Annotated in this window: 39 protein-coding genes and 1 riboswitch (2 of these 40 running past the window's edge); of the genes, 23 read left to right on the forward strand and 16 right to left on the reverse strand. The window is 70.6% G+C overall.

The window, feature by feature from the left end; genetic code table 11:
• Together BL254_RS28055 and BL254_RS28060 are read right to left on the reverse strand one after the other, a co-directional pair.
• Positions 1–681, reverse strand: the 5' portion of a protein-coding gene (locus tag BL254_RS28055) for a hypothetical protein (protein ID WP_338052665.1). 129 nt of this gene lie to the left of the window's left edge; the window shows 681 of its 810 coding nt (coding positions 1–681); it begins with the start codon at positions 679–681; the stop codon falls past the left edge of the window.
• Positions 682–703: 22 nt separating this feature from the next.
• Entirely contained in the window at positions 704–1,267 is a 564-nt protein-coding gene (locus BL254_RS28060; protein ID WP_254857696.1) for a glycosyltransferase, read from the reverse strand.
• Between the two features lie 517 nt (positions 1,268–1,784).
• Between BL254_RS28060 and BL254_RS01460 the strand changes: the two genes are divergently transcribed.
• Positions 1,785–1,988 carry a hypothetical protein gene (locus tag BL254_RS01460; protein WP_076842285.1) on the forward strand — a complete coding sequence of 68 codons (204 nt, stop codon included), beginning with the start codon at positions 1,785–1,787 and terminating at the stop codon, positions 1,986–1,988.
• 682 nt (positions 1,989–2,670) lie between these two features.
• Here BL254_RS01460 and BL254_RS01465 read toward each other — a convergent pair.
• Together BL254_RS01465 and BL254_RS26715 are read right to left on the reverse strand one after the other, a co-directional pair.
• Positions 2,671–3,168, reverse strand: coding sequence for a hypothetical protein (locus BL254_RS01465; RefSeq protein ID WP_235433209.1), 498 nt, complete (start codon positions 3,166–3,168; stop codon positions 2,671–2,673).
• A gap of 229 nt (positions 3,169–3,397) precedes the next feature.
• Complete coding sequence (locus BL254_RS26715; RefSeq protein ID WP_157180343.1) at positions 3,398–3,544, reverse strand: hypothetical protein; 147 nt, start codon at positions 3,542–3,544, stop codon at positions 3,398–3,400.
• A gap of 331 nt (positions 3,545–3,875) precedes the next feature.
• Between BL254_RS26715 and BL254_RS01470 the strand changes: the two genes are divergently transcribed.
• The 4 genes from BL254_RS01470 (at position 3,876) to BL254_RS01485 (ending at position 9,630) form a co-directional block, all read left to right on the forward strand.
• Positions 3,876–5,663: a glycoside hydrolase family 15 protein gene (locus BL254_RS01470; protein WP_076842286.1), complete on the forward strand. Its 1,788-nt coding sequence runs from the start codon at positions 3,876–3,878 to the stop codon at positions 5,661–5,663.
• 316 nt (positions 5,664–5,979) lie between these two features.
• Complete coding sequence (locus BL254_RS01475; protein ID WP_076842287.1) at positions 5,980–7,509, forward strand: FHA domain-containing protein; 1,530 nt, start codon at positions 5,980–5,982, stop codon at positions 7,507–7,509.
• A gap of 5 nt (positions 7,510–7,514) precedes the next feature.
• A complete protein-coding gene (locus BL254_RS01480; protein ID WP_076842288.1) occupies positions 7,515–8,339 on the forward strand; it encodes a DUF305 domain-containing protein in 825 nt (274 codons plus the stop codon).
• A 595-nt stretch (positions 8,340–8,934) separates the two neighbouring features.
• Positions 8,935–9,630 (forward strand): YceI family protein, encoded by a 696-nt coding sequence (locus BL254_RS01485; RefSeq protein WP_076842289.1) that lies wholly within the window; start codon positions 8,935–8,937, stop codon positions 9,628–9,630.
• A gap of 32 nt (positions 9,631–9,662) precedes the next feature.
• Here BL254_RS01485 and BL254_RS01490 read toward each other — a convergent pair whose 3' ends face one another.
• The 3 genes from BL254_RS01490 to BL254_RS01500 form a co-directional block, all read right to left on the reverse strand.
• On the reverse strand, positions 9,663–9,848 hold the full coding sequence (locus BL254_RS01490) for a hypothetical protein (protein WP_076842290.1): 186 nt from the start codon (positions 9,846–9,848) through the stop codon (positions 9,663–9,665).
• A 61-nt stretch (positions 9,849–9,909) separates the two neighbouring features.
• A complete protein-coding gene (locus BL254_RS01495) occupies positions 9,910–10,575 on the reverse strand; it encodes a two-component system response regulator (protein WP_076842291.1) in 666 nt (221 codons plus the stop codon).
• 433 nt (positions 10,576–11,008) lie between these two features.
• Positions 11,009–15,061 (reverse strand): HAMP domain-containing protein, encoded by a 4,053-nt coding sequence (locus BL254_RS01500; protein WP_076842292.1) that lies wholly within the window; start codon positions 15,059–15,061, stop codon positions 11,009–11,011.
• A gap of 255 nt (positions 15,062–15,316) precedes the next feature.
• Between BL254_RS01500 and BL254_RS28065 the strand changes: the two genes are divergently transcribed.
• The 10 genes from BL254_RS28065 to BL254_RS01550 all read left to right on the forward strand — a co-directional run bounded on the left by BL254_RS28065 (position 15,317) and on the right by BL254_RS01550 (position 32,717).
• On the forward strand, positions 15,317–17,956 hold the full coding sequence (locus BL254_RS28065) for a SpoIIE family protein phosphatase (RefSeq protein ID WP_371389773.1): 2,640 nt from the start codon (positions 15,317–15,319) through the stop codon (positions 17,954–17,956).
• Positions 17,957–18,166: 210 nt separating this feature from the next.
• A complete protein-coding gene (locus tag BL254_RS01510) occupies positions 18,167–18,589 on the forward strand; it encodes an ATP-binding protein (RefSeq protein WP_047224859.1) in 423 nt (140 codons plus the stop codon).
• An 11-nt stretch (positions 18,590–18,600) separates the two neighbouring features.
• The gene (locus tag BL254_RS01515) at positions 18,601–20,304 is read left to right on the forward strand and encodes an alanine racemase (RefSeq protein WP_076842294.1); all 1,704 of its coding nucleotides are present in this window, start codon (positions 18,601–18,603) and stop codon (positions 20,302–20,304) included.
• A 177-nt stretch (positions 20,305–20,481) separates the two neighbouring features.
• Positions 20,482–21,861 (forward strand): cystathionine beta-synthase, encoded by a 1,380-nt coding sequence (locus BL254_RS01520; RefSeq protein ID WP_047224850.1) that lies wholly within the window; start codon positions 20,482–20,484, stop codon positions 21,859–21,861.
• Between the two features lie 16 nt (positions 21,862–21,877).
• Positions 21,878–23,191 carry a cystathionine gamma-synthase gene (locus tag BL254_RS01525; RefSeq protein ID WP_076842295.1) on the forward strand — a complete coding sequence of 438 codons (1,314 nt, stop codon included), beginning with the start codon at positions 21,878–21,880 and terminating at the stop codon, positions 23,189–23,191.
• Positions 23,192–23,659: 468 nt separating this feature from the next.
• Positions 23,660–25,147: a diaminobutyrate--2-oxoglutarate transaminase family protein gene (locus BL254_RS01530; protein WP_076842296.1), complete on the forward strand. Its 1,488-nt coding sequence runs from the start codon at positions 23,660–23,662 to the stop codon at positions 25,145–25,147.
• The gene (locus tag BL254_RS01535) at positions 25,144–27,273 is read left to right on the forward strand and encodes an IucA/IucC family siderophore biosynthesis protein (protein WP_254857698.1); all 2,130 of its coding nucleotides are present in this window, start codon (positions 25,144–25,146) and stop codon (positions 27,271–27,273) included. The genes BL254_RS01530 and BL254_RS01535 overlap by 4 nt, the downstream gene beginning before the upstream one ends.
• Complete coding sequence (locus BL254_RS01540; protein ID WP_076842297.1) at positions 27,270–28,835, forward strand: lysine N(6)-hydroxylase/L-ornithine N(5)-oxygenase family protein; 1,566 nt, start codon at positions 27,270–27,272, stop codon at positions 28,833–28,835. Before BL254_RS01535 ends, BL254_RS01540 begins: the two co-directional genes overlap by 4 nt.
• Complete coding sequence (locus BL254_RS01545) at positions 28,832–31,174, forward strand: IucA/IucC family siderophore biosynthesis protein (RefSeq protein ID WP_139342125.1); 2,343 nt, start codon at positions 28,832–28,834, stop codon at positions 31,172–31,174. The genes BL254_RS01540 and BL254_RS01545 overlap by 4 nt, the downstream gene beginning before the upstream one ends.
• Before the next feature lie 97 nt (positions 31,175–31,271).
• The gene (locus BL254_RS01550) at positions 31,272–32,717 is read left to right on the forward strand and encodes a glutamine synthetase family protein (protein WP_076842298.1); all 1,446 of its coding nucleotides are present in this window, start codon (positions 31,272–31,274) and stop codon (positions 32,715–32,717) included.
• 921 nt (positions 32,718–33,638) lie between these two features.
• Here the strand turns inward: BL254_RS01550 and BL254_RS01555 are convergent.
• Positions 33,639–35,945 (reverse strand): MMPL family transporter, encoded by a 2,307-nt coding sequence (locus BL254_RS01555; RefSeq protein WP_076842299.1) that lies wholly within the window; start codon positions 35,943–35,945, stop codon positions 33,639–33,641.
• A gap of 109 nt (positions 35,946–36,054) precedes the next feature.
• On the opposite strand from BL254_RS01555, the gene BL254_RS01560 reads away from it, so the two are divergent.
• Positions 36,055–36,813 (forward strand): TetR/AcrR family transcriptional regulator, encoded by a 759-nt coding sequence (locus BL254_RS01560; RefSeq protein ID WP_076842300.1) that lies wholly within the window; start codon positions 36,055–36,057, stop codon positions 36,811–36,813.
• A gap of 56 nt (positions 36,814–36,869) precedes the next feature.
• On the opposite strand, the gene BL254_RS01565 is transcribed toward BL254_RS01560, so the two are convergent.
• Positions 36,870–37,940: a hypothetical protein gene (locus BL254_RS01565; RefSeq protein ID WP_076842301.1), complete on the reverse strand. Its 1,071-nt coding sequence runs from the start codon at positions 37,938–37,940 to the stop codon at positions 36,870–36,872.
• Positions 37,941–38,669: 729 nt separating this feature from the next.
• Between BL254_RS01565 and BL254_RS01570 the strand changes: the two genes are divergently transcribed.
• The 3 genes from BL254_RS01570 to BL254_RS01580 all read left to right on the forward strand — a co-directional run bounded on the left by BL254_RS01570 (position 38,670) and on the right by BL254_RS01580 (position 40,834).
• Positions 38,670–39,332, forward strand: coding sequence for a hypothetical protein (locus tag BL254_RS01570; RefSeq protein ID WP_047224855.1), 663 nt, complete (start codon positions 38,670–38,672; stop codon positions 39,330–39,332).
• Positions 39,333–39,643: 311 nt separating this feature from the next.
• The gene (locus BL254_RS01575; RefSeq protein ID WP_047224864.1) at positions 39,644–39,907 is read left to right on the forward strand and encodes a hypothetical protein; all 264 of its coding nucleotides are present in this window, start codon (positions 39,644–39,646) and stop codon (positions 39,905–39,907) included.
• Between the two features lie 324 nt (positions 39,908–40,231).
• Entirely contained in the window at positions 40,232–40,834 is a 603-nt protein-coding gene (locus BL254_RS01580) for a DUF5134 domain-containing protein (RefSeq protein ID WP_162233266.1), read from the forward strand.
• Positions 40,835–40,899: 65 nt separating this feature from the next.
• On the opposite strand, the gene gcvPB is transcribed toward BL254_RS01580, so the two are convergent.
• A complete protein-coding gene (gene gcvPB, locus BL254_RS01585) occupies positions 40,900–44,229 on the reverse strand; it encodes an aminomethyl-transferring glycine dehydrogenase subunit GcvPB (RefSeq protein ID WP_076842302.1) in 3,330 nt (1,109 codons plus the stop codon).
• Between the two features lie 160 nt (positions 44,230–44,389).
• Positions 44,390–44,509, reverse strand: a riboswitch (glycine riboswitch).
• A 205-nt stretch (positions 44,510–44,714) separates the two neighbouring features.
• A complete protein-coding gene (locus tag BL254_RS01590) occupies positions 44,715–47,120 on the reverse strand; it encodes a hypothetical protein (RefSeq protein WP_052914708.1) in 2,406 nt (801 codons plus the stop codon).
• A 497-nt stretch (positions 47,121–47,617) separates the two neighbouring features.
• Here BL254_RS01590 and BL254_RS26720 point away from each other — a divergent pair, with 497 nt between their 5' ends.
• Positions 47,618–47,914 (forward strand): hypothetical protein, encoded by a 297-nt coding sequence (locus BL254_RS26720; RefSeq protein ID WP_162233222.1) that lies wholly within the window; start codon positions 47,618–47,620, stop codon positions 47,912–47,914.
• On the forward strand, positions 47,911–50,193 hold the full coding sequence (locus BL254_RS01595; RefSeq protein ID WP_235433604.1) for a phage holin family protein: 2,283 nt from the start codon (positions 47,911–47,913) through the stop codon (positions 50,191–50,193). The genes BL254_RS26720 and BL254_RS01595 overlap by 4 nt, the downstream gene beginning before the upstream one ends.
• On the opposite strand, the gene BL254_RS01600 is transcribed toward BL254_RS01595, so the two are convergent.
• A complete protein-coding gene (locus BL254_RS01600) occupies positions 50,186–51,229 on the reverse strand; it encodes an MBL fold metallo-hydrolase (RefSeq protein WP_047223712.1) in 1,044 nt (347 codons plus the stop codon). The two genes, BL254_RS01595 and BL254_RS01600, sit on opposite strands and share 8 nt — an antisense overlap.
• A gap of 361 nt (positions 51,230–51,590) precedes the next feature.
• Here BL254_RS01600 and BL254_RS01605 point away from each other — a divergent pair, with 361 nt between their 5' ends.
• A complete protein-coding gene (locus BL254_RS01605; RefSeq protein WP_076842303.1) occupies positions 51,591–52,655 on the forward strand; it encodes a YbhN family protein in 1,065 nt (354 codons plus the stop codon).
• Positions 52,656–52,778: 123 nt separating this feature from the next.
• Positions 52,779–53,219 (forward strand): peptidoglycan-binding protein, encoded by a 441-nt coding sequence (locus BL254_RS01610; RefSeq protein ID WP_047223710.1) that lies wholly within the window; start codon positions 52,779–52,781, stop codon positions 53,217–53,219.
• 104 nt (positions 53,220–53,323) lie between these two features.
• Here BL254_RS01610 and BL254_RS01615 read toward each other — a convergent pair whose 3' ends face one another.
• From BL254_RS01615 to BL254_RS01630, 4 genes are all read right to left on the reverse strand, one after another.
• Positions 53,324–54,658 (reverse strand): LLM class flavin-dependent oxidoreductase, encoded by a 1,335-nt coding sequence (locus tag BL254_RS01615; protein WP_076842304.1) that lies wholly within the window; start codon positions 54,656–54,658, stop codon positions 53,324–53,326.
• Between the two features lie 193 nt (positions 54,659–54,851).
• Positions 54,852–55,718 (reverse strand): ABC transporter permease, encoded by an 867-nt coding sequence (locus BL254_RS01620; protein WP_052914707.1) that lies wholly within the window; start codon positions 55,716–55,718, stop codon positions 54,852–54,854.
• Positions 55,705–56,694: an ABC transporter ATP-binding protein gene (locus BL254_RS01625; protein WP_076842305.1), complete on the reverse strand. Its 990-nt coding sequence runs from the start codon at positions 56,692–56,694 to the stop codon at positions 55,705–55,707. Before BL254_RS01625 ends, BL254_RS01620 begins: the two co-directional genes overlap by 14 nt.
• A gap of 122 nt (positions 56,695–56,816) precedes the next feature.
• Positions 56,817–57,671: the 3' portion of an ABC transporter substrate-binding protein gene (locus BL254_RS01630; protein ID WP_047223708.1), read on the reverse strand. Its footprint extends 144 nt past the window's final position; the window shows 855 of its 999 coding nt (coding positions 145–999); its start codon lies off the right edge, out of view — the gene reads right to left on this strand; the stop codon is at positions 56,817–56,819.

Below are 57,671 nucleotides of genomic sequence, written 5' to 3' on the forward strand. Positions count from 1 at the left end.
CGCCTCGACAGCGCAGCCGACGACGAACAGGACGCCACCGGCCGCCAGGCCACGCTCCAGCGTGAAGTACCGGTACCCGCGGGCGAGCGGTGGACGCGAGTAGCCGGCCCGGCCGGACACGCGGTTGTGGATGTCGGTGAAGACCCCGAGCAGCACCACCTGCCAGCCGAGGACGGCGACCATCGCGGACAGCACCCAGAAATGCACGTCGAAACGGCGAGGACCGGCATCGGGAAGCAACAGCGGGAGCACCAGTTGCCCGGCCACACCAGCAACGAGCAACAGCAGGCCCGGGATGACGAACAGGCCGCGGGGCGCGAGCGGCAACATGAAACGGACGTGCCGCCAGCCGTCCCGCAGCGAACGGAGCTTGGACACACCGACCCGGCGGTGATAGGTGATCGGCACTTCCGCGACCCGCAGGCCGGAGCGGGCGGCCAGGATGACCAGCTCCGAGGCGAACTCCATACCCGCGCACCGGGGCCGCATACGCTCGTACGCGGCACGGGTGAACGCGCGCATCCCGGAGTGCGCGTCGGACGAGGCGGCGCCGAAGAGCCTGTTGAGCATCCCGGTGAGCAGTGGATTGCTCAGATAGCGATGCGACCAGGGCATGGCGCCTGGCATGATCTTCCCGCTGAAACGGGAACCGAGAACATGGTCGGCCCGCCCGGCCCGCAGCGGCTCGACAAGCGCCGCAAGCTCACGAAAATCGTACGAGCTGTCGGCGTCCCCCCATCACCAGATAACGACCCCGGGTCGCCGCAAATCCGGCCAGGCAGGTGTTTCCGTAACCCTGCCGTGATTCGGTCAGAACCCGTGCGCCGGCCGCCCGGGCGACCGGAATCGACGTGTCCGTGGAACCGTTGTCGACGACGATCACCTCTCCGGTGAGCCCGGTGTCGGCAATACCGGCGAATGCCCTGGCCACACAGATCCCGACCGACGCCTCCTCGTCGAGACAAGGCATGATCACAGAAATCTCGACGCTGCCGGGCGCACCGGCGCAGAACTCGACGGCAGCCTGATCGACCACGCCGGAGCCAACAGCGCCAGCTCTGGGGCCGACGGCAACAGCAACGGAATCGACAACAGCATGGTCAGTACCTCTGGGAGCGACCGCGACAGCGCCCGGGCCGCCGGCAACGGCGCTGGAACCGCTGGAGGCGGCGGAGGAACCGGAGGCGGCGGAGGAACCGGAGGCGGCGGAGGGATCGGAGGGATCGAGAACGGCGGCGACAGCGCCGGGAACAGCGGAAATGGTCATGACGGGGACGGGGAGCGCGACCGCGCCGCCCGCTTCCCGCGTACCCCCCGCGGCGGAAGCGTCGGTGGTCGATCCACCCAGCTGGCGGGGAAGCCCGGTCCGTCCGGCTTCCTCGCCCGCCTGCCGGGAGACGGCTTCGGCCGGAGTCCCGGACCCGGCAGAATCGTGATCGCAATCATGCGCGCACGGCCGTCGACCCCGCGGCGCGGGACGACCCGGGGCCACCAACCGGGTCGTGAGGACCGCCGAGTTCTCGGTCACGAGACCTCCTGATGCAATCAAAAATAGGCGCTATCTGCAACAGTACTGACACTTAAAGTGAAGCAAGGGCAAGAGTGGACCGCGAGTCGTCTACTTTGAGCAAGGAATATCTTGCATTTAGCAATATCATTGTACGAAGCACACCGATGTGCCCATCGGTTACCGGGGGGTGCCTGCCGGTACGACTACGCGATCAGGGATGGTGGGAGGGACCAAACCGGCTCCTCACAGCCGACACAGGAGGGAAGGAACCACCATGGCGGATGTCTCGGTGCGCTTTGCGATGAYCGATGACAGCGAGATCGTGCTGAACCTGTCACTCACGCAGGCGATCCGACTGACCGAAKCCATCGCGTCCAAAGTCAGTCAGGCCATGACGGAACAGCCACCACGAGGCAGCCTCAACGGCAGCTCCTACGGCGGGCCGTCCGTGCGCCCCGGCCCTTATTCCACGTCCTGAGGACGTCCTGACGGCCGACGCACGACCCAGTCCCGGGCCCGCTCCCCGCCCGGCACAGGGACAGCCAGCCACCAGCGCCCCGGGGACGCGGGCCGGCCGCCTGTCGGCGCGGTGCCGCCCAGCGACACCCACCAGCGCCCCGGGGAGGCGGGCCACCCGCAGTACGGGAAAGCCGCGACGGGACCGCCTCCGGCGGGACGCGGATCCCCGACCAGGCCCGCAGCAGGCCCGCAGGACGTGAATGCGATGCTGCCGCGACAGCGGCGGCTCCACATTCGTCCCGACCTTCCCCGGCTCCTCCGGTCAACCCACCACGAACGACCGGCCACAGCCGCAGAAATCCCCACGTCGCCACAAAGCAACCTCACACACAGACGAATCCCGTCAAGATCGCCGACAGGCGATCGCAGACCCACCACAGACGACCAGCCACAGCCGCCGGGCCCCCAAATTGTTGCAAAGCAACCTCACGCACAGACGAATCTCGTCAAGATCGCCGACAGGCGATCGCAGACCCACCACAGACGACCAGCCACAGCCGCCGGGCCCCCAAATTGTTGCAAAGCAACCTCACGCACAGACGAATCTCGTCAAGATCGCCGACAGGCGATCGCAGACCCACCACAGACGACCAGCCATAGACGCAGGGGTCCCCAAATTGTTGCAAAGCAACAATTTGGGGTCAGCCGGTCAGCTGGGCGATTAGGGCCCGTAGCAGGTCGAGGTCGCGGCGGCGGATCTCCGCCGGTGAACGGCCGTCCACGCCGGCGGGGACGAAGGATGCCCGGACGCTGCGTAGTTTCTCCCGCAGGTACTGGACCGCGGGTGGCGGCAGCAGGCCCTCACGCAGGAGCAGGACGACATGCCCGCCGTGCTCGACGACGTCGACGGGGGCGGCCATGGCCATGGTCACGACCCGGATGCCGAGTGGCTCCACCCGGTCGTACACCAGGAGCAACCGATCCTCCGCAATGATTTCTGCCGTGCCGTCGTCCCAGAGCACGGTTGCCCGGGGCGCCTCGAAGGGTAACCAGCCGGCCGCCTCGACCCGGACCCGCTCCTCACCCGGCGTGGGTTCACGGTGTGGCGCCGCGTGCACGGCCAGGACGGTCCCGCAGCGTGACCAGACCCCACCGCCAAGATCATCAACCGGGGACACCCGGTCGCCTTTGGCGAACATGACAAGACCGCCCTGACCATTCTGTGCCGTTGGTCCCTGCGCCGGCATGCTGTGATCGTAGAGTGACATGAACGACCGCCGGCATGGACGCCCGGACCCTCACTCCAGATCCGCCCCAGATTGCGCCCATCTGAACACTTTTCGTTACGAATTTATGATAACCCCAGGTCAGGGCCGACCCGTCTCGGCCGTTGCTGGCAGGCGTCCGACCGACGATCCAACCCAATGATCATTTCTGTCTGACGCCGGACAGCCACGAACCGGCCCCGTCCCCCAGCGTTGCCAGCTCCGACGTCACCATCCGTAACATCTCCACCAATAACGCCACCAGTAATGCCACCGGCAGCGGCGGTCCGTCGGCGGCACGCTCCGCCATGACGCGGCACGTTCCTCCGGGACACCGCATCAGCGGCGAAGCGACGTCGGGCAGCACCGACGTCGACGGCGCAGGCCCGACGYGGTGTCGACGTGCTCCAAGGTAGCCCCACGACGATCGATCGGTATCGCCTGACACTTCGAGAAGTTGGCGCTCACGGGCCAGTGGCCGGACGTACGTTCGCGGAAGCCCCTGGCCGGGTCAGTGGATGCGGGTGGCTGGCGACGACTGGCGATGGATGGCGGCCGTCCGAACAGCGCCCGCGTGATCGAGGATCCACGGACACGGTCCGAGCGATGATTCTGTCGACAGCCCATCGGAGAGGCCACTCATGCGCATGACCGGTTATCCGCCCATCGAAGAGCACGCGGTCATCGGTGACCTGCGCACGGTGGCACTCGTCGCGACCGACGGCACCATCGACTGGTACTGTCCGCAGCGCTTCGACGGGGCCTCGGTGTTCGCCAGCCTGCTGGACGCCGAACGCGGCGGCTCCTTCCGCATCCACTGCCCCGATTCCCGGGCCAAGCAGCTCTACCTGCCGGACTCCAACGTCCTGATGACCCGTTTCCTCGCCCCGCAGGCCGTCGGCGAGGTCGTCGACTTCATGGTCCCGGTGGACAGCGACGTCACCGAGTCACCGCACGCGGTCGTCCGGCAGGCCAGGGCGGTACGTGGCCGGGCCGAGTTCTCGCTGCGCTGTCACCCGCGCTTCGACTACGGGCGGGCATCACACACAGTGACGATCGTCGACGGCCAGGGCGCGGTGTTCGACTCTCCCGTCGGCAGCCTCACCCTGCGTACCGCCATCCCGCTGGCCAGCGACGGCACCGGCGTCACCGCGACCTTCGCGCTCGACATGGGGCAGAGCGCGGACGTCGTCCTGGAGTGGAACACGCCGATCCGCCCACTGGTGGACGGCGAGGCCGAACAACTGTTCAACCGTACCCTGACCTACTGGCAGAACTGGCTGCGCCGCAGCCGCTACCACGGCCGCTGGCGGGAGATGGTGAACCGCTCCGCGCTCGTGCTCAAACTGCTGGTCTACCGTCCCACCGGAGCACTGGTGGCGGCGCCCACCACCTCCCTGCCGGAGGAGCTCGGCGGCATCCGCAACTGGGACTACCGGTACACGTGGATCCGCGACGCCGCGTTCACCATCTACGCGCTCATGACGCTCGGGTTCACCGACGAGGCCGCCGCGTTCATGGACTGGCTGGAACAGCGCTGTCAGGAGGCCCCCGGCGACAAGGGCCTGCACGTTCTGTACAGCGTGGACGGCAACGCCGACCTCGACGAGATCGTCCTCGAGCACCTGCGCGGCTACCGCGACTCGAAACCCGTGCGGATCGGCAACGGCGCCGCCGGGCAGCTCCAGCTCGACATCTACGGCGAGCTCATGGACTCGGTGTACCTCTACAACAAGCTCGCCGCGCCGATCTCCTTCCAGCTGTGGGAGGCGCTCTCCCRCCAGCTGGACTGGCTCGCCAAGCACTGGGAGGAGCCCGACGAGGGCATCTGGGAGACCCGCGGCGGCCGGCAGCGCTTCACCTACTCGGCGCTGATGACCTGGGTGGCCTTCGAGCGGGCATGCCGGATATCCCGGCAGCGCGGCCTGCCCGGCCCGACCAACGAGTGGAAGGAGTACGCCGGCCGCGCGTACCGGTTCGTCCAGACCGCGGCGTGGGATCCGGTCCGTGGCRCGTACATGGAGCATCCCGGGTCGTCCCGGCTGGACGCGTCCCTGCTGTGCATGCCCCTGGTGAAGTTCGCCGGGCCCACCGACCCCCGTTTCCTGTCGACCCTCGACCGCTTCGGCGAGGAACTGGTCAGTGACAGCCTGGTACGCCGTTACGCGGCGGACGGCAGCGACGGGCTGCACGGGGACGAGGGCACCTTCAACCTGTGCTCGTTCTGGTACGTCGAGGCGCTCACCCGGGCCGGCCGGGTCGCCGAGGCCCGGCTGGTGTTCGAGAAGATGCTGACCTACGCCAACCACGTGGGCCTGTACGCCGAGGAGATCGGGCCGTCCGGGGAGGCGCTGGGCAACTTTCCGCAGGCGTTCACCCACCTCGCCCTGATCAGCGCTGCCCTTCACCTGGACCGGGCCCTCGGCTGACCCCGAAACGGGCTTCTGGTTGGCCGAACATCCTGGCCGAACGTTACGTCCGGTGGGCGGACAGCCGGCATCCCCGGCGGCTGGTCTCCTCCCGGCAACGGCCAGGTGACAGTCTCATCCCGAGGGAAAGTCCGCCGGTAGCCGACATGTTGCTGACGTCTGCCCGATCCCCCGGCAGGATGGTTGGTACACGTGGCTCACCGGGGTGGGACACGCCGGACGCCGGCGGATGGCCCGGCTCCGGCGGGCCGGACGCGCCGGCAGGGGCGGGGCGGCGGCCGAGGCAGGCCAGGGACGAGGGACAAGGGGCGCGACGATGGCGGGACTCGACGGTTTCCGGGTCGTGGTGGCATCCGGGCATGAGGCCGGAACCGGTGTGGTGGTTCGCCTGTCGGATGTTCTTGTCGTCGCCAGCACCGGCCGCCCTGGCACGTCGGACATGACCAAGACGCTGCTGGCGCTGTGCGCCGAGGCGGCCGGCGAGGTAGGGCCGGTCTCGGGGACGGGCCGGCGGCTGGTGCGCCGGGTCGCCGGGCTGCTCGTCGACGCCGACCCGGAGGTGGTACCCGACTTCGCCCTGCTGGCGGAGGTCGGCGACCGGCTGGCCGTGCTGATCCACGGCGCGATGGAGGTGGTCGTCCACGGCCCCACCCCGCTCACCCTCTCCGGGATCGAGTCGGCCACCTGGGTGGACCGCCTGCTGCCGGCCGGGCTCGCCCGCCTGGACCTCGGCCCGGCCGGCACGCTCGGACCGGCCGGTGTCGGCAGCGTGGCGAACAACCCGGCTGCCGACGCCTTCCCGCTGGACCTGCGGATCGGGGCGGTACCCGGTATCGGGGTGAGCCTGGTGGCCAGCAGCGGGCCCGTGTTCGTCCCGCCCCGGGGGGCCGAGGAGGACTTCGCCGCCGGCTTCGGCGGGCCGCACAACCCGATGACCGAGGCGGCGCCGATCCCGTCGGTGGACGCCGCGCCGGCCAGGGGCCCCGCCGACGGGTCGGTGTCGAGCGCTCCGCCGGCCCTGACACCGTTGCACAGCAGGGAACAGGAGCACGGCAGGGAACAGGAGCACGGCAGGGAACAGGAGCACGGCAGAGAGCAGCAGGAGTACGGCAGAGAGCAGGAGTACGGCAGAGAGCAGCAGGAGTTCGACACCGCCGCCCGGCTGCGTGCCGCCGAGCCCACGCAGGCCGAGGACTTCGCCACACTCACCGCCACGAACGACGACCCGCCGACCGAACTCGCCGGGCGTGYCCCRGACGCACACRTCGAGGACACCGAGAGCGAGGCGCTGACCGAACTGCCCGGCCGGGGTTTCGACGTCGCCGACCTGTTCGACGACCAGGACGCCCCGACCATGCTGCCGGGCAACTCCGAAGCCCAGGTCGAGGGCATCCTCTGCGCCAACGGCCACTTCAACCACCCGGCCGCGCCCTACTGCACCGAGTGCGGGCTGTCCCTGGCCCAGCAGACCGGCAACCCCGTCCGGGGGCCACGGCCGACCATCGGGGTGATCGTCTTCGAGGACGGCCGGACCGTCAACGTCGACAAGGACATCGTGATCGGCAGGCAGCCCGACCGGGACGACGCCGTCCGGGCCGGCCGCGCGCTTCCGTTACTGGTCGAGGACGGCGAGAGCGCGGTCTCCCGCGTCCACGCCGTCATCACGCTCAACGGCTGGGACGCGGTGATCGCGGATCAGGGCTCCGCGAACGGTACCTACATCGCCCCGCCCGAGGCGACCGTGTGGACCCCGCTGAACCCGCACGAGCCGGCTCCGCTGGTCCCCGGGACCAGGGTCCAGGTGGGCAAGCGGACGTTCGTGTTCAACTCCCAGATGCAGATCTGACCGCGGTGGCCGACGACAGCACGGACGGCGCGACAGCGGAGCGGGCCACCGACGCGGCCACGCCCACCGGTGGGCGTGCGGACGGGCCCGTCGGCGGGCCCGCAGGCCGGATTCGGCCGCGGGCACGGGCATCCTGGGTGGCGCTGCTGGCCGTGGTGGCGTTCGCTCTGGTGGCGGCCGGCGCGGGCCTGCGGGGGCTCGTCGACCGTCCACCGGGCGCGGACTCGGTGGACGCCGGGTTCGCCTACGACATGTCCGCCCACCATGCCCAGGCCGTCCAGATGGCGATGGTGGAGTTCCGCGCCGGCGCGGATGCCACCCAGCGCAGTGTCGCCCAGGACATCGCGCTCACCCAGCAGCGGGAGATCGGCATCATGTCGGCCTGGCTGACCAACTGGGGCCTGCCGCAGGTCTCGACCGAACCGCCGATGCGGTGGATGCGGGACAGCGGCGGCCATGCCGGTCACGATGCCGGTCATGATGCTGGTCACGACGCCGCGGGCGGCGGTTCGCCGGCCGGCACAGCCAGTACGGCCGGCACAGCCAGTACGGCCGGCACGGCTCCCGCCGGCTCGTCGCGGATGCCGGGGATGGCCACCGACGCCGAACTGGCCCAGTTGTCCACGACGCAGGGCCGGGAGCTGGACGTCCTCTTCCTCACGCTCATGATCCGCCACCACCGCGGTGGGATCGCGATGGCCCAGTACGCGGCGGCCCAGGCGCAGGAAGCGAACGTCCGGGCTCTGGCCAGGGCGATGGTCATCAACCAGGCCGTCGAGATCGACCAGATGCAGGCCGACCTGCGCGCGCTCGGCGCTCCCCCGGCCTGACTTCGCCTGCCGTGACGACCCGCCCCGACGCCATCCGGCCGCCCCGCCGGTCCGGTCGCCCGGGGCCATCCGGCCGGCTGATCCGGCCATGCCGCAGCGTCCTCGGCCAGCCGGCCGATTCGACGGTGCCACCGGGCCGATTCGACGGTGCCAGCGGGCAGAACCGGCAGGCCGCCCGCGCCGTCCGGTGGCGTCCTCCGGTGGTGTCGACCTCCGGGAGGGCACGCTGCGGTGACGGTGGTGGGTAGCCGTCCGCGAGGCCGGGCCGGCAGGTCCGTGTCGCCAGGCTGACAGGCTGCCAAACCGAATCATATTCATGATTTTTTTATGTTGCTCGTGCAACATCCGACCTATGTGGCTAGCAGCGAACGCCAGCACCCGGCGCCAGATGCCACAGACCGGACACAACCCGTCACAGAGCTACAAGCAGTCACAAAGTCACCAGGAGTGATCAATGATAGCCGACGCCTCCCGTCCGGCAGACCCACCGCAGCAACCGCCGAGCCAGCCGGGCCCACCAYAGCAGTCAGGCCCGCCGAGTCCGCCAGGTCCGCCGGATCCGCCGGGCCCGTCGAAGAAGAAACGGCCGCGCTGGGTGAAGGGTGTGGTGATCGGCGTGGTGGTCCTGGCCGCCCTCGTGGTCGGCGGGCCGTTCGTCTACATCAACTTCATCGAGGGTGATCCGCCGGCCGAACTGTCGCTGGACAGCGCGACGACACCTGCCAGCGCCACGGCCAGCCCGGCCACCGGCGGCACGACCGCCTACACCACCATCGACGGGACGTGGACGGTGGCCGCCGGCTCGCAGGCCGGCTACCGCGTCAAGGAGGTCCTGTTCGGGCAGGACACCACCGCGGTCGGCCGGACCTCGTCCGTCACCGGGAAGCTGGTCGTCGACGGCACCACCGTGCCGTCCGCCGACTTCAGCGTGGACGTGGCCACCATCACCAGCGACCAGTCTCAGCGCGACAACCAGTTCCGTGGCCGGATCATGGAAACGTCCCGGTTCTCCACGGCCAGCTTCAGGTTGACCCAGCCGATCGACCTCGGCTCGGTGCCCGCCGAGGGCGAACGGAAGACCTACCAGGCAACCGGCGAGCTGACCGTGCACGGTGTCACCAGGACCGTCACCGTCCCGCTGGACACCCAGCTCACCGGCGGRCAGATCCGGGTCAGCGGGCAGATCCCGGTCACGTTCAGCGATTACGACATCGACTCACCGAGCGTCGGCGGGATCCGGGTCGAAGACAACGGGATCATCGAGGTTCTRCTCAACTTCGCCAAGTCCTGAGCCCGCACCAGGCCCTGCGCCCCGCCAGGCCCTCAGCGCCAGCGGGTTCCGCGACCGGCCAGCTCCTCGGCTCCCAGCGCGCCGGCCATGTAACCATACGCAACCACATGGCCGGCGGCCGGTGATCGGCCACCGGCGAAGAAGATCACCGCGAGTTTGTCGTTCGGTACGCCCACCGGGCCGAAAAGCGCACCGAACGACAGACTCGCCCGGATCATGCTCTGTGCGGATGATCGTGGACGGCGCCCCTGGTGGCCCGGCCCCGCGGAACAGCTACGGTCAGGACGTCGTGGCCGGCGGGCCGCCGCCGGCCCGGGAGAACGGCTGCAGCCGCGTGACCAGGCCGCGGACCTCGGCCGCCGCGGCGGCGATGGTCTCCTCGGGGATGCTCGGGGAGGCACCCTCCAGCAGGACCTCGAGCGCGGACAGCCGCTCGGCGATCTCGGCCATCAGGTCGAAGTCGCGGACCCTCGCCCGGGCGAGCTCTGCAACCCGCTCGTTCTTCTCGAACAGCTCGACGAACACCGTGACCTTCGCGCGCAGCAGCCACGGGTCGAACGGCTTGGCGATGTAGTCGACCGCGCCGACGGCGTACCCACGGAACGCGTGGTGGGGCTCCCGGTCGATCGCGGTGAGAAAGATGATCGGGGTGTCCCGCGTCCGGCCACGCTGTTTGATGCGGTGCGCGGTTTCGAAACCATCCATGCCCGGCATCTGGACGTCCAGGAGGATCACGGCGAAATCGTCCACCAGGAGGCGTTTGAGGGCGTCCTCCCCTGACGACGCGGTGACCAGATCCTGGTCGAGGGAGGCCAGGATCGCCTCGAGGGCCATCAGGTTGTCGGGCCGGTCGTCCACCAGAAGGATCTTGCTACGCGGACGTTCCGTGCCGTGCGCATCCTCGGCGTCCACCGCGCCCACGAGGCTGCCCTTGCGCTCGGTCACCTGCCCGCCTCCTCGCCCACGGCGCATTGCCAGCTTTGGGGACATGCGTCAAAACCCAACCGTACAAGCCCCCTCAAGCGGTCAGGCATCCGCGACCACACGCCTTCCGCAATACTCACGTTCCGTTCCCAGGAAGTATCGCCGACAAAACATCCGATCCAGGCACCCGGTCCAGACAGCCCGGTCCAGACGAAGTCCTGCCGGTCGCGGCGCCCACCGTACCCGTGTGGGCCGGTACCGGCGCGTACCCCGCGGGCCGGTACCGGTATCCCTGCCCACCGGCCCCCGCGTCGGCGGACAGGCAAACAGACAAACAGGCGGACATCGGCGGCTCCGAGGCTCCCGTTCCATGCCCACCCGGACGCGGCCACCCACCAGGTGCGACCACAGACGGATGCGACTTACCGGATGCCGCTCAGCGCCATGCGGCCGCCTACAGCTGCGACCGCATGGCGCTGAGCAGATGCCTGAGGTCGACCGGTTTGGTGATGTAGTCGGTCGCGCCCGCCTCGAAGCTCTTCTCCCGGTCACCCGGCATCGCGTTCGCGGTCAGCACCACGATCGGCAGGGCGGCGAAGGCAGGCATCTGCCGGATCGTCGACGTGGTCTCGTTCCCGTCCAGACCCGGCAGCATCACGTCCATCAGCACCAGATCGATCATCGAGCCCTCCTGCTGGAGCAGCCGGATCGCGTCATGGCCGTTGTCCGCGTACAGCACCCGCATGCCGTGCATCTCCAGCGCGCTGGTGAGGGCGAACACGTTGCGGACGTCGTCGTCGACGACGAGCACGGTCGCGCCGACCAGCGGGTCGGTCTCGTCCAGCCCGTTGACGGGCTCGGGGCGGGCGAACTCCTCGGGCGCTTCGGTGAGGAAGGACATACCGGTCGTCACCGGCCCCGTCGCGCCCGGAACCGAACGCGACGGACGGCGTGCCGCCGGCACCGACAGCGCACCCGACCCCTCCGTGGCAGATCCGTTCCTGGCCGGTCCGTCCTTACCCGATCCCACCTGGCTCGACCACGTCGTGGCGGTCGGCTCGGGGTCGGTCTCCTCGCCCGGCACCCCGGCGGAACCGGCCGGCCGGCCGACCAACCGGGATCCCTCCAGCGGATGCCTGCCCTGCGCGCCCGCCGGCCGGCGCGACGCCGCCGCGCGGGGCTCCCCGGACAGCATGATGATTCCCTCGTTGTCCCCGGGGGTGGTGGAGGGCAGGACCTCCGAGGGCATCACCGACGGTACGTACAGGGTGAAGGTGCTGCCCTGGCCGACGGCGCTGGCGACCCCGATGGCCCCGCCGAGCAGCCGCACGAGCTCCTTGCTGATCGACAGGCCGAGCCCGGTACCGCCGTAACGGCGTGACGTAGTCCCGTCCGCCTGCTGGAAGGCCTCGAAGATCATGCGGAGCTTGTCGGCCGCCACCCCGATACCGGTGTCGGACACGCTGAACGCCAGCGCCACCGGCGCGGYGGACAGGCTCGGCGCGGTGAACGCGATCTCGTCGGACGCGACGGTGACGTCCAGGCGCACCTCACCGGAATCAGTAAACTTCACCGCATTGGACAGCAGATTCTTCAGCACCTGCTGAATACGCTGCTCATCGGTGACGAATTCCGCCGGGACGTCGCTGGCGACCGTCACCTCGAATGACAGCCCCCGCTCCTCGGCGAGCGGGCCGAATATCTGTGCGACCGCGTCGCACAGGGTCGTGGTGCGGACGGTGGTGGCTTCGACGTCCATCTTGCCGGCCTCGACCTTCGACAGGTCGAGAATGTCGTTGATGAGCTCGAGCAGTTCGGAACCGGCCGAGTGGATCGTCTCGGCGAAATCGATCTGCTTGGGGGTGAGGTTGGCCTCCGGGTTGTCGGCGAGCAGCTTCGCCAGCAGCAGCAGGCTGTTGAGCGGCGTGCGCAGCTCGTGGCTCATGTTCGCCAGGAACTCCGTCTTGTACTGCGACGACAGGGYGAGCTGCTCGGCCTTCTCCTCCAGCCCGATGCGGGCCATTTCGATTTCCCGGTTCTTCTCCTCCAGCAGCGCGGCCTTCTCCTCCAGCTCGTTGTTGGTGCGCTGGAGTTCCACCGACTGCGAGCGCAGCTCCTGGGTGAGCCGCTGCGACTGGGCGAGCAGCTCCTCCGTCCGTGCGTTCGCCATGATCGTGTTCAGGACGACACCGATCGTGCCGACGAGCTGGTCGACCAGGTGCAGGTGCAGCTCGGAGAACCGGGTGAAGGAGGCGAGTTCGATGACCCCGAGCACCTGCTCCTCGAAGAGGACCGGCACGACGACGAGATCGCTCGGTGGAGCCTCCCCGAGGCCACTGCGGATGTAGAGGTAGCCGTTGGGCACCTGTTCCACCCGGATGCGCTTCTTCTCCACCGCGGCCTGGCCGATGAGGCCCTCCCCGAACAGGAAGGTGCCGTCGGAGCGCTTGCGGGGCGCCGAGCCGTAGCCGGCGACGTGCCGCAGCTTGTCGCCCTCGATGAAGTCGAGCAGGTAGACCGTGCCGAGCTGGGCGCCGACCGCCGGCGTCATCTCACTGATAATCATCTGGCAGACCGCGTACAGGTCGCGCTGGCCCTGCATCTTGCTGCCGATACGGGCGATGTTCGACTTCAGCCAGTCCTGCTGGGCGTTCTTCTCGGTGGTCTCCCGCAGGTTGGCGATCATCTGGTTGATGTTGTCCTTGAGCTCGGCGACCTCGCCCTCGGCCTCCACCGTGATCGAGCGGGTGAGGTCACCGCGGGTGACCGCGGTCGACACCTCGGCGATCGCCCGGAGCTGGGTCGTCAGCGTGGACGCGAGCTGGTTGACGTTGTCGGTGAGGGCCTTCCATGTGCCGGCCACCCCGTCGACCGTGGCCTGGCCGCCGAGCTTGCCCTCGGTACCGACCTCCTTGGCCACCCGGGTGACCTCGTCGGCGAACGAGGAGAGCTGGTCGACCATGGTGTTCACGGTGTCCTTCAGCTCGGCGATCTCACCCTGCGCCGGCACCGTGATCTTCTGCGACAGGTCACCCCGGGCCACCGCCGTCGTCACCAACGCGATGTTGCGCACCTGGCTGGTCAGGTTGCCCGCCATCGAGTTCACCGACTCGGTCAGATCCCGCCACACCCCGGACACACCCCACACATGGGCCTGACCACCCAGATTGCCCTCGGTACCCACCTCCCAGGCGACCCGCGTCACCTCCGCCGCAAACGACGACAACTGCTCCACCATCGTGTTCACGGTGTCCTTCAGCTCGGCGATCTCACCCTGCGCCGGCACCGTGATCTTCTGCGACAGGTCACCCCGGGCCACCGCCGTCGTCACCAACGCGATGTTGCGCACCTGGCTGGTCAGGTTGCCCGCCATCGAGTTCACCGACTCGGTCAGATCCCGCCACACCCCGGACACACCCCGCACATGGGCCTGACCACCCAGATTGCCCTCGGTACCCACCTCCCAGGCGACCCGCGTCACCTCCGCCGCAAACGACGACAACTGCTCCACCATCGTGTTCACGGTGTGGGCGAGGGCCGCGACCTCACCCCGGGCGTCCACGGTGATCTGGCGGGTGAGATCGCCGCGGGCGACCCCGGCCGCGACCTCGGCGATGCTGCGCACCTGCGTGGTGAGGTTGCCGGCCATGACGTTCACCGAGTCGGTCAGATCCCGCCACACCCCGGACACGCCCTTGACCTGGGCCTGCCCGCCGAGYCTGCCCTCGGTACCAACCTCCTTGGCCACCCGGGTAACCTCGTCGGCGAACGCCGAGAGCTGGTCGACCATCGTGTTCACGGTCGACTTGAGCTCGTAGATCTCACCTCGTGCGTCCACAGTGATCTTCTGGGACAGATCGCCCTGCGCCACCGCCGTCGTGACCTGGGCGATGTTGCGGACCTGGCTGGTGAGGTTGCCCGCCATCGAGTTCACCGACTCGGTCAGATCCCGCCACACCCCGGAGACGCCCTTGACCCGCGCCTGGCCACCCAGGTTGCCCTCGGTACCCACTTCCCGCGCCACCCGGGTAACCTCGTCCGCGAACGAGGAGAGCTGGTCCACCATGGTGTTCACGGTCGTACCGATCGTGAGGAACTCACCTCGCACCGGCTGCCCGGCGATCTCCAGCGCCATGTGCTGCGAGAGATCACCCTCCGCGACAGCCGCGATCACACGCGCGACCTCGTGCGTCGGGCGCGCAAGGTCGTCGATGAGCGAGTTGACCGCCTGGCTCGACAGCGACCAGCCGCCCTCGAAACCGAGGTCGGCCATCCGCTCGGTCAGCCGGCCGTCCCGCCGGATCACCTTGCTGACCCGTTCCAGCTCCCCGGAGTGCCGCTGCTGCAGGGCCGCCAGCTCGTCGAAGCGCTGGGCGATCAGCGCGTCGCGGCCGGACCGCTCCCCGAGACGGGCGGAGAAGTCACCCGCGCACAACGCCGTCAGCGCACCGAGCAAATCGTCGATGAAGTGGTCGTCCACGGGCGCGGATTCCGACACCATCGTCATGGTGGAGCCCTCCAAACCGGCGTGCGCGGGAATCTCTCACGTCTGGCAGACCATCGGAACGGACCGGCGTCCGTTCATCAGGCATCCAGCAGTGCTCGGCGACAGTATCCGTCAGGGCTTGCTGTGCGGATATAGCGGATCCATCCGGCCGTGTGCCGCGCGTGCCGGCCCGGACCAGCCCGGAAGATCCGTCGGCCGCGCTCCACGCGACGGCCAATCCCTCATGACCGGACAACACAGGAGAGACTGACCGGCATGCTTCACATGCTCGGCGAAGAGGGGTTCCGCCGCACCCTCACACTTCCACCGGTCATCGATTCACCGGGATCGGCCCGCCGGTTCATTATCGACACGTTGCACGGCCGTCTCCACGCCGATGCCGTTGATATAGTGCTACTATTAGTAACCGAGCTTGTAACTAACGTAATCGTACACGCCGGCACCGACGCGACAATCGACATTCGACACCGCGATGGACGCCTCGTCGTCACGGTCAGCGATCGACATCCCCTGGCGTTGGGCACGGTACCRATCACCGGCCAACCCGGCCACGCTCCCGCCGCCGCCCGCTCGGCGGCCATCGACGGCCCGGGGAGCTCACCGGTACCCGTAGCCACGGCGGCCGGTGCGCTCCCGCCGGCGGCGCCCGGGAGCGTCACCGGCGAGTCCATCGCGGACAGCGGCATCGACAACCTGCGTGAGGACGGCCGCGGCCTGTCGCTGGTGGACGCGCTGAGCACGGCGTGGGGCACCGAACACGACCGGACGGGCAAGAAGGTGTGGTTCCGCCTCGACGCCCCCGACGGTTCGCCCACCGACGCCGAAGCCGCGGGCGGGCCCGGCCCGGCCGCCGCGGCTGCTGAGACGGCCCGCGCCGGCGCCCGGACAGTGTCCCCTGGTCTGTCCCCCGGCTTGCCCTCCAGCTTGCCCTCCAGCTTGCCCCCCGGCTTGCCCCCCGGCTTGGCGGCCCATGGGAGCGGATCCGCCGCCGGGCCCCCGGCCGCGGTGGGCGCGCCCGCCACGGCGGCCACGGTGGTGGGCCCACGCAGGCCGGCGCGGTTGCTCTCGTCCACCCTCACCCGTGTCCTGTCGGTCGAGGAGGAGGTCGGTGAACTGCTGGCGCAGCTCGTCGACGCGCTGCCGTCGTCCGGGGCGGGCCTCGTGCGGCGCAGCCATAACCGGGCGGGAGCGGCGGAGGTGGTGGCAGCCTTCGGATCGACCGGTTCGGAGCGGGACGCTCGCCGCATCCCGCTGGACTCCCGTGACGGGACCGTCGGAGAACTGTTGCTGTGGTCACCGGGCCTCCCGGCGTCCACCGGCAGGGCACCCACCGGTGCGGCCCGCGTGTGCCAGCTCGACGACGACGCGGGCGGCATCCACGACGACGCCATCCATGGCGATGTTCATCGCGATATCCATGGTGCCGTCCGTGACGACATGGATGGCGCTGTCCACGGCGACCTCGAGGAACGGATCCAGCTGGTCGCCCGTTGGATGGCGCTGGCGCTCGGCGGTGCCCATCTGCGACGTGTCGAGGAACGCCGGATCGGCATGCTGTCCTTCCTGGCCGAGGCGTCCGACCTGCTCGCGGGCAGCCTCGACACCGACCGGAGCCTGGCCCTGCTCGCACGCCTGCCAGTGCCCCGGCTGGCCCGCTGGTGCACGGTCCACCTGTTGCGCGACGACGGTGCGATCAAGCTGGCCGCCGTCGGCCACGTGGACGAGGCCGCGGCCGGTGCCCTGTCCGCCTGGGCGGACGACCCGGCCGGGACGCTGGTCGCCCACCTGCAGGCGGCGCTCACCGACACCGTGCGGGTCGCCACCGTCGACGGCGCGCCCACCGTCATCGCCGCGATGCGCGCCCGTCGCCGGGTGCTGGGCGTGCTGACCCTCGGCCGCGCCGCCGGGAACAACTTCGAGGCCGACGAGATCGAACTGCTCACCGACCTGGCCCGCCGCGCGGCCTTCACGGTCGACAACGCCCGCCTGTTCCGCCAGCAGGTGGAGGTGGCCGGCGAGTTACAGGCCGGACTGCTGCCGCCCGAACTGCCCCACATCGACGGGATCGAGCTCGGCTCGTCCTACCGCTCGGCACGGGCCGGTCTGGAGGTCGGCGGTGACTTCTTCGACCTCGTCCCGGATCCGGACGGCGGCTGGACGATCATCATCGGGGATGTCTGCGGCAAGGGCGCGGAAGCCGCCAACGTCACCGGGGTCGCGCGGGCCGTGCTACGGCTGCTGGCCGGCCAGCGCCACAACCTGCCCGACATCATGATGGATCTCAACCGGGCGTTGCGGGACACCGCCAGCTACCCGAACCCCGCTGGTCAGGGACGTTTCTGCACGCTCGCGGCGGCCCAGCTGCGGCCCGCTGGCGAGCTCGGCCCCCCGAGCGAACCGGGCCCGCCGGCGGACGAGCCGGGCCCGCCAGACGAGCCGGAGCGGTCAGGCGGTCCCCGGCCGTCGGGGGCACGCGGTCCCACCGGCCTGGCGCGGCCGGCTGCCCGGTCCGAAGCGCGGTCGGTCGAACGGGTGGTCTCGATCTGCATGGCCGGGCATCCGCTGCCGGTTCTCGTCCGGGCGGACGGGACGGCCGTGTTCGTCGCGCAACCGGGAACGCTGTTGGGGGTCCTCAACGACGAGGATGCGATCTTTCCCGAGGTGCGGGTGTCGCTGCGGGCCGGGGACGCGCTCGTCCTGTACACCGACGGAGTCGTCGAGGCACGCCGCGGCCGGGAACTCTTCGGCGAGGAGCGGCTGCTGGCCACCCTGCGCGGCTGCGCCGGGATGTCCGCCCAGGGGATCGCGGAGCGGCTGCGGGCGGCTGCCGAGCGGTTTGCCGGCGGCCGGCTGCGCGACGACGTCGCGGTGCTCGCGGCCCGCATACCAACATGACACTCCGCGATCCAGTGAAACCTTTCCACGGGAGATCGTGACGGAAGCAAGCGATACCGTTACCGTACGTTATAAAGACTACCCGGCATCCGCCCGTTGACCGTGAAAGACCGGAAGTGCTTGGAATAGCCGGCCTGTGGGTAGACGTACAGGGATGTCGTCACATCGGATTCGGTGATCAATGAATACACAGACGGGGTGGAAAAGGACATGATGACCCGCGCGTCGTCGTTGCGCCCCTCGGCCACGCACATGCTGGTCGAGCTGCCCTACGTGCCCGCGGCCGTCCCRCAGGCACGCCGTGCGCTCAGGGAGCAGCTCGCCCGCACGAATCTGTCCGAGGAAGCCGTCGGGACAGCGGAACTCCTGGTCAGCGAACTGGTCACGAACGCGGTCAAATACGGCAAGCCACCCGTCTGGCTGCTGCTCGAACTACGGCCAGGCCTCGTACACGCCTCTGTCTCGGACACGTCTGTCGTGCTACCGCAGCGGCAGCAGGTGGATCTCGGCAGCGAGGGCGGCCGTGGCCTGCTCGTCCTGGACGCTCTCGCCGGTAGYTGGGGCGCGGTGGCGGTGGACTCGGGGAAGTACCTCTGGTTCGACCTACCCGTCCAGTCGCCCGTCCAGTCGTGAGCTGAACGCGCGTGCAGTTGCCACCGTCGGCCGGCCGGCTGCACGCCCTACCCGTCAGCCGGCTGCCCGCAGCCACGCTGCACTGGCTGCGCGGCGCCCTCGGAGCACGCGGCGGCGCCCCCGGCCGATTCGCTCATCCCCCGAATGCTCCCACCGCCTCAGCGGCCTTCGCCGGAACGTTCACCGAGGCCTTCACCGGGGCACAGCCTTTCACCGGCGCACAGCCTTTCGCCGGCGCGTACGCCGATCCGATCAGTGCGTACATCTACGATCTTGACGTCGCGGCCGGTAACGCCGCCCGGCTGAAAGCCGCGTTACCGCCATGGGCCGCGATCTTCTATGCGGTGAAGGCAAACGGCTACCCGCCGGTCCTCGACGCCCTCGCCACTGGCCACGGCCACGGCCACGGAGCCCAGCAGGCCCACAGCGCCCAGCACACCGGCACCACCGGCCACAACCTCCCCACCGGCCAGGGGGTGGACGGTTTCGAGGTCGCCTCCAGCCATGAGATCCAGCTCGCGCTGGACAGCACCCAGCGGATCGGGCGGCCTGCCCGCATCGTCGTCTCCGGCCCGGGGAAGTCCGTCCCGCTGCTGGCCACGCTCGTCGAGGCCGCCAGGGCCGGCGCCGAGGTGACCGTCAACGTCGAAAGCCCCGGTGAGCTGCGCCGGCTGAACCACGTCGCGGGCCGGRCGGGCCGCCGGATACCGGTCACGCTGCGGGTCAACCCGTCCCGGGTGGCCCTCGCCGGCTCGCTGCGGATGGGCGGGGTGGCCAGCGCCTTCGGGATACCCGAGGCGGACGTCCCCGACGTCCTGGCCGTCGCCCGGTCACTGCCCTGGGTCGACGTGGCCGGCTTCCACGTCCACGCCGTGTCCGGGAACCTCGACGCCGCCGCGCACCTGGACTACGTCCGCTGGTGTCTGGGGTACGCGGCCGCCACGGCCGCCGCGCACGGCGTCGACCTGCGGGTCGTCGACGTCGGCGGCGGGCTGGGGGTGCCCTTCGAGCCGGACCGGCGCGGCGAACGCCCCTTCGACCTGGACGCCTTCGCCGCCGGCCTGCGGGCGACACCGGTCCCGGCCGGGGTACGGGTGCTGTTCGAGCCGGGACGCTGGCTGGTCGCCGACTGCGGCGCGTACGCGGCCGAGGTCACCGACGTCAAACACGCCCACGGCACCGACTTCGTGGTGCTGCGGGGCGGCATCCACCACTTCCAGCTGCCGACGTCCTGGGAGATCGTGCACAACTTCGGGGTCGTCGCGGTGGACGACTGGCCGTACGACTTCCCGCGCCCCGGCGTCGCCGGACGGCCGGTGACCGTGGTCGGCGAGCTGTGCACGCCCGAGGACACCCTCGCCCGCGACATCACCGTGGACGCGGTGCGCGCGGGCGACATAGTGGTCTTCCCGATGGCCGGCGCCTACGGATACGAGTTCGCCATGCAGGGGTTCCTGGGGCATCCGCCACCGGTACGGGTCGCGGTGTCGCGGGACTCGGGCGGCGGCTTCACCCACGTCCACACAGGTTCGACGCACCACACAGGTTCGACGCGGCACGGCCCGGCACACGGCGGCTCGACCTACACCGTCTCTTCGACCCATACCAGCTCGACGTCCACCGGCTCGGCCCACACGAGCTCGACGCACACCAGCTCGACGCACACCGGGGGCTCCCACAGCACCTGGACCACCCGACGTGACGAGCGGACGTGACTTTCGTGGCCTCCGCAGCTCACACGGCCCGCGCAACCCGCGCAACCTCTGTRATCATCTGTGATTTCCGCGGCCTCCGCGACACTGTGYGGCTTGGCCTGCGGCGGGCGCTTCGGCTGCGTACGCTGGGAGCCCAGCGGCGGCTCAGGACCTCGGCGGCGAAGGTGAGGGCGGCGCATGCGTGTCTACGAGAACCTGGCCGCGGTGGTCGGCGGAACTCCACTGATCAGGCTGAACGCGGTCACCGCGGGTATTGCCGCACCCGTGTTCGCCAAGCTGGAGTACGTCAATCCGGGCGGATCGGTGAAGGACCGGATCGCCCTGGCAATGATCGACGCCGCGGAGGCCACCGGGCAGCTGCGGCCGGGCGGGACGATCGTCGAACCGACCAGCGGCAACACCGGAGTGGGGCTGGCGATCGTGGCCGCGGCCCGCGGCTACCGCTGCGTGTTCACCATGCCCGACAAGATCAGTGAAGAGAAACAGGCAGTGCTGCGGGCCTACGGCGCCGAGGTGCTGGTCTGCCCGACCGCGGTCGCCCCGGACGACCCCCGCTCCTACTACTCGGTCGCCCGCCGCGTCGTCGCCGAGACGCCCGGCGCGTGGAGCCCGGACCAGTACTCCAACCCGCACAACCCCGCCGCGCACCACGCCAGCACCGGCCCGGAGATCTGGGCGGACACCGACGGATGCGTCACCCACTTCGTCGCCGGTATCGGCACCGGCGGGACGATCAGTGGCACCGGCCGCTACCTCAAGGAGGTCAGCGGCCGGCGGGTACAGGTCGTCGGCGCCGACCCGGAGGGGTCGGTGTACTCCGGCGGCAGCGGGCGGCCCTACCTCGTGGAGGGGGTCGGCGAGGACATCTGGCCGACCACCTACGACAAGGCCGTCGTCGACCGGGTCGAGGCGGTCAGCGACCGCGACTCGTTCCTGATGACCCGGGAGCTGGCCCGCCGCGAGGGCATGCTGGTCGGCGGCTCCTGCGGGCTCGCGGTGGTCGCCGCGCTGCGGGTGGCCCGGGAGCTGGACGCCGACGGCTGCGTCGTGGTGCTGCTCCCGGACTCCGGCCGCGGCTACCTGTCGAAGATCTTCAACGACGAGTGGATGTACGACTACGGTTTTCTCGACCGTCCCTCGGACGAGCCGACGGTCGCCGAGGTGCTCGCCCGCAAGGCCGCCGACGCGACCAGCCCGCCCGACCTGGTACACGTGCATCCCGACGAGACCGTCGGCGCGGCCATCTCCTATCTGCGCGAGTACAACGTCTCCCAGATGCCGGTGGTCCGCCAGGAGCCGCCGCTGCGTTCGGCCGAGGTGGCCGGCGCCGTCATCGAACTGGAGCTGCTCGGGGCCGTGTTCGCCGACCGGGCCGCCGTCGACGCCCCGGTGGCCGCGTACATGTCGCCGCCGCTGCCCACGGTCGGCGCCGGCGAGCCGCTGTCAGTGCTGGTTGCCGCCCTCGGCGCCGCGCCGGCCGTGCTCGTGCTGGAGGACGGCAACCCCGTGGGCATCCTCACCCGGTCCGACCTGCTCAGCTTCCTGGCCACCCCGTAACCCCACCGAGGAGCCCATGACCAGCGCCGACGACCCTGTGACCAGCGATCCTGCGGCCGACGATCCTGTGGCCGACAACGCGGTAACCGGTGTGGACGGCTCCGCGGCCCGTGCCGACGGCCCGCGCCGCCCGGCGCCCGTCGGCGCGTGGCCGGCCGGCGCCGAGGCCTGGGCCGGTACCGGCTTCGAGACGGTGGCGATCCACGCGGGGCAGGACCCCGACCCCGTCACCGGCGCGGTGGTCGTCCCCATCCACCCGTCGTCGACGTTCGCGCAGGACGCCGTCGGGGTCCCGCGCGGTGCGTACGAGTACGCCCGCTCGTCCAACCCGACCCGCACCGCGCTGGAGACCTCCCTGGCCGCGCTGGAGGTGGGTGCGCTGGGGCTCGCCTTCGCCTCCGGGATGGCCGCCGTGGACGCGGTGCTGCGCACGGTGTGCCGGCCCGGCGACCACGCGGTGATCCCGTTGGACGCCTACGGCGGCACCTACCGGCTGTTCGCGCGGGTGCTCGCCGAGTGGGGCGTGGAGTACACCCCGGCGCCGCTGAACGATCTCGACGCGGTGCGGGCGGCGATCCGCCCGGGCCGTACCCGACTGCTGTGGTCCGAGACGCCGACGAACCCGACGCTGGGTGTCTCCGACATCGCCGCGCTGGCCGACATCGCCCACTCCGCCGGCGCGCTGCTGGCCGTCGACAACACCTTCGCCACCCCGTACCTGCAGCAGCCGCTGGCCCTTGGTGCCGACGTGACGGTCCACTCGACCACGAAGTACCTCGGCGGACACAGTGACGTCGTCGGTGGCGCCGCGGTGGTGGCCGACCCGGGGCTGGGGGAACGGCTGCGGTTCATCCAGAACGCCACCGGGGCGGTTCCCAGCCCGTTCGACGCCTGGCTGGTGCTGCGGGGGGCGAAGACCCTGGCGGTCCGGATGGACCGGCACTGCGCGAACGCCCGCCGCGTCGCGGAGCTGCTGGCGGGGCATCCCGCGGTGGCGGCCGTGCACTACCCGGGCCTGCCGGACGACCCGGGCCACCAGGTGGCGGCGAAGCAGATGCGTGACTTCGGCGGGATGGTGTCGTTCGCCCTGCGCGGGGGCGAGGAGGCGGCGGTCGAGGTGTGCCGGCGGACCAGGGTGTTCACCCTCGCCGAGTCCCTGGGCGGGGTCGAGTCGCTCATCGAGCATCCCGGGCGGATGACGCACGTCTCGGTGGCCGGTTCTCCGCTGGAGGTGCCCGCGAACCTCATCCGGCTGTCGGTCGGCATCGAGTCGATCGACGACCTGCTCGAGGACCTCACCGAAGCCCTCCCCGACCGCCGGGATCCGTAGGTGGTTTCCGTCACCCCGACAGCGTTTTCCACCTACGCCTCGTTCGGTCGTAGGTGGCTGCCGTTGGAGGGGTGACGGTTTTCACCTACGACTTCCGCTGTGCCGTCGGGCCGTGCTGTCGGGCCGTGGCCAGCCCCGCGGGTGCCGCGTGGGCTCGGCGTTGCCGCACCGGCAGGGTTCGTCGTCGGATTGCGGCGAGCGAGAGGATGATTACAGTCACGGCTCGCGTCCCCCCTGCCAACAGCTGCTTAGGTTAGGCTTCCTTGAATCCAACGGAAGCTCACAGGTGGCATGATCGAGCGGGAACGCCCTTGCCCGCGCCCGAGGTACCGCGCCGGATCGGCTCCGCCGACCGGAAAGGTCCGCAGGACCCGGGCCCTCGGACCCGGCCATCCGCCCAGGCCCCACAGCTGAGCCCTCGGACCGGATCACTCAAGGAGCCCAGGCCACCGGACGGGAGTCGCTTTCTTGACGATATCCGCCATCAGTTCCGGATCCGCCGGCCCTTCGGGACCCAGCGCCCATGCTGACCCCACTACCAGCCCCACCGGCGGCCCCACTGGCGACCCCGCTGACGGCCATGGCGTACCGAACGCCGACGGCCGGGTACGCGCCGAGGGAATCCTCGCCCGGCAGCGCCGGCGCGAGTCGTCCGCGCGGACATACGCCCGGAACCTGCCGATCGTCCCCGTCCACGCCGAGGGCATGACGGTGATCGGCGCGGACGGCCGTCGCTACCTGGACTGCCTGTCCGGCGCCGGCACCCTCGCRCTCGGCCACAACCATCCCGTCGTCCACGAGGCGATCCGCGGGCTGCTCCACTCCGGCGCACCGTTGCACGTGCTCGACCTGGCCACCCCCGAGAAGGACGCGTTCACCGCCGAGCTGCTGTCCTGCCTGCCGGGTGACCTCGCGACCTCGGCGAAGCTGCACTTCTGTGGGCCCAGCGGCGCGGACGCGGTCGAGGCCGCGCTCAAGCTGACCCAGACGGTCACCGGGCACGAGACGCTGCTGGCGTTCACCGGTGGCTACCACGGCATGACGGCCGGTGCGCTCGCCGTCACCGGCAACGTTACGATCAAGGAACGTCTCCGGCCGGTGGGCACGGTCGTGCGGCTGCCCTACCCGTACCCCTACCGCTGCCCGTTCGGCGTGGGCGCCACCGACGGGGACTGCCCGGACGGCGCGCGGCTGTCCACCCAGTACATCGAACGGCTCCTGGACGACCCGTGCGGCGGAGTGACCCAGCCCGCCGCGATGATCGTCGAAGCCGTGCAGGGCGAGGGCGGGGTGGTGCCCGCGCCCGACGACTGGCTGCGGGCGATCCGCCGGATCACCGCCGAGCGGGGCATCCCCCTGATCCTCGACGAGGTCCAGACCGGGGTGGGGCGCACGGGCGCGTTCTGGGCCGTCGAGCACAGCGGCATCACCCCGGACGTCATCGTCATGTCGAAGGCGATCGGCGGCGGCCTGCCGCTGGCCGTCATCGCCTACCGGGAGGAGCTGGACGGCTGGGCCCCCGGCGCGCACACCGGCACGTTCCGCGGCAACCAGCTCGCGATGGCCGCCGGTGCCGCCACCCTGCGTTTCGTCCACTCCGAAGCCCTGGATCTGCGCGCCGCCGAGGTCGGCGCCCGGATGCTGGCCGACCTGCGGACGATCGCCGCGGGCCGGCCCTGCGTGGGAGACGTCCGCGGACTCGGGCTCATGATCGGCCTGGAGGTGGTCGATCCCGACGCCGGCCCGGACGCCCTCGGTGCCCGGCCGGCAGACCCCCACCTGGCCGCCCGTGTCCGGGCCGAGTGCCTGGCCCGAGGCCTGATCGTCGAGCTTGGCGGGCGCCACGACGCGGTGGTGCGGCTGCTCCCGCCGCTGACCATCACTGACGCCGAGGCCGACCGGGTACTGGCCATCCTCGCCGACGCCCTCACCGCGGCAGCCTCCCCGCCCCGGTGAAGCCCGTCCCCGTACCACCGGCCCTGGGCGGCGCGCCCACGGGGACGCCGGACAGGCCGGCACCTGATCGGTCTGATCGGTCTGACCTGCCGGGTCTGCCGGGCCAGGCCGCGGCAACCGCCGCGGACGCCCGGGTCATCGAGACGCTGCTGCGCTGCTGGGTTCGGGAGAACGGGATCGCGGTGGACCGCCACGGCGGCCCGCTGCGGATCGGTCTGCCCGCCTCCGGACTGGCGTTGGAGGTGCCCGTCCGCTACCGCTCGCCCTGCGGCTGGCATCGCTTCGGCCCGCCGACCATCAGCGGCTCGACCACGGAAGCCGCGGCCCCGGGGAACCCGATCGGGGAAGCTCCAGCCACGGGCGGCCGGGCCACGCGGCGTCCGAGCACAGGAGGCCCGGCCGTGGGAGGTCCACCGGTGGACGCCGGGCTGCTGGCTGCCCTGCTCGTCCGCGAGATCGCCAGCCGGCAGGGGCTGCCGCCGTCGGCGGGCGCGGACTGCCTCGGCCGCGTCATCGACTCGCTGCGGCGGATCGCCGTGCACATCGAAGCCCGCGCCACCACCCGCCGAGGGCCCGCCAGGCCGACCACACCGGCCACGCCATCTGGTMCGGTCGTGCCACCGGATGGACCGGGCACACCAGCCGAAGTGGCCATGCCGGCCGGGGCGGGCGCGTCCACCGTGCCGGACGCGGCGGGCGACGCGGCTGGCACGGCGCTGTTCCTTGTCGCCGAACAGGCGTTGATAACCGGGCATCCGTTCCATCCGACGGCGAAGAGCCGCGAAGGTGCGTCAGCGGAGGAGCTGGCCACATACTCTCCAGAGTTGTATGGCTCCTTTGCCCTGCACTGGTTCGCTGCCCACCCGTCGGTGGCGGCCTCGGGCGGGACGATCGCCGGCCGCGGCCCGGCGGAGCTCCTACGCCGCCTGCTGCCCGACCGCGACCTGCCTGTCGCCCCCGCCGGCTACCTGCTCCTGCCGGCACACCCCTGGCAGGCCCGCTACCTACGTACCCGGCCGGACGCCACCGCCATGATCGCCGATGGTCTGCTGGTGGCTCTCGGCCCGGCCGGGCCACCGTGGTATCCGACGGCGTCGCTGCGCACTGTGTGGCGGCCGGACGCACCAGTCATGATCAAACTTTCCCTGGGTATGCGGATCACCAACTCCCGCCGGATCAACCTGCGCGACGAACTGGAGCTGGGCGTCCAGATCAGCGCGCTGCTCGACACGGGCCTGCGGGACTGGCTGGCCGGCGCCCATCCCGACTTCCACCTGCTCGAGGATCCGGCATGGGTCGGCCTCGACCCTCCGAGCGCAGGGAGTCCGGCCCCGGGGGCCGCGAGCGTGTCCAGCCTGGGGCTGGACAGCGCGATCCGGGTGAACCCGTTCGGTGTGGACGACCGGGTGGTGTGCGTGGCCGGGCTGGTCGCCGACCGCCCGGACCGGACCGTGCGCGCCGACCCCGCCAACCCCACCGACCCCGGCCCGTCCATGCTCGTCAGGATCGTCGACGGGCTCGCGGCACGGGCCGGGCGGCCCGCCGCCGAGGTCGCCGCCGACTGGTTCGCCCGCTACCTGCGGGTCGTCGCCGCGCCGGCGCTCGACCTGTACGCGCGCCACGGGGTCGGCCTGGAGGCGCACCAGCAGAACTGCCTGGTCACCTTGGACGACCACGGCCGGCCCACGGCCGGCTGGTACCGCGACAGCCAGGGCTACTATGTCGCCGCGTCCCACGCGGATGCCGTCCGCCGGGCCGTGCCCGGGTTCGGCGACGGGCTAGCCGCGATCTTCGACAACGCCCTCGTGGACGAACGGGTGCTCTACTATCTTATGATCAACAACGTGTTCGGGGTGATCGGCGCTCTGGGCGCCGCCAACCGGGCGGACGAGACCCACCTGCTGGCCGCCGTGCGCGTCATGCTGGTGCGCATGCGCGCCGACCTGGCCGCCGACGGCGTGGCCGTGCCGGACCTGTTCGGCCTGCTGCTGGACTCCCCCGTCCTGCGCTGCAAGGCGAACTTCGCGACAGCGGTCGACGGGCGCGACGAACTGGCCGGCCCGGTCGCCACCCAGTCGCTGTACGTCGACATCCCCAACCCGCTCGTCACGGAGCTYGGATCGTGAGCACCCACCCGTCCGACCAGGACCGCCCGGACGAACAGCGCAGGCGGGACGAGTCGAACGAACGGGACGAGCCGTTCGACCTGGTGGGCGTCGGGTTGGGGCYGTTCAACCTCTCGCTGGCCGCGCTCGCCGACGGGCTGCCCGGGCTGCGCACCCGGTTCTTCGAGGCCAGGCCGGGGTTCTCCTGGCATCCCGGCCTGCTGCTGCCGGGCACCCGGCTGCAGGTGCCCTTCCTCGCCGACCTGGTCACCCTCGCCGACCCGACCAGCCGCTGGTCGTTCCTGTCCTATCTGCACGCGCACGACCGGTTGTTCCGGTTCTACTTCCACGAACGCTTCCACCTGCTGCGGCAGGAGTACGACGACTACTGCCGCTGGGTGGCCACCGGCCTGGCCGCCACCCGTTTCGGCTCCCGGGTGGACGCGCTGCGCTGGCGTCCGGACACCGGGCTGTTCGAGGTCGAGGTGAGTGCCCAGGCCGACGGCCACACCCTCGCTGCCCGGACCACCCGGACGGCGCTGGCCCGCAACATCGTGCTGGGGGTGGGGACCGAACCGTCGGTGCCGGCGGCGTTCGCCGGGCTGCTCGGGCCGGAGGTGTTCCACTCCGCCGAGTACCGGACGCGGCGGGCCGCCCTGGCCGGCGCCGGGCACGTGACCGTCGTCGGCTCGGGGCAGTCCGGCGCGGAGGTCTTCCTCGACCTGCTGCGCGCCCAGCCGGAAACCGGCCAGGCCCTGCACTGGATCACACGGACGCCGGCCTTCGCCCCGATGGAGTACTCCAAGCTGGGCCTGGAACAGTTCACACCCGACTACGTCCGGTACTTCCACGGTCTGGACCAGTCGGCCAAGGACGCGCTCCTGCCCAGCCAGTGGCAGCTGTACAAGGGCATCGACGCCGAGACGATCGCGGAGATCTACGATCTGCTGTACGAACGGACCGTCGCCGGCGCGGCCGTGGACGCGGCCCTGCTGCCCCACGTCACGATCGAGTCGGGGACGCGGACAGCGGCCGGGCGGATCAGGCTGATCTGCCGGCACGTCCCGCAGGACCGAGTGTTCACGGTCGAGACCGACCGGGTCGTGCTCGCGACCGGGTACGCCGCCCGCCGGCCCACGCTGCTCGGCCCGGTCGCGGACCTGCTCGACCTCGACGCCGCCGGCCGGTACCAGGTGGACGCGGCCTACCGGCTCGCGACCGCGCCGCGGGTCAGCGGACGGATCTACGTCCAGAACGCCGAACTGCACACCCACGGGGTCGGCACGCCAGACCTCGGCCTGGGCGCCTGGCGGGCGGCGGTGATCCTCGACGACCTGACCGGCGGCGCGGCCTACCGCGTCCCGCCACGATCGGCTTTCACGACCTTCGGCGCGCCCACCGACACGCCGGCGCCCGGCCCCGGTCCTGCTTCTGGCATGTCCCGGCCGACCACCGGTCCGGCGGCCGGATCGACGGACACGGGAGCTGGGCCGGCTGCCGGCCCGGCCGTGCGCCCGCGGCGCGGTGACGTGCCCGCGCCAACCGGCGGAGGTGGGCAGTGGACGGACAGGAACGGGCCGTGAGCCGGCCGCATCTGTGGCGGGCGGCCGGGCAGGCCCTGCTGGCAAAGCTGATCGCGGAGTTCTCCTACGAGGAACTGCTGCACCCGCAGCCCGTCGCCAGCACCGCGAGCACCGCGAACCCGACGGACGCGACGAATCCCGCGAGCCCGGCGGGTACCGCGAACCTCGCGGGCGTGACCGAGTCGGCGGACCTGTCCACAGCTACGCCCCCGGTGGCGCGCGTCGGGCGCGGTGAACCGGCCGGTTACCGGCTGACCTGCGGTGATGTCAGCTACACGTTCACCGCCCGCCGCGGCACGTTCGGCACCTGGTGGTTGGACGCCGCCTCGCTGCGTCGCGCGGGCCCATCCGGCCGGCCGGACCGGCCGGGCTGGCCGGATGGCCGGCCGGGTAGCCGGCCTGGTGGCCGGTCGGCCTCCGCGGACGATCCGGCGCCAACGGATCCCGGCGGGTACGCCACGTCGCGCGGCCCGGTCCCAGCGGACGACCCGGTGCGTTTCGTCCTGGACGCCGCGGGTCTGCTGGACTGGCCGGACGACGTCACCGCGGACGTCGTCCGTGAGCTGACCGCGACGCACGCCGCCGATGTGCGGCTGCTCGCCGCCGCACGCCCCGCTGCCGAGCTCGCGGACGCGACCTACACCGAGATCGAGGGCTTCGCCACCGGGCATCCGTGCATGGTCGCGAACAAGGGACGGCTGGGCTTCGGTCTCACCGACGCGGGCCGTTACACCCCGGAGGCGGCCACCCCCCTGCGGCTGCTGTGGGTAGCCGCGCATCCGGAGCTGGCCACCTTCGCGTCCGCCGGTTTTACGACCGCCAGCTTCCCGACCGCCGGATCCGGCGGTGCCGGACCGGCCGGTGCGGACGACCCGGACGCCCGTGGCGGCGTTCTCACCCAGCGGCGGCTGTTGGCGGCCGAGCTCGACCCGTCCACCCGGGCCGCGTTCGCAACGACGCTGGCAACCTGGCTCGCGACCGCGGGCAGTGGCGCGGAGGCTGGGACGGACCGTGACGACGGCCGGCCCGCGGAGCCGGGCACCGCTCCGGCACGGCCGGCTCCGCCCCGGGGAGAACCGGTGGCTGATCCACCGGATGGCCGGGGCCGAGAGGAACAGGCTCCGTCCCAGGGGGAGCCGGCCGCCACCCATGAGGAGTACGTCTGGCTGCCGGTGCATCCCTGGCAGTGGGAACACGTGATCGCGCCGCTGTTCGCCGCCGAGATCGCGACCGGCCGGTTGGTGCTGCTCGGCAAGGCACCAGATCGCTACCTTCCGCTACAATCTGTGCGTACTTTGGTGAATATCGACCGTCCAGCACGGTTCAATGTCAAACTTGCGCTAATGATTCGTAACACACTGGTGTGGCGAGGGATGTCAGCCGACGACGCCCACGCCGGCCCGGACACCTCCGCCTGGCTGGTCGGCATCCGGGACGCCGACGCGTTCCTGCGGGACGTCACACGGGTGCTGCCGCTGCCGGAGATCGCCGGGGCCACCGTCACCCACAGCGCGTACGGGGAGCTGGCGCGTGCGCCGTACCGCTTCCACGAGCTGCTGGGCGTCCTGTGGCGGCAGCCGGTCGAGAGCCTGCTCGCCCCCGGCGAACGGGCCCGGACGTTCGCGTCGTTGCTGCTCGTCGGCTCCGACGGCCGGGCGCTGGTCGGCGAGCTGGTGGCCCGCTCGGGCCGCGGGGCGCGGGAGTGGCTGCGGGCGCTGCTGTCCTGCCTGCTGCCGCCGCTGCTGCACTACCTGTACGTCTACGGCGTCGCCTTCACCCCGCACGGCGAGAACGTCGTCCTCGTCTTCGACGGTGACGACGCCCCGACCCGAATAGCGATCAAGGACTTCGGAGCCGACATAGAACTGGTCGACGCCGCCCACACCGGTGATGACCGGCGTGGCTGGCCCGAGCAGGCGGACCTGCCGGCGTCCGCCGCGCGGTACCTGCGGCGCTGGCCCGCGTCCGACCTCGCCCACTCGATCCTGTCAGCGCTGTGCGCGGGACACTTCCGGTTCTTCGCGGTCATCCTCGAGGACCATCTCGGCGTCGACGAGCGGGAGTTCTGGACGCTGGTCCGCGCCGAGATCGAGAACTATCACCGCGCCTTTCCCGAACATGCCGACCGGTTCGCCCTGTTCGGCCTGCTGGCGCCCACCTTCGACCGGGTCTGCCTCAACCGGGAGCAGCTCGCCGGAACCGGCTTCCACGACCGGCCCGACCGGGACGGCGGATTCGATGTCAGCCACGGCCAGGTCGCCAGTCCCCTGCATCTGGTGACGATCGACACCGTGACTCCGAAGAGCAGGCCCCCGAAGACCGAGAGAGCCCGGCGATGAACCTCGACAACGAGACGACGAACATCCGGATGACGGCCGGCCGGACGACGGGCGTGGGAGCGTCGGCCCGGCTGCCGCGCGCAACCACCCGGCCGGCTTGAACCGGCCCGCGCGGCGGCATCCCGGCCTCCTCGACGTCGACGAGCTGCGGCGGCTCGCGGCGTCCACGCGTTCCCCGGACAGCATCGACGAAGTGCTCGTGGGCCTTCCCGACCTGCAGGGGCGTCTTCAGGGCAGCGGGGCGTCGGTGGATCACTTCATCGAGGACGTGCTCGCACGCGGCCTGCCCGCCTGCGCCTATCTGCTCGCCGTGGACGTCGAGATGGACACCGACGCCGGCTACGCCTTCGCGCCCTGGGACACCGGCTTCGGGGACTTCCGGCTCGTACCGGACCTCGCGACTCTGCGCCGCGCTCCGTGGCATCCCCRCTCGGCCGTGGTGTTCGCGGATGCCTGGTGGCCGGCTGGCGGCATGGTCCGCGTCGCGCCCCGGGCCGTCCTGCGCGCGCAGCTCGACCGGCTCTACACCCGGGGGCTGGCCGCGCTCGCCGGTACCGAGCTGGAGTTCCTGGTGTTCACCGAGTCCTACCAGCAGGCGGCCGACCRCTCGTACGGCGGCCTGACCTCGGCGTCCCGGTACAACGTCGACTACTCCCTGATCGGGACGTCCGAGATGGACGGGCTGGTCCGGACGATCAGGCGGGCCATGGCGGACGCGGGGGTGCGGGTCGAGTCGGCCCGGGCGGAGGTCCATCCGGGCCAGTACGAGATCGTCTTCCGCTACGACGACGCGATGAGTACCTGCGACAACCACGTCCTCTACAAGACGACGGCGAAAAACCTTGCCGCGCAGGCCGGTCAGGCAGTGACCTTTATGGCAAAATATGATCAAGGAGAGGGAAACTCCTGCCATGTTCACCTGTCCCTGCGGGGGCGGGACGGCGCGACGCTGTTCGCCGCCGAGCCGTTGGAAGACGGGCGGGCAGCACCCGACGAGGAGTCGGCCGAGCGGGCGGATCTCGCCGGGATGTCGAAGCTGATGCGGTCGTTCGTGGCCGGGCAGCTCGCCTGCATGGCCGAGTTCGCCCTGCTGTTCGCGCCGACCGTCAACTCCTACAAGCGGCTCGCCGCTCCGGGCTCGTTCGCGCCGACCGGTATCGCCTGGGGACGGGACAACCGCACCTGCCCGGTGCGGGTCGTCGGCTCCGGCCGCTCGCTGCGGATCGAGCATCGGGTGCCCGGTGGTGACGCCAACCCGTACCTGGCGGTCGCCGGGATCATCGCGGCCGGCCTGTACGGGATCGACAACGACCTTGCGCTGCCACCGGCGACGGCCGGGAACGCGTTCACCGCGCCCGGGGTGGCGCGTCTGCCCAGGACGTTACGGCAGGCGCAACGGCTGTGGCGTTCCAGCGAGATCGCGCGGGCGGCGTTCGGCGACGACGTTGTCGACCATCTCGCGCACGCCGCCGATGCCGAGCTCGCCTCCTACGAGACGACCGTCACCGACTGGGAACGCCGCCGCGCCTTCGAGCGCCTGTGAGTCACCGGCACGTCGGTGGGACGAGCGCCGGACGGTTACTCCGGGTCCCGTACAGCGCGCTGGGCCCCGTACGGCGCGCTGGTGTCCCGTACGGTTCCGACGAGCCGGATCGTCCATGGCACCGGTGTCGACGAAGCCGCACCGGACGCCGGCCCGGGTCCCATGCTGTTCCGACGCCGTCCGCGGCGCCCACGGCGGTCGTCCCCTTCCGGGCGCCGCTCCAGTGCCCGTGTTGTTCCAAATTTTGCGCCGATCCGGATTTCGCGCTGTTCCGGTCCTGCGCCGTCTCGACCTCGCGCCGTTCCGGCCCTGCGCTATTCCGGGTCAGCGCACGGTGTTTCGGGCCGAAAAACCGTGTTCCGGGCCGGAGACTGCCCGCGAAAACGGTTTTGTCCTGACCGTCCATCCGTCATGTGCATGGTCCGGCAGATATCCGGGCACGGATTGCCGGCCGGCTTCGGCAACGGCCGGGCATGGCTGGGCACAGTCGTACAGAGGCGTCGGACAGGGGCGTCGGACAGGGGCGTCGGACAGGGACCGCACACCCCACCTGCGCGGCGTCCTGGAAAGCCAGGCTCCCGGGTCGCTCGCGGGGGCGGCCGATCCGTCCACGGCCGCCCCCGCGAGCCGTGCGGCAGCAGCTCCACCACCTCTGCCGCAAGATTCAGTTGGATACCGGCCACGCCGCCGCACCCGGCGTCCCGGTACAAGCGGGCGGTCACCGACGGGTGCGGACGACCGCATCCGGGAGAACTGGTCACGATCGTCGCCAATCGTGCGTCCGGTTACGGTCCAGCGGGTCTCCTACGGTATTGAGGCTAGAACGTGAAACGAGGTCGTGACAAGGGCCGGCGATGCCGTCTCGATGGTTTTTTCCACATTGTGACCGGTAACAGAAAATACCATGACGAGCATACCGCTTTATTTTTCGGATTGTCTTACCAGCTCATATCCGATGCTTCCCACATTTTCGACAGGTGCGTTATGGGCGACTTCCGCCCGGGGCGCCTCCACCAGGCCGATTCGGGCGTGCAGGGCGCTCAGCGGCCGTGGTGCCCACCAGTTGACGTTGCCGGCCAGGCGCATGAACGCCGGTACCAGCACCCCGCGGATCAGGGTGGCGTCCAGGACTATCGCCAGGGCCGTGCYGATGCCGAACATCTGCATGAACGTCACCGACGACGTGGCGAAGGCCACGAAGGTCACCGCGAGCAGCGCCGCGGCGGTGGTCACAATCCGCCCGGTGCGGGCGAGGCCGGTGGCGACGGCCTCGGTGTTCGGGACGCCCCGGTCGTACTCCTCCTTGATCCGAGACAGCAGGAACACCTCGTAGTCCATGGACAGGCCGAACGCGATGCAGAACAGCAGCACCGGCATGGAGGTGTCCAGCGGCCCGGGCAGGAAGCCCAGCGCCCCGGACAGGTGGCCGTCCTGGAAGATCCAGACCGCGGCGCCGAGCACGGCGCTCAGCGACAGCGCGTTGAGCACCAGGGCCTTCAGCGGCATGACGACGCTGCCGGTGAACAGGAAGAGCAGCACGAACGTGGTCAGCGCGATCAGCCCGACGGCCAGTGGCAGATGGTCGGAGATGGTCGCCTTGCCGTCGACGAGCACCGCGGACGGACCGCCGACGAGCACGGACGTCCCGGCCGGAACGGGTCGCTCGCGCACGGCCCTGGCGAGATCCTGCCCGGCGTCCGACGCCGGGTCGACCGAGGGGACCACCTCGAGATAGGTCGAGGTACCGGCGGAGAACCGGGAGTCCGCGGGGGCGGGGGGCGTCACCTGGCGGCCGGCGGCGTAGGTGCCGGCCGCGCTGTTCACCCGAGCCACGTTCGGTAACGAGGACAGGTCGCGCGCGTATCCGTCCAGTGCGGGCCCGCCAGCCGGAGCGCCCCCGCCGGGGCCGCCAGCCGCCCCCTCCAGCACGACGGTCGTGGCGGCGGCGGTGTCGGCGGCGAAGTCCGTCCGGATGACGTCGCCGACCTGCCGGCTGGATGCGGTGTCGCGCAGCACCCGGTCGTCCGGGGTGCCGAAGGAGACGTGCAGAAAGGGGATGCCCAGCACCAGCAGCACGGCGACGGCGGGCACGCCGGCGAGCAGCGGCCGGCGCATGACAGTGGAGGCGACGGCGCGCCAGACGGGTGATTCGGAGGCCTCCCGGGGGCCGGCTGCCGCTCCAGCGGCCCGCCGGCGGCGGATCAGCCCGATCAGCCCGCCGACCCGCAGCGCGTTGACCCGCGGTCCGAGCAGCACAAGTATGGCCGGCAGGGCCACGGTCGCGCTGAGGACCGCGAAGACCGTCACGGCGATACCGGCATAGGCCATCGACTTCAGGAAGTAGGGCGGGAAGACGAGCATCACGGCGAGTGCCGCCACGACGGTGGCGCCGCTGAAGACGATCGTCCGGCCGGCGGTCCGCAGGGTGGTGGCGAYCGCGTCGGCGCGGTCCCGCCCGCTGGCGAGTTCCTCACGGAACCGGCTCACCATCAGCAGGGCGTAGTCGATACCCAGGCCCAGACCCAGGGCCGTGGTGAGGTTGACCGCGAAGATCGAGACGTCGGTGAGGCTGCCGAGGACGGAGAGGATCGCAAGCCCGCCGAAGATGCCGGCCACGCCGACGGCCAGCGGCAGCAGCGCGGCCACCACGCCGCCGAAGGCCACGATGAGCAGCACCATCGTGATCGGGATGGCCACCGACTCGGCCAGGGCAAGGTCGGTGGTGACCTGGTCGTTGATGTTCTCGCCGATGGTGGCGGCACCGCCGGGGGTCACCGTCACCGGGCCGGGGACGTCCCTGGCCTGCTCGTACCGGGCGACGAGTTCCTCCGCCACGTCGTCGGAGGTGTAGGCGAGCACGAGCGCGTGCCTGCCGCTTTCGGAACGCAGGGGCGGCCCACCGCCGTCCCAGTACGAGACCGCCCTGYTCACGCCCGGCTCGGCCGCGAGGGCCCGGGTGAGCTCCCTGCCGGCGGCCGTGGCGTCGGGAGCGTCCACCGTCCCGGCGCGGGCCGTGACCARCAGGACCAGGCTGGGCTGACCGCCGAAGCGCTCCTCCACCGCCTGGTCGGCGTGGGTGGAGCCCGACCGGGGATCGTCGAACCCACCGGTCTGGAGCTTGCCGAAGGCGGTGACGCCGAGCACGGCCGTCGCGCCCACGAGCAGCAGGGTTGCCAGCAGGACAAGCCCGGGACGGCGTGTGACCAGGCGCGCGAGGCGTGCGAACACCGGAACCTCCGGAGAGTTGTCATCGTTCTAGAGAACAGTGTTCGCGTACACCGGGCGCAGTCAAGACATCCAGTCGAAAAAGTTGACAGTGTTCACCGGACGAACCAGCATGGYCAGCGTGACCCAGCCGGTCTCCAGACGCGAGCGCCTCCGTCTCGCCACCATAGACGAGATCAAACAGACTGCCCGTGACCAGCTCGACGAGCACGGCGCGGCCGGGGTGTCCCTGCGTGCGGTGGCCCGGGCGATGGGGCTCACGCCATCCGCCCTCTACCGATACTTCACCAGCCGGGACGAGCTGATCGCCGCGCTGGCGGCCGACGGGTTCGCCTCACTGGCCGACACGCTGGAGGAGGCCTTCGACCTCGCGCCCAGGGACAACCATGCCAGGCGCTGGCTCGAGGTCACCCGCGCCTACCGCCGCTGGTCACACGAGCACGTGACCGAGTACATGCTCATCTTCGGGACGCTGGGACTGGGCTACACCCCGCCGGCAAGCCAGCCGTGTGACGGCACGGAACGCTCGGTCGCGGTGCTGTTCCGCTGCATGGCCGAGGCGATCGACGCCGGGTTGATCGACCCCTCCCGGTTCGCCGCCGAACTCACGCCGGCACTGCGCGCCGAACTTGAGGAATGGCGGGCCGACACCCGCAACACGATCCCGCCGGAAGGGCTCGCCGCCTGCCTGATCGTCTGGACGCAGCTCCACGGGTTCCTGTCCCYGGAGCTGTTCGGCCATCTCCCACCCGCGATCCGGGACGTGGGCGCGCTGTTCGACCAGCAGATGCTCGACGTCCTGCTCCGGTGCGGCTACCAGGGCCCGGTCGACTTCGTGCCCGGGCGGCAGGAACACGGCCGGCCGGAGTAACAGCGAACTGACGGCTGGCCGGCCCCGGCGGCGTGGCCCGGGGCCGGCCAGCCCGCTTACGCGGACGCCCGCATCCGGCGTTCGAGCGCCTTCAGCGCCGCGTGGCGCGCGCTCTTGATCTCGGGCATCCGCGCCTGGTAGGCCCGCGAATTCGCCAGCGGCTGGTAGAAACCAAGCCGGGGAACGAACGCCGCGTCGTCGTAACCGGGCGGACGGTGCAGCGCGTACGTACGCCCGGGATACAGCAGGTCGTAATTGTCGGCGATCTCCCAGATCGCCACCTGTGAATCGATCCGACGGCGGGAGAAATATGCCTCCAGCACGTCGACCGTAAAGCTTATCTCATGGAACTGCTTGACGAGGTCGCGGTATTCCTGACCGACCTGGTATTTGACCGGCAATGTGACCTGAACGCATTCCGTACCGCCCAGGAAATCCAGGGCGAGCACCTTCAGGGAGGTCTCCACGCCGTACCCGCGGGAAAAGGCCAGCGAGCCGAAGAGATCCGCGTCGACCACGAACTCACCGATGAGCGGCTGCTGGATGGTCGTGACGGCGGGGACGTAGTGGGCCAGCTGTTTGGAGAGCAGGGAGCGCAGCATCTCGGTGGTACGCCCGCCGGRCCGGCCGTCGCCGGTCACCCGCTGGGAACTGCCGTTGACGAACAGCGGCGCGCTGCTGGTCGTCGCGGCCGCCGCCAGCAGACCCACGGTGAGCGGGTCATAGTGCTCCAGGTCGGCGTCATGAAATACAAACCGGTCACCGAATGCCAGGTAGGCAAGGCTGCGCATCGCGCCGGCCTTGCCGCCGTAGGAGGGTGACTCGTGTTTCATGTGACGTTCGATCACCGACCGCCCCCGAACGACCCAGCTCGCCCCGGCTTCCGTCGCGATACGTATCAGGTCGTGCTCGTCGCCGTCGGACGACGGATCGACAACGACACCGATCTCGTCCAGCACCGGGCGTTCCAGCATCCAGTGCTGGCGATTMAGGGCGACGATGTTACCCAGCGTCCGGGCCGCTTCCGGGCCACGCGCGGGAATGAGCAGGCTCAGGGTGATGCCGCTGGCGAGCTTACCGGCCTCGATGGCGTCGAGGTCGAGGGTGATGGGGTCGAGCGTACGCACGGACGCCCCTCTCTCGTGAGCTTTCCATGAGAACTACCCCCCTTTATTCGAATGGGCCGGAGACGACGCGAAACGGTGTTCGGCGCGTCGTCGCAGGCCCTGAATGAGCCGGACCACCCCCACGGCCACCGAGCCAGCCCTCCCCCGTCGCGCCACCCGTCCGGCACAGGCAGCAGGTCGTGACCCGGCGTTGGCTAGGACCTCTTCCGCGCCCCCTTGCCTCCGGACCACGGATACCGGCCGGGTGACACCTCCCGGCCCATCTGTTCCGCCGCAGCCCTCAACGTGAGATGTAACAACGAGTTACAGTAGTACCCTAACGTACGCTTACCAAACTCGGTCAGTAAAAGTTACGACTATGGATACTATATGCATTCATATTGATACTTAACGTGCTGAAGCAGTATGAAAACGACCTGACGCCCGCCTCCCGCGACCGCGGGAGCCCACGCGGCGGCCCCACCGCCAGGCAGCAGAACAAGATCACCTGTCGGCGGGTCCGGAGAGTTCGGTCTCACGGACAGGAACGGGTACATACGCCATTCTGACAACGTGTCGACACAGCGATGGTGGCCACGGGCTCAGCCGAGAGGATCTCGGCACGAGGCCGTCACGCCACGCCGCACACTCCCGACAGGCGACGCACTGACACGCACAGTCAGAGTTCCGAGGACCGAGGCATCGGCAACCGGCACATCAGCAACCGGAGCATCAGCGGCCGGAGCATCGATGGTCGGCACAGCCGTGACCAGGGCACGTGGCGCGTCGGCGCTGCCGCCGCTCATGGCTCTCCTCGTCCTGCTCGGTGCCGCCGGCGGCACCGGTTGCGCGTCGAGTGACGGCTTCGTCTCGGCACCGGGCGCGCCCGACGCCTCGGGGCCGGCCGCACCCACCCGCACGGTCGCGACCGGCACGTTGCCGAACCTGATCGGCAAGGGCCTGCAGTACGCCCAGGACACCGCGCAGACGGCCGGCTTCACGAACCTGACCTCCCACGACGCGCTCGGGCGCGGCCGCGAGCAGATTCTCGACCGCCAGTGGCAGGTCTGCGACCAGTCCCCGGCGGCGGGGCCGCATCCGGTCACCGTCAGGGTCGACTTCGGGGTGGTCCATCTCGACGAGACCTGCCCGCGGGCGGGCGAGGCGGACACCGCCCTGCCGCGCATCGGCCCGACCATGCCGGATCTCGCCGGCCGCTCGCTGAAGGTCGTACGGGCGGCGTTCGGCGACAACGCCAGCGTCACGGTGCACGACGCCACCGGCGCCGACCGGATCGCGATCGTCGAGAGCAACTGGAAGATCTGCTCGACCGTACCGGCCACCGGCCGGCCCTACTCGCGGGGCACCCCCGTCACCCTCAACATCGCCAAATTCGAGGAATCCTGCCCCTGACGCCCCACCCCAGYGCGGTCAGCTACTACGGCAACAACCGCGACGAGACCGATACAGAGATCGTCGCCGCGGACGAGACGTCGGCGCGTGCCGGGCAGGCGTGGCGCGCGCAGCGGCTCATCGCGTGAACGCACCTTCTTGGGCGAGTCCCGGTCCAAGGCGGGGTTGTCGTTGTGATTTCGCGGAAACGCGGACAGGGTGGCGTGAGGGTCCTTACGCTGTGAGTGATGTTGCGAGCGGGTTGACCATGCCGACGCGTCGGCCAGGCGGGCGAGGTGGGGACAGTGCGTGACGAAACTCCAGCGGACGCGGTGCCGGATGCCGACGGGGCGACCCGGCAGCACCTGACGACCTTCTGCGGAAAGTGCAGTTGTGGCTGTCCGCAGCTGTTCGTCGACCACGACGCCCCGGCCGAACGCCGGATCGTGCTCATGGACGACTTCGGCCAGCAGGTACAGATGAGCGTCGACCAGCTCTACGAAATAATCGATCAGGCGAAGTCCGGGGCGCTGGAAAGCGTCCTCGACTCGGCGCTGGCTGTCACCTCCGGCATCCAGGATGCGGCCGGGCAGTAATCGCCGGGCAGTAGTCGCCGATCAGTAGCTGGTACCGAAAAACACGGGCAGGGACAAAGCAAGGATATATGGTCACACGGCTCCGGCCGGCCCGGTTCCAGGTCCGGCCGGAGCCTATCCAGCCGTCCCCGGAACAGGATTTTCCGGAACTTTCCAGGATTTTCCGTGTGAACGTGGACCTTGGCATGACCAGGCGGTGCCGCAATGCACCATGTACCGGGGGTCGCGGACACAACCAGCACGGCCGATGGCCCGCTCTGGTCTGTCGCGGCTCTGGTGTTCGCCGTTCTCGCGGTATTTCACGCCTGGCACGCCTGGAGGTCGGTGCGAACGGCACGCGTTGACGGGAACCGGATCGTCGTGCTGACCGAAACCGGCCATTTTCTCGTAGCGGCCGGCATGGCGTACATGTTCAGYCCGCCGGCCTGGCAGGCCCGCACCGACCGAATTCTCGCCGGAGCTACGCTGGCCTGGGGTTATCTGCTCCTTTCATCGGTCTTCCTGACCGTCAACGTGATCCGAAGAGATGATCCGGAACGCTTTCGGCAACCGGGCCCGGGCGGCCATCACGACGCTGGCGTGACCGGGACCTGCTGCTGCGCGCTGCTCGCCGTCGAGGGCCTGGCGATGGCGTACATGAACGCGCTGCGGTGGTGGTCGGCGGACGACCTCACCATCGGTTTCTTCCTGCTTTTCACGGCGCTGACCGTCCTCACGGCGGTCACCCTGGTGCTGCGCCTGACGGCACGCCCGTACCCGGCGGAGACACGCCCGTACCCGGCGGGCGGGCCGGCTGGCCAGCTGACCGCCCAACTGGCCGACCCGTTCGTGAGCAGGGCGCGGGGCGCGTCCGTCCGCGTCCACGGCTGCCGCCTGATCATGAGTGCCGGCATGGTCGCCATGTTCGCGACGATCCCGACCCCCTGACAGGGCGCGACGATCCGGCCGGCCTACGCGCCGCGTCGATCCGCTTCGGGGCGGGTCTCGTCGGGTCAGCCGCGGGCATCGGCCGGTACCCCCACGATGTGGGGGGCGGCCGGCGCGCCGTCGGCAAACGCGATGTCCTCGTCCTGGTCGGTGAACGTCGTCACGGGCGGGCAGGTGCAGACCGGGTTGCGGTCGCCGTAGGCGCCGTCGATCCGGCGTACCGGCGGCCAGTACTTCGACTCCCGCAGGGAGGCGACCGGGTAGGCCGCCACCGTCCGGGAGTACGGGTGCTCCCACTCGTCCGCCACCAGCATGGACGCCGTGTGCGGGGCGTTGCGCAGTGGGTTGTCGGTCGCCGGCCAGGTGCCCGCGCCGACCAGGTCGGCCTCCCGCCGGATCGAGATCATCGCCCGGCAGAACCGTTCGATCTCGGTCAGGTCCTCGCTCTCGGTCGGCTCGACCATCAACGTCCCGGGTACCGGGAACGACATCGTCGGCGCGTGGAAACCGTAGTCGATCAGCCGCTTGGCCACGTCGTCCACGGTCACCCCGGTGCGTTTCGTCAGCGGGCGCAGGTCGAGGATGCACTCGTGCGCGACCAGTCCGTCACGTCCGGTGTAGAGCACCGGGTAGTGGGACGACACCCGCCAGGCGATGTAGTTGGCGTTGAGGACCGCCACCGAGGTGGCCCGGCGCAGCCCGGCGGCGCCCATCAGCCGGATGTACGCCCAGGGGATCATCAGGATGCCCGCCGACCCCCACGGCGCCCCGGCGATCGGCCCGATACCGGTGGCCGGCCCCGCCTCGGGCCGCAGCGGATGGTTGGGCAGGTAGGGCGCGAGCCGTTCGACCACCGCGACCGGGCCGACGCCCGGGCCGCCGCCGCCGTGCGGGATGCAGAACGTCTTGTGCAGGTTCAGGTGGCTCACGTCCGCCCCGAACGTCCCCGGCCTGGCCAGCCCCACCAGGGCGTTGAGGTTCGCGCCGTCGACGTAGACCAGGCCGCCGCAGGAGTGCACCAGGTCGCACGCCCGCCCGATGCCCTCCTCGTAGACACCGTGCGTCGACGGGTAGGTCACCATCAGCGCCGCCAGCCGGTCGGAGTAGGCGGACGCCTTCGCGGCCAGATCTTCCAGGTCCACGTTGCCGTCGCTGTCGCAGGCGACCACCACGACCCGCATCCCGGCCATGACCGCGCTCGCCGCGTTCGTCCCGTGCGCCGACGACGGGATCAGGCAGACGTCCCGGACCGGCCGGCCCTCCACGGCGTGGTCGCGGTGGTAGGCGCGGATGGCCAGCAGCCCGGCGAGCTCCCCCTGGCTGCCCGCGTTCGGCTGCAACGACACGGCCGCGTAGCCGGTGATCGCCACCAGCCACTTCTCGAGGTCGCGGATGAGCTCCAGGTAGCCGGCGGCCTGGTCCAGCGGCGCGAACGGGTGGATGTCGGCGAAGTCCGGCCAGGTCACCGCGGCCATCTCGGTCGTGGCGTTCAGCTTCATCGTGCAGGAGCCGAGCGGGATCATGCCGCGGTCGAGCGCCAGGTCCTTGTCGGCGAGGCGGCGCAGGTAACGCAGCATCGCCGTCTCGGACCGGTACAGGTGGAACACCGGATGTTCCAGGTAGGGACTCGCCCGTACCAGCTCCGCCGGGATCGCAGGRCCGCCACCACCGGCGTCAGATCGAGCACCGATGGTAGCTATACCTGGGATGGCGCCGCCCGCGGTAGCGGCGCCGGCGGCTGTCGCCTTCCGCGCCGGCAGCGCGACCATCGACGGGGAGGGCAGCGGCGGCACCCCGAACGCCGCCCACACCGCGTGCAGGTCGGCGTCCAGCGTCGTCTCGTTACAGGAGATGCCGACGTGGTCGGCGTCGACCAGACGCAGGTTCAGCCCGCCGGCGAGCGCCGCGGCGACCGTTTCGGCCGCCCGGGACGGCACCTGCGCGAGCACCGTGTCGAAGAAGTGGTCGTGGACGACCCGCACCCCGCCGGCGCGCAGCCCCGCGGCGAGGCGTACCGCGTGGCCGTGCACCCGCTCGGCGATCCCCGCCAGCCCCCGCGGGCCGTGGTAGACGGTGTACATCGAGGCCAGCACGGCCGGCAGCACCTGTGCCGTGCAGATGTTGCTGGTGGCCTTCTCCCGGCGGATGTGCTGCTCCCGGGTCTGCAGGGCCAGCCGGTAGGCGGGCTCGCCGTCGGCGTCCACCGACACCCCGACCAGCCGGCCGGGCAGCGACCGTTCCAGGCCGGCGCGCACCGCGATGAAGCCCGCGTGCGGGCCGCCGAAGCCCAGGCCCAGCCCGAACCGCTGTGCGCTGCCGACCGCGATGTCCGCCCCGAACTCACCCGGTGCGGCCAGCAGCGTCAGCGCCAGCGGGTCGACCGCCACCGCCACGACGATCCCGTGGCTGTGGGCCTGTTCGATCACCGCGCGCGGGTCCCGCAGCGCGCCGTCGGCGGCCGGATACGCCAGCAGGACGCCGAACGCCGACTCGGCCAGGTGTTCCGGTATGCCAGCCGAGAGGTCCATGACCACCACGTCGATCCCCAGCGCCCTGGCGCGGGTGCGCAGCACCGCGATCGTCTGCGGCAGCGTCCCGACGTCCACGACGAACCGTGTGTCGGGCTTCTTCGCGGCCCGCCGGGCGAGCTGCATGGCCTCGGCCGCGGCGGTCGACTCGTCCAGCAGCGAGGCCCCGGCCGTCGCGAGACCGGTCAGATCGGCGATCATGGTCTGGAAGTTGAGCAGCGCCTCCAGACGTCCCTGGGAGATCTCCGGCTGGTATGGGGTGTACGCCGTGTACCAGGCCGGGTTCTCCAGGACGTTGCGCTGGATCACCCCGGGCAGCACCGCCGGGTGGTAGCCGAGGCCGATCATCGAGGGCACCGGGCGGTTCCGGCTGCCCAGCCGGCGCAGCTCGGCGAGCACCTCCGGCTCGCTCGCCGCCGAAGGCAGCTCGAGGGTGTCGTCGCGGATCACCTCCGGCACCGCGGTCGTGACCAGCGCGTCCAGGCTGGCATGGCCGAGCCCGTCGAGCATCTTCCGGCGCTCGTCCGCGTCCGGCCCGACATGCCGGTCGGCGAAGGTGAGCGTCTCGGTGGGCGGCGGGCCGGCCCGGCGCGCCGTCACGGCCGGCGCGGGCTGTCTGGCCGGCGCGGGCGCGGCGGCGGCCCCCGTGCGCGGGCGGGCCGGTGTGGGCTCGGCCCGCCCGGGCTGTGTCCGGGTGGGCTGCGGCGTCCGGGTGGGCTGCGGCGTCTGGATGGGCTGCGGCGTCTGGGCGGGCTGCGATGCCGGCACGGTCACCGACCGGCGGGTGGCGGACCTCTCGCCAGCGCCGTTCGCACCGCCGTTACGGTTGGCGCCACCGCCGCGGCCGACGCCGCCAGTGCCATTCACGCCACCGCTGCCGTTCTCACGGCTGGTACCAGCAGAACCATCTGTGTCACCCGATGAGGATCCTGAAGAGGATATTGCGCCAGAAGAGGACGAAACGGGTACGTGCACGGTCGATGCGCTCCAGAGATCGGGCGACCCGGCAGCGCGCCGGCCGCGACTGACCTCCCCCTCTGTACGTATGCCTGAGAGCTTCACCCGGCATATCGACCCGCGACCGATATGCGTGGGCTTTCACCGTCGGCGGGACGTCACGGAACGTCCGCTTTCCAGAGTTGCCTGACCCGGCGGTTTCTCCGGCCTGAGAGTGTATAGGGGAGGTCTTGCTCCTTCGGCGCCACGGACCGCAAGCTGCCGTGGACTCTCCCGCGCGGGCGTGAGCGGCATCGATGTTCAGTTGTCCGTCTGGATTGAATCCTATGGTCGACGGTCGCCAGCCGCCAACCCGTGACGGCGCCGCACCGCGACGACCATCACCGATAGTTACACTACCGGTCCTGAAGGTGGTTGAGCTCGGCGACGGTCGGAACAAGGTCACCGATGGTCGCGAAGTCCACCGCGATGAACGTCGGCAGCCGGCCCTGCGCACGCTGGCAGGCCTCGACCTGCCTGAGCAGGGACTCCCGGCGGTTGATCACGGCCGCGTCCGCGCGGCTGCTCGCCGTCCGGGTGATCCAGTGGTTGATCAGTATCGGCGCGGGCCGGCCCGGCCCGCGGCCAGGCCGGCAGTCGAAGCCGTCGGGCGAGGAGACGTCCAGGGCCGTGTCGGCCGCGTATCGGAAGAACCGCCGGTAGAAGGTGCCCGGGACGTCGGCGTTCTCCGCGAGCACCACCAGTCTGCGGTTCCGCTCGACCATCGAACCCAGTGACGGCCAGTCACCATCCGCGTCCCTGGGAGGTGTGAGCGTGTAACGCCCGAGCCCGGCCCGGGTGAAGGCCCCTGTCACCTCGGACGCGGGTGCCTCGTCCTGGACGATCAGGGTCACCACCTCGGTCGGGTTCGCGTCGAGCCAGGCCCGCAACCGGGTCAGCTCGGTCTCCAGGCTGAGCGCGCCGAGCTGGCAGATGTTGTGACACAGCCACAGCCCGGGACGACTGGAGCGGGCGCCCCGGGTGAACGGCTCGAGGGTGGCCCGCTGGTCCGGCGGCAGGCCGCGCAGGAATGCCTCGACGTCCTGCGGCGGCGTCCAGTGATGGACGTCGATGAGCAGCGCCCGGATACCCGCGTTCAGCTGGCCGATCAGGTCCGGATCCTGGGCCGCGCCCAGGAAGCGCGCGTCGCTGGCCGCCATCGCGTTGTGCGTCGCCGGGTACACGACGTCGGTGTAGCGGCGGTCGCAGAGCAGCTCGGAGCCGTTGCAGTACCTGGCGGCCGGGGTGACCGGCAGCGGCATCGCGATCCACAGCAGGACGACGATCGTCGTCGAGGTGATCGCCAACGTCCCCCAGCGCCGCCGACGGGCGTGCGCCCGGACCACCAGCATCCGCGCCGCGGCAGCTACCACCGTGACACCGGCGGCGGCCACCAGCGGCATCGCCGCGAACCCGAACCAGTTGTCGCGGAGCTGGTCGACCAGCGCCGAGGAGATGTCACCGACCATCGCCCGCACGCTCACCGGCAGCGACGATGACGGGCCGGTCAACGCCGCGAGCGGATCGCCGACCAGCGTCATCAGCACGCCCCCGGCGGCGAGCCCGGCCGCCCCGGCCGCGACAAGCCCCGCCAGCACCAGGCGGAACCCCGACCCACCGTGCCTGACGATCACGACGAACCCGGTGGCGAACACCACCAGCATCAGGCCGGCGAGCCCACCCGCGGCGAGCAGCACCCCCGACGAGCCGAGATCGTGGACGGCGTGCACCGCCATGGTGCCGGGGGATTCGGGCAGCCCGGTCAGTGCCGGCCCCAGATCGATGCTGGTGCCACCGCCGACCCGCCGCCGCAGATCGGCGATGGCGGCCTCGTCGCCGTCGAAGACCAGCGGGCCGGCGACCGCCAGCGCCGAGGTGAGATCACCAGCCCGCATGAGCGTGACCAGCTGCTCGCGTACGGCCTGGTGCTCGTCCGTGCCCAGCCCGCCCACCCGGTCGAGGACGGCGTCGGCCACCTGGTCGGCCTGCCGCTCGGAGAGCCGGACCGAGGTGATCGACGGCACGGACGCCGGTGGGCGTCCCTGGGAAAGCTGGTCGAGCGCGTCGAGCAGGCCGACGGTGAACCGGCTGACGTCGTCCACCGGGTAGGTGCCGGCGCCCGAGAGCTCGTCGGCCAGGTAGGTGCTGGCGAGCTGGGAGATGTTGGCCAGCACCGGGCGCAGGTCGATGCGCAGGTAGAGCGTGTCGCCGTTGCCGCTCAGGTAGCCCGCGGTGCGCTCCGCCAGGCTCGCGGCCACCCCCTGCAACGACGACGGGGGGACGACCACCCGCAGGTTCGCGGTCAGCAACGACTGGTCCACGGGGAGGCCGGCGAAGAGCTGGTCGGAGATTTCGACGATCTGCGGATCGGTCAGGACCTGGCTGTAGAAACGCTCGTACACGTCGGCGTCGGCGAGCGCCCGCTTGTAGTAGCCCGGCTGCTGCACGGTCGCGTGCACGGTGAGCAGGCCGACGACCGCGGGCCAGCACACCGCCGCGACCAGCACGACCAGCACTCGCAGCGGGCGGTCCCAGCGGTGCCGACGGCGGCGGGAGCCACCGCCCCGGCGGCGGCCGGCACGGCCGGTTGCCCACCGTGGGCCGTCCCGCCGGGGATCGGCCCCGGGGAAGGCGCTCCCCGCGGGGATGCCCGCCGGCCCGGCGTTGGCCTCCCTCGTCCCGTTGTGGGCCTCGGCCGCCGCGGGGCTCTCGGACGGGTGGCCCTCGGCCGCGCGGACGTCCTCTTCGCGGGAGCCGGTCACGGAGCCGTCCGCTCCGGGACGGGGGGCCGGAACCGGCCCACGCCGACCCGCCCGGACGCGCGTGTGGCTCACCGCGCCTCCCACCTGACTCGCCGCGTCGTCTTCCGGATCCGACCACCTCGCCGTACACCGGCTCGCAACCGGTGCTTGTTTCTATGGTGSGTGATCGAAGTGTCTACGATGGGCGTAAGGTGGTGATCCAGTGTGTTGCGTGACTTCCGGATCAGCTCACCGGGACCATTCGCCCGAATTGCACCCGCCGGCGCCTGCTCAAATACCGGTATTTCTCACTCCCGGGCTTGCTTCAGATCCCGCTCCGGGGCCATGACCCGCGGCCGGGCACCCGGATGCCCGATATCCGGTCGTCACCACGACCATCCGGCGCTCATCCGCCGGACAACCGCGCGACGAGCGGGCGGACGGCCAGACACGGACAATTTCCCGTCCAGCCAGTCGAAAATCCGTCAGATATGATCCCAAACACCCACGGCACGGCCATGAGCAACCGCACCGCCGGTGACCAACGCCAACAGGCCCCGAACAACAGAAAAGATCGCCAGAAGTCCGTCGTCGCGTACGCCCACCAGGCCGAAAAGAGCGCCGAACGACGAGCTCGTCCGGGCCACGCTCCACGCGGACGGACGCGGACGCTGTCCGCGCTGCTTGACCAGCGCTCTAGTCTGCGCTGGTCATGGTTGTGGGTCACACCGGTGCTGACGGCACCGACACCGGTACGCGGTCCCGCCCCGCCCGGCCCGAACGTGGACGCGGGCACGGGCGGCGCCTCGCCGTGATCGGTAGGCTGCTGCGGGGACGGCTGCGCCTCGCCGGCATCGTGCTGCGCGACATGAAGCCGACGCCGCACCGCCTCCTGCGCGTCACCCGGTCCGTCGTGGCGAGCGGGCTTGCCCTCGGTCTGGCCCTGGAGTTCCTGCCCGGCATCGAGATCAACGGCTTCGGCGCGCTGATGCGCCTGGTGGTCATTCTCACCCTGGTGGGCGTGGTGCTGCGGCCGGTGCTCGTCGCCCTGGCAGTCGCGCTCGGTGGGATCGCCGTCCCGTTGATCGGCCTGTTCGCGCAGACCCTGGTGATCTACGTTGCGCTGCGCATCGAACCAGAGGTGATCTCCAGCAGCTTCGGTGCGGCCGTCGGGGTCGCCTGGGGCATCGCGGTGATCTCGGCGGTCGTCGGCTGGCTGGCCGACGCCGGCAGCGACGGAACGTTCAGCAGCGAGGTCATGCGACAGGTCGCCCGCTACGGCGGYGGGGGCGGCAGCCCGTTCGACGGCCCGGGAGTCGTCATCGTGCAGATCGACGGCCTGTCCGCGCCGCTGCTGCGGTGGGCGGTCACGGCCGGCAACCTGCCCACGCTGAGCCGCTGGGTCCGCGGCGGCTCGCACCGCTTCGTCGAGTGGCACACCGGCATGCCGTCGACGACCCCGACCAGCCAGGCCGGCATCCTGCACGGCACATCCGGCCACGTCCCCGCCTTCCGCTGGTACGACAAGGAGGCCGGCCGGCTGGTGGTCACCAACCGGCCGCGGGACGCCGCCGAGATCGAGCGGGGGTTCAGCAACGGACGTGGCCTGCTCGCCGACGGCGGGGTCAGCATCAGCAACGTCTTCTCCGGTGACGCGCCGCACAGCCTGCTCACCGTCAGCCAGGCCGGTCTGCCCGGCCGCCGGGCCCGCGGCTACGCCTCGTTCGCGGCCAGCCCACAGGGGCTCGCCCGGTCGCTGGTCCTGACCATCGGCGAGATGATCAAAGAGGTGCACCAGGCCCGCAAGCAGCGCCGCGACAACATCTTTCCCCGGGTCCGCCGCGGTGGCTCGTACGTCGCGCTGCGCGGGTTGACCAACGTCCTGCTGCGCGACCTCAACGTCACGTTCATCGCCGAGCAGATGGCCCGCGGCGTACCCGTGGTGTTCTGCGACTTCGTGGACTACGACGAGGTCGCCCACCATGCCGGGCCCAACCGGCGGGAGTCGCTGCAGACGCTGGAGGGCATCGACCGGGTGCTGGCGATGCTCGAGCGGATCGCCAGTGCCGTCGAGCGCACGTACGAGATCGTCGTCCTGTCCGACCACGGGCAGAGCCAGGGCGCGACGTTCCGCCAGCGCTACGGACGGTCCCTGGAGGACACTGTCCGCGGCCTGCTGACGCCGGGGGCGGCCGCGGCCGCGGCAACCGGGACCGCCGAGGGCTGGGGCCCGGTGAACACCCTGCTCACCGAGGTCACCGGCGGCGGGGACGGCACCGGGCCGGGGCGGCTGATGCTGCGCCGGCGCACCGACGACGGGCAGATCACCTTCGGCCCGTCCCGGTTGGAGGTCACTCTCGATCCGCAGCGGCCGGACCTCGTCGTGGTCGCGTCCGGGAACCTGGCCATGGTCTACCTGCCGCAGGTGGCCGGCCGTGCCGATCTCGAACAGATGGAGTTCCTGCACCCCGCGCTCGTCCGCGGGCTGATCGACCATCCGGGGGTCGGGTTCGTCGTGGTGCGCTGCCAGGGGCACGGACCGGTCGCCTTCGGCGCCCGGGGCCGGATGTTCCTGGAGACCGGGGTGGTCGAGGGCACCAACCCGCTGCTCGGGTACGGCTCGCGGGCCGCCGCGGACCTGCTGCGCCACCAGCGGATGCACAACGTCGGCGACATCGTCGTCGTGAGCCGGATCGACCCCGGCACCCGGGAGGTTGCCGCGTTCGAGGAGCTGGTCGGCTGCCACGGCGGGATCGGCGGCGACCAGACCCGGGCCGTGCTGCTGTACCCGGCGGGCTGGCCGGCCGTACCCGGCCCGATCGAGGGCCCGGACGCCGTCCACCACCAGCTCGTCCGCTGGCTGGAACAGCTCGGGCTGCGCCGCGGCCCGCTGCCCGAGCCCCGTCCCGCCGCCTCTGGCGGGCCGGCCGACACGAAAACCGCGCCGGCCCCGAAACCCCCCGGAGCCCACGAGACCCCCGGCGTTCAGGAAGCCGCGGAAACCACGCAGAACACGGTCGGACGACCGGTGGAACCAGGTGCGCAACCGGGTACGGAGCAGCCGGCACACGCTTCGTCGAAAAACGTCACCTGACAGCTCTCGCGGGCGTCCACCGGCCGGCCGGCGGGTGGACCAGGGACTCGCCGTGGGCGAGCACACGCACCTCGGCGGGCAGGTCGGCAGCGGCGGCTGCCAGTCGGGCGAACTCGCGTCCGGGCTCGTGGAAACGGTCGGGACGCACCCGGTCGAAACCGACCGGCCAGAAGGTCCCGTAGTGGATCGGTACCGCCATCGCCGCGGCCTCGGCCACCGCCTGCGCGGGGAGCGGCCGCGGGCCCAGCGTCCGCCGGACCGCCTCGATCGCGCCGGCCGGGTCGAGATGCCCGGGGCCGAGGGTGGGCCCCCAGCCGCCGACCGGGACGAGAGCGAGGTCGAGGCCGAGCGGGGCGAGATCGGCCATGGCGTCGTGCAGGGCGGTGTCCCCGGCGAACCACACCGTCCGGCTGCCGGTCACCACGAATCCGAGCGCCGGGCCGCGATGGCGCGACCACGGCCCCCGCGAACCGTCGTGCTCGGCGGGCACCGCCAGCACGTCCAGACCGGCGGCGACCGCCACCCCACCGCCATGATCGATATCATGATCGACGGCGGGACGGACGTTGCGGCCATCGCCGTGATCGACGTTGTGATCGATACCGCGGCCATCACCATGATCGATGCTGCCGCCGTCCCTCCCGCCGTTGTCGGTGTGGCTGTCAGCGCTACCACCGGCATTGCCGAGCCAGGCGGCTGTGCCGTTACGGGGAGCCACTCGGACGCGGTCACCGGGCACCATCTCCACGCAGCGTTCGGCGAGCGCCGGGTGCCGGCGGGCCAGCAGGGCGGCGCCACCGCGCGGCAGGATGATCGGCGCGGTCGGCGGGAGCAGCTTCAGCGACGGGATGTCGAGATGGTCGGCGTGCAGGTGCGAGACGACCGCCGCGTCGACCCGCGCGGCCTGCGCCACCGGGCGCGCGCCAGCCCGCCGGCGCAGGTGRGCGACGCGCATCCCGAAGACGGGATCGGTCACCAGCCGCGTGCCCGCATCGGCGATCACAACCGTGCTGTGCCCCCACCAGGTGACGTCCACCCCACCAGTGTGCCCGCGGCGCGCCGCCGCCCGCGGTCTCCTCGCCGTGCCACAAAAATCGATGCTTCACGGCCACGAATGACAGATTCGGCACCGCCAGGACGCCTGATCGGCATGTTCACCGGCGCACGGTCAGCCTGAATCCCGTGTTCCCGTGTGGTGACGGGGTAGACAAGAGCATCGATAGGCCACCATGAGATGCGATGCGCGGTCTCACGACAACGATGTCCCGCCGCCGGATGTCCCGCTGCCGGCCCGCGGAGTGCTGTACGCGCTCGCGGTACTGCCCGTGGGGGTCCGCTGATGGCCATGACGGTGGTTGTGCCGGCACGACAGCGAAGGCGTCCACGGGTGCGGGCCGATGACGCTGCTGCGGGTGCCCCGATGGCTGCGCCGGGGCGCCGCGGTCGTGATACTGGCACTGATCGTCGAATACGCGGTGCTGCCGCAGCTGGCCGGTGCCCGCAAGGCGCTGGAGACGTTCTCCGACGTGGAGCCGCGTTTTCTGGTGCTCGGCCTGGTCCTGGAGGCGGCGTCCCTGCTCGCCTACGCGATGCTGACCCGCAGCGTGCTCGCCCGGGAGGGCCGGCCGTCGCTGTGGACGCTGATCCGGATCGACCTGACGACTCTCGGTGTCAGCCACATGCTGCCCGGCGGTGCCGCCACCGCGAGCGCGCTGCGCTACCGCCTGCAACGCAGTGCCGGAGTCGGCGCCTCCGAGGCGGTGTCCGCCGCGGCGATCCAGGGCGCGGGCTCGGCGGTCGTCCTGAACGTGATCCTGTGGATCGGCCTGTTGATCTCCATCCCGACCCGGGGCGGCAACCCGATCTACGGCACGGCCGCGGCGGTGGGGACGCTGCTGATCGCCGCCGTCTTCGTCGGCGTGATACTGCTCACCCGGGGCAGTGAACGAACCGTCCGCGTCGTGCGTTCCGTCGCCCACCGCACGCCGGGGCTGTCACCGGACGGCGCCGAACGGCTGGTGCGCACCTTTGCCGACCGGCTGCGGGTCCTCGGCGCGGACAGGCTCCAGCTCGCCAGGGCGACGCTGTGGGCGGCGGCGAACTGGCTGCTCGCCGCCGCTTCCCTGTGGGTGTTCCTGTACGCCTACGGCCACGCCGCGTCCGTGGACGGCCTGCTGGTCGCCTACGGGCTCGCCAACGTGCTGGCCGCCGTCCCGATCTCCCCCGGGGGACTCGGGATCATCGAAGGGGTGCTCGTCCCCACTCTGGTCGGGTTCGGCTCGACCCGAGCCGTGGCGCTGCTGGGGGTCGTCACCTGGCGGCTGGCGAACTTCTGGCTGCCCATCCCGCTGTCGGCCGTGGCCTACCTGTCCCTGCGGACGGGGTCGCTGCGGCACCGCAAGCTGCCGCGGCAACGGCCGTGGAACGATCCGAGCACGATCAACGAGGAGATCACAACCTGATGACCTGACGCGGGCAGCCATCCCGGCCGGATGTGTGACTGACAGATATAAGATCATCACTCATAGTGTTTCTAGGTGGCCGCCACCGGTCGCCCCGAAACCAACCGCCAAGGAGGCTCAAGCATGTCCGCGACCTGGCCCCTGCAGAAGAACGGCAGCAGCGGCGAACCCGCACAGACCGTCCAGTACCTGCTACGCGCGCACGGATACTCGGTGACCGTCGACGGTGTCTTCGGGCCGGCGACCGAGGCGGCGGTGCGCGCCTTCCAGTCGTCCGCCGGGATCGTGGTCGACGGTGCCGTCGGCGACCAGAGCTGGCCGGCGCTCATCATCACCGTCCGTGATGGTGACCGGAGTGAGAAGGGCGACGCGGTACGCGCCGTCCAGGACCAGGCAAACGCCCGGATCAGTGACCCCGGGAACTTCCTCCCCGTGGACGGTGTCTTCGGCCGGCGGACGGACGCCTGGGTGCGCGGCTTCCAGCAGCACGCCGGCATCACCGTCGACGGGATCGTCGGACCCACCACCTGGAACCGCCTCGTCAAGGACGAACCCGGCAACTGACCACGACCAGCCCGCGACCGGACGCGAACCGGTGGGCACCGGCCCCGCCCACCGGCGCCGCCCCGCCCGCCCGACGGCGACGCCGGCTCGGCTCAGCCCGGCGGTCAGGCCTGGATGGCCAGGCGGTTCGTGGGGCGGGGCAGGCCGTAGTGCTCGCGCAGGGTGCGTCCGGTGTACTCGGTGCGGAACAGGCCTCGGCGCTGCAGGATCGGCACCACCAGGTCGACGAAGTCCGTCAGCCCGCCGGGCAGGAACGGCGGCATGATGTTGAAGCCGTCGGCCGCGTCCTGGGTGAACCACTCCTCGAGCTGGTCGGCGATCTGTTCCGGCGTGCCGGCGAAGACCCGGTGCCCACGGCCACCGCCTAACCTGGCGATCAGCTGCCGGAGGTTCAGCCCGTCGCGGCGGGCGAGCTCGCTGACCAGGGTGAACCGGCTCCTGTTGCCGTTGATGTCCCGTTCGTCGGGCAGGTCGGGCAGCGGCCCGTCCAGCGGGAGACCGGTGAGGTCGACGCCGACCATGTTCGACAGCTGCGCCAGGCCGTACTCGGGGACCTGCAGCGCTGTGAGCTCCTCCTCCAACTCCCGGGCCCGGGCCTCGGTGGCACCGATGATCGGGCAGATACCGGGGAGGATCTTCACGTCCTCGGGCGCGCGCCCGTAACGGGCCAGGCGCGACTTCAGGTCCTTGTAGAAGGTCTGGCCGTCGGCGAGGGTCTGCTGGGCGGTGAAGACCGCCTCGGCGTACTGGGCCGCGAACTCCTTGCCGTCCTCGGACGAACCCGCCTGTACCAGCAGCGGATAGCCCTGCGGGGAACGCTGGACGTTCAGCGGCCCCTGGACGCGGAAGAACTCGCCGACGTGCCCGATCTGACGAATCCTGCCGGCGTCGGCGTATATCCCGCCCGCCCGGTCGATGATCGGGGCGTCGTCCTCCCAGCTGTCCCACAGCTTGGTGGCGACCTCGACGAACTCCCGGGCCCGGGCGTACCGCAGGCCGTGCTCAAGGTGCTCGTCCAGGCCGAAGTTGCGGGCCTCGTCGAGGCTGCCGGAGGTGACGATGTTCCAGCCGGCCCGCCCGCCGCTGATGTGGTCGAGGGAGGCGAACTTGCGGGCGACGTGGAACGGCTCGTTGTAGGTCGTCGAGACGGTGGCGATCAGGCCGATGTGCTCGGTGACCGTGGCCAGCGCGGAGAGCAGGGTGATCGGCTCGAAGCCGCCCAGCACGTTGTGCCGGACCTTGCCCCACAACGCCAGCCCGTCGGCCAGGAAGAGGGAGTCGAGCCTGCCTCGCTCGGCCGTGCGCGCGAGCTCCTGAAAATACGTCAGGTCGGTGGCGCGCTCGGGCTGGKTCCGGGGATGCCGCCAGGCGGCATCGTGGTGCCCGGCGTTCATCAGAAATGCGTTGAGATGAAACTTCCGGTTGCCAGCGGCAGACATCACGTCCCTCTTCCCACGGACGAATTCCTACGGACGGGTGAACGGCTGCTCCGGCGGGCCAGCGGAGAAGATCGCCACGAGTTTGTCGTTGTGTGCGCCGGTGGGGATGAAAAGCGTACACAACGGCAAACTCGCCTGGATCATGTTCCGCGCGGACGGCCACGGATACCGGCCGCGTTGCGCGGACGGCGCGCTAGGAGTTCGAGGTGACCCGCCACCTCGTGAAGCGCCGTTCCAGAGCGAGCAGGCCCTGGTTGATGATGAGGCCGACAGCCGAGACCGTGATGATTCCCGCGTACATCTCAGGAATCGCGAAGTTCGACTGGGCATAGTTGATCAGATAGCCGAGCCCGGCCTGGGCACCGACCAGCTCGGCCGCGACGAGTATCAGGATCGCGTAGGCCCCGGCCAGCCGGACGCCTGTGAAAATCGTCGGCACAGCAGACGGAAGAATGACCTTCTGGAACAGCCGTACCGATGGCAGCCCCATCGACCGCGCGGATTTCACGAGCAGGGGGTCCACACCCTGGACACCACTGATCGTGTTCAGCAGCACGGGCCAGACGCAGGCATAGACGATGATGGCGATCTTCGAGGTCTCCCCCAGCCCGAAAATCAGCACGAACACCGGCAGCAGGGCCAGCGGAGCGGTGTTGCGGAAGACCTCGAGCACCGGGTTGAGGAACTGTGCCGCCAGCCGGAACCAGCCGATGAGCAGTCCCAACGGCAGCGCGATGGCGATGGCGATGGCGAAACCGCTGGCCGCCCGGGTGAGGCTGGCGGAGGTGTGCTCCCACAGGTCGCCGCTGCGCAGCAGTACCACCCATTCGTCGGCGACCTCGGAAAAGGGCGGCAGGAACACCCGGTCGACCACGCCGAGCCGCGGGAGCGTTTCCCAGGCGGCCAACAGGATCAGAATGCCCACCACCCGGCGGGAGATCCCGCCGGCGATCCGGCCCACCCTGGGCAGCCAGCTACGGCGAGAGGCGGCGACCGGGGAGCCGGCGGACGCGGAAAGCCGGGTTCCGGCCTCGGTACGGGTGTTCTCAACGATGGCCAACGCTGGTCACTTCCCTCTCCGCCTGCCCCGCGGCCGCCGCCTGCCCCGCGCGCCCCGCTGTTCCTGTGTGCTCCTCGTGCCCGCCGGCCTGCGCGGGTGCCGCGCCAGCCGCACCACGGCGGGCCGGCCCGCCGTCGAAGGATGCCCGCTCACCCGCCGCCTGTTCGTCACGCTCGGTCTGCTGGGCTCTGGCCACCTCCTCGTGCAGCAGTTCCCAGACCTCATGCCGGTAGCGGACGAACTCGGGATCGGAACGCAGGTCGTTCCCGTCCGCGCGGGTGGTGATGGGGATGTCGACGATCTGCTTGATCCGGCCGGGCCGGGAGGTCATCACCGCGACCCGCTGACCGAGGTACACGGCTTCGTCGATGCCGTGGGTGACGAAGAGAATCGTCTTGCCGGTCTTGGCCCAGATCCGCAGCAGCTCGTCCTGCAGGGTTTCCCGGGTCTGGGCGTCCAACGCGGCGAAAGGCTCGTCGAGCAGCAGGACCGCCGGGTCGTAGGCCAGGCTCCGCGCGATCGCCACCCGTTGTTTCATACCGCCCGACAGTTCGTGGGGATATCGGTGCTCGAAACCGCTGAGCCCGACAAGGTCGAGATAGTGCCGGGCCAGCGCCGAACGTTGTGACCGCGCCACCTTCTTGGCCTCGAGACCGAATTCGACGTTGCCGAGGGCGGTCCGCCACGGGAACAGCGCATACTGCTGGAAGACGATCCCCCGGTCGAGGCCGGGGCCGGAGACCGGGTTGTCGTCGACGAGTACCTGGCCCTCGCTCACACCGGTCAGCCCACCGAGGATGTCCAGCAGGGTGGACTTCCCGCAGCCGCTGGGGCCGACCAGGGCCAGGAACTCACCGCTGCGGATGCGCAGGTTCACCTCGTCGACCGCGGTGAACTCGCTGACGGCGTTGCGGCGGTTGCCGTGGTCACGGACGGCGAACCTCTTCGTGACGTTCCTGAATTCTATCGTGCTCATTGCCGATCATCTCTCGGTGTCGGTGAAGGATGATTCCCGGTGCCGCGGCGGCTGGGACGGCGCGGCACCGGGAATCCCGCGTCCGGAGCGGGATGCCGGCCCGGTTCCCGGGAACGGCTCCGTCAGGAATTCGCTCGGAAGGAATTGAATTCGTTGGTGAAGAGTTCGGCCGGGGTGACGTCCTTCTTCAACTGGCCGTTCACCTTCAACCAGTCGGTCCACCGAGTGAAGTCGGCGTCCGCGATGAGCCCGCCCTTGCCGGCAACCCCGAATCCCTTGAAGTACTGGATGGCGGTCGTGTCCTCCTTGCGGTCACGCTTGGCGATGATGTCCTTGAAGCGGGCGATGACCTGGTCGAGAGGAGTTGCTCTGGACCATTCGATGGCCTTGCCCACGCCCTCGACGAACTGCCTGGTCGTCGTCGGGTTCTTCTTGATGAAATCCTCGCGGAGCACGTAGCTGCCGGCCGTGAACGAGCCGAAGAGATCGTAGTCGCTGAACAGCGGATGGATCCCGCCCCGGGCCAGCGCCTTGTCCCGCAGAATTCCGTTGAGAACCGCGACGTCGATCTGCTTCTCGCGCAGCGACTGCTCGGTGTTCACCGGCGGGACAACCGTCGGTATCACTTTCTTGATCTCGTCCTGGCTGAGACCGCCCCGTTTGAGGTACTCGTCCAGGATAGCCTCGTAGTGCGCACCTAGCGTGTTCATCCCGACTTTCTTCCCGAACAGGTCACGGGGTGACGTGATCGGACTACCGTCAAGAACGTAGAAACCGCCGAAGACTTTGTTGTCGATTCCGTAGCTGCCGGCTACTGCCTTGATCGGCGAACCCGCGGCGATCAGTTTGATGATCGCCCCGTTGAACGCCGCGCCGAAGTCGACGTCCCCGGTGGCAGCCGACTGGATGTCCTGCGGGCCGCTGATCGTGTTACCGATCCACTTGAGCTTTATGGGGCCGAGATAACCGAGGTCCGC

Origin of the sequence: Protofrankia sp. BMG5.30, assembly GCF_001983005.1 — a bacterium.
GTDB lineage: Bacteria > Actinomycetota > Actinomycetes > Frankiales > Frankiaceae > Protofrankia > Protofrankia coriariae.

Excerpts from the sequence above, each read along its gene's own strand:
- BL254_RS28060 (WP_254857696.1), bottom strand. The coding sequence starts at position 1,267 with ATGACCATTTCCGCTGTTCCCGGCGCTGTCGCCGCCGTTCTCGATCCC.
- BL254_RS01465 (WP_235433209.1), bottom strand. The coding sequence starts at position 3,168 with ATGTTCGCCAAAGGCGACCGGGTGTCCCCGGTTGATGATCTTGGCGGT.
- BL254_RS26715 (WP_157180343.1), bottom strand. The coding sequence starts at position 3,544 with ATGGCGGAGCGTGCCGCCGACGGACCGCCGCTGCCGGTGGCATTACTG.
- BL254_RS01490 (WP_076842290.1), bottom strand. The coding sequence starts at position 9,848 with ATGATCCGGGCGAGTCTGTCGTTCGGTGCGCTTTTCGGCCCGGTGGGC.
- BL254_RS01520 (WP_047224850.1), top strand. The coding sequence starts at position 20,482 with ATGCGTGTCTACGAGAACCTGGCCGCGGTGGTCGGCGGAACTCCACTG.
- BL254_RS01525 (WP_076842295.1), top strand. The coding sequence starts at position 21,878 with ATGACCAGCGCCGACGACCCTGTGACCAGCGATCCTGCGGCCGACGAT.
- BL254_RS01570 (WP_047224855.1), top strand. The coding sequence starts at position 38,670 with ATGGTCGGCACAGCCGTGACCAGGGCACGTGGCGCGTCGGCGCTGCCG.
- BL254_RS26720 (WP_162233222.1), top strand. The coding sequence starts at position 47,618 with ATGAGCAACCGCACCGCCGGTGACCAACGCCAACAGGCCCCGAACAAC.
- BL254_RS01605 (WP_076842303.1), top strand. The coding sequence starts at position 51,591 with ATGACGCTGCTGCGGGTGCCCCGATGGCTGCGCCGGGGCGCCGCGGTC.
- BL254_RS01610 (WP_047223710.1), top strand. The coding sequence starts at position 52,779 with ATGTCCGCGACCTGGCCCCTGCAGAAGAACGGCAGCAGCGGCGAACCC.
- BL254_RS01625 (WP_076842305.1), bottom strand. The coding sequence starts at position 56,694 with ATGAGCACGATAGAATTCAGGAACGTCACGAAGAGGTTCGCCGTCCGT.